Below are 57458 nucleotides of genomic sequence, written 5' to 3'. Positions count from 1 at the left end.
CTGGTTGACGATGGGTTCGACGCCGGAGAGCATCGGGCGGAAGTCGTAGCCCGTCCCTCCGGAGTCGAAGGCCGCACGGTCGATGACGGAGGTGTGCGGCAGCACGTCGCCCGAGGCGACGAGGGTGAACTCGCGGACGACGGGCGGCGGCGCCGGGCGGCCCGGGACGGCGGGCTCCTGCCCCGCCTGGTTGTGCCAGGCGGCCGCGGCGGCGAGGAGGGCGGTCAGGGCCAGCGCCACCTGATGTCTGGGTCCGATCATCGGCTCACCCCAGGTCGTCTCTGTGCGGACGTCGTATTTACAGACAAAGCCTTGACGGCATATGGGTATGAAGCTGGCTCTCCACGCAAACGACTCGGGCGCCCGAATTAACCCATCCGGTGCCGTCACCGTGCGGTCGCGGCTCGCCTGTGCGACCGTTCGGCGACACGATCGACCGTCCGTCGCAGAGCCGTGCGCGCCCCCTGTCCCGCCGTGGCACCCTGCGCTGCCATACGGCCATGACGGCCGGAACCTCACTTCCCCCCGGGACGACGACCGCAGAGCACGAGCTCGCCGAACTCCAGCGCGAGCACGGCGGCCCCCTCTTCGCGCTCCTGCTGCGGCTGAGCGACGGCGACCGGCAGCGCGCCGAGGACCTCGTGCAGGAGACCCTGGTGCGCGCCTGGCAGCACCCGGAGGCCCTGCACGCGGACGACTTCGAATCCGTACGGCCCTGGCTGCTGACCGTCGGCCGGCGCCTCGCGATCGATGCGCGGCGGGCCCGGCAGGCGCGGCCGCCCGAGATCGGCGACGACGTGCCGGAGAACGCCCGGGTGACCGCCGACCACGCCGAGCGGGCCGCCGCGACGCTCGACGTCCGGCAGGCTGTGAAGACACTCACTCCGGAGCACCGTGACGTCCTGGTACTCGTGTACTTCCGCGGGGCCAGTGTGGCGGAAGCGGCGCAGACCCTCGGAATTCCACCCGGTACCGTGAAGTCCCGCGCGTACTACGCGCTCCGCGCCCTGCGCCGGGTCCTTCCGGGTTATGCGGCCGACCTGCGCTGAAACCGGAGCCTGGGTCAAACCTCGGTAAAGCGCCTTGCTGAGACCCCCGTTCGGGCAATGGGCTGTCCTCATCCGTGTTCCGGACGGGGGCTGCCCTTATCGGGTCCAGGGTTTCGGGCGACACGCACGCACCGGAGGAAGGCAGGAAGGGATGCTGCACAGAGGTCACGAGAGCACGGACGGCACCGGCGGCGGTGAGCTGGCCGTCCCCATGGCCTGGCTGTACGCCGAGTACATCGCCGACGAGCTGCTGCGCACCGGCGATCTGATGCCGCCGACGTCCTTCGAGTTCCGGGCCGGCCGGGACGCCCTGGCCCTGACCGTCTTCCTCTCGGACACCGACGGCGAACTCTCCGGCATCCGGGTGGTCTCGCAGCTGGAGCACTGGCTGTCGCTGACGGCGTACGACCAGCCGTGGCAGGAGTGGGTGCGCGAGCGGATGGCCGAGCTGGCCGGCGAGGAGGCCGAGTCCGGCACCCCGTCGCCGGACCTGGCACTGGCGGCCGAGGCCTGGCGCTGGCTGGAGGAGACCGAGCTGCTCGCGCCCGACCTGGACGCGGTGCCGGGCGGCGGTGCGGTGGTCGGCGAGGACGACGGACCCAAGGTGTGGACCCCGGCCTGGCGGCTCGGCCTCCCCCTCGGCCATCTGGCCATCCACCTCTTCTGAGGCCCGGGACCTCGGCGCTTTCGGCCTCCCCAAGTTTTTCTGGAAATCGCACCAATCCGCGGGCCGGGCCGCTCCGAATCTCTAGGTCACGATTCTGTGTGCGCCTTGAGTGATTCGGTTGTCCCCTGCGTACGGGTGGGAGCAAGGAGTAACCCCACCCACACCCATAGGCACGAGGATTCGGCATGAGGTCCCTGGAAAGGCATCGCGACGTCGGCGCGTACGCGCTCGGCGTGCTGGACGAGGCGGAGGCCTTCCGCTTCGAGGACCACCTCTTGGAGTGCCCTCAGTGCGCGGCACACGTGACCGAATTCGGCCCCGCGGCACGGCAGTTGATGCTGTACCGCCGAGCCACGCCGCGCTTCGTGCACCCCATGGCCCAGCCTGGTCCCCGGCTGCTGGACCGGCTCATGGACGACCTGGCACACCGGCACCGGGCACGGCGCCGTCGCTTCCTGTACGGCCTGGCCGCCTCGGTGGTGCTGGCGGTGGCCGGACCGGGGGTCCTGGTCCACGCCGGGCACGACGAACCGGCCGAACGGATCACCGCGGCCACGGACCCCGGCACCGGGGTGTGGGCACGGGTGACCAGCGAGGACGGAGACAACGGCAGCCGGCTGCGGCTGGAGGTCAAGGACGGCTCGGGGCCCCACGCCTGCCGGCTCGTGGTCGTCGGCCGCGACGGCTCGGAGCAGGTCGTCAGCGGCTGGAAGGTGGATGCCCACCACGCCGGGACGACCACGACCATGGCCGGCTCCACCATGCGTCGGGACGAGATCGCCCGCTACGACGTCCGGACCACGGACGGGCAGCGGCTGGTGTCGCTGCCGCCCCGGTAGGCGCGGGCGTCACTTCAGCAACTTGGACAGTCTGCGGTCCGCGAGGGGGTTGCCGCCGGTCTGGCAGGTGGGGCAGTACTGCAGCGAGGAGTCGCTGAAGGAGACCTCGCGGATGGTGTCGCCGCAGACCGGGCAGGGCTCGCCGGTGCGGCCGTGGACGCGCAGGCCGCTCTTCTTCTCCGCCTTCAGACGGCCGGCCGCCAGTCCGCGCGAGCGCTCGACCGCCTCGGTGAGGGTCGTGCGCAGCGCCTCGTAGAGCTGCCGGGTCTCCTCGGGGTTCAGCGACGCGGCGAGTTTGAACGGGGACATCTTCGCGGCGTGCAGGATCTCGTCGCTGTAGGCGTTCCCGACGCCCGCGATCAGGCTCTGGTCCCGCAGCGCGCCCTTGATCCGGCGCCTCTCGTCCTTCAGCAGGGCGGCGAAACGGTCCTCGCCGAAGTCGGCGGCGAGCGGGTCCGGGCCGAGGCGGGCCACGCCGGGCACGTCCTGCGGGTCACGGACGACGTAGACGGCGAGCTTCTTCTGGGTGCCGGCCTCGGTGAGGTCGAAGCCCGCGCCGGTCTCCAGGGCCGCACGCAGGGCGAGGGGACCCTTTCCGGGGCGCGGCACACCGTCCGGGAGCCGGTCCTTCCAGTGCAGCCAGCCCGCGCGGGCCAGATGGGTGACGAAGTGCAGGCCGGTACCGCCCTCGATGTCGAGGAACTTCCCGTGCCGGTGCACGGCGGTGACCTCGCTGCCCTCGAACGCGCCGACCGGAGGGTCGTACGTCTTCAGGACGCTGATCGCGACGGGCAGCACCCGTACGACCTCGTGGCCGACCAGGTTCTCGGTCAGAAAGTCCTTGAGGGCTTCCACCTCGGGGAGTTCCGGCATAGGTCCAGAGTGCCATCCGGGGCCCCGGTGGTCAGGTGTGCTCGTGCACGCGGAACTCGCACCACACGGCCTTTCCGCCGCCACGGGCCTCCACGCCCCACACGTCGGTGAGCATGTCGACGAGAAGCAGTCCGCGGCCGGAGACGCCGTCCTCCCCGGCCTCACGGCGGCGCGGCAGGGCGCTGGAGGAGTCCTCGACCTCGACGCGCAGCCGGGGGCCGGTGCCCTCCAGGGCCCGCACGGTGACGATCGCGGAGCCCTCGGTGTGCATCAGGGCGTTGGTGATCAGCTCGTCGGCGACCAGCTCGATCTCGTCGACGCGGTCGCGGGCGCCCCAGGAGCCGACCGCCGCGCGGATCATGTGCCGGGCGTGAGTGAGGGCCTCGGGGTCGCCCGGTGCCACGTGCTGCTGGAGCCGGCCCCCGGCCCGCGGGGCCTCCGGGGCGCGGCGGCGCAGCAGGAGCAGGGCCACGTCGTCGTCGCCGCCCCGCTCCTCCGCGGCCTCGATCAGCCGGTCGGCCAGGTCGCGGACCTCCTCCGGGCCCTGGGCCACGAGGGCCGTCAGGGTGCGCATCCCGTCGTCGAGGTCGGTGCCGGGCTGCTCGACGAGCCCGTCGGTGCACAGCAGCAGGGTGTGGCCGGGGTCGAGTTCGAGGGTGGAGACGGGGTACTCCAGCCGGCCGAACTCCGCGGACAGCCCGAGCGGCAGCCCGCCCTCGACCGGGACCCGGCGACAGGTGCCGTCGGCCTGCCGGACCAGCGGGTCGATGTGCCCGGCGCGGACCGCCTGGACGACGCCGGTGGACAGGTCGGCCTCGGCGTACAGGCAGGTGGCGAAGCGGTCGGTGTCGAGTTCGTGCAGGAAGACCGAGGCGCGTGCCATCACGGTGGCCGGGGTGTGGCCCTCGGCGGCGTAGGCGCGCAGCACGATGCGCAGCTGGCCCATCACGGCCGCCGCGTGCGTGTCGTGGCCCTGCACGTCGCCGATGACCGCCCCGACCTTGCCGCCGGGCAGCGGGATCAGGTCGTACCAGTCGCCGCCGATGTCCCGGGCGAGGGCGCCGCCGATGGTGGCGGCGCGGTAGCGGACGGCCACGTCGGCGCCGCGGACGCTCGGGATGGTGCGGGGCAGCATCGCCTGCTGCAGGCCCTGGGCGAGGTCCTTCTCCTGCTCGTAGAGCATGGCCCGCTGCAGGCTCTGCGCGATGCTGCTGCCGAGGGCGACGAGCACGTTGCGCTCCTCGGGCGTGAAGCCGCGCCGGTCGCCGTAGAGCAGGCCCATCGCGCCGATGGGGCGGGCCTGGGCGATCAGCGGCAGATAGGCGGCGGAGGTGATGTGCAGGTCGGTGATGTGCCGCCACAGGAGGGGGAAGCGCTCGGCGAAGTCCTCCGGGGACTCGATGTAGCACGGGCTGAGGGTGCGCACCGCCTCGCTCATCGGGTAGGCCTCGTCGATCCGGGTGACCCGGGTGCCCGGTACGAAGGTGCCCTGGGGGCCCTCGGCTATCAGCCGGATGCGTCCGGCCTCGACCAGGCCGAGGACCAGGCTGGTGGAGCCGAGGAGGGACAGGCCGTGGGTGTCCTTGACGACGTCGATGACGTCCTGGACGGTGCGGGCGTGGGCGAGGGCGGCCGTGGCGAGCTGGACGACGTTGGTCTGTTCGCGCCGGGCGGCGTCCTGGGCGGCGGCGTCCCGGCGCAGTTCCCGCTCGCCGAGTTCGTCGGTGGCGTCGCGGACGATCCCGATGATCCTGCGCGGGCGGCCCGTCTCGTCCCGCCGTATGTAGCCCTGGGTGTGGGTCCAGCGCAGGGTGCCGTCGCGGCAGCGGACGCGGAAGTAGGCGCCGTAGTTCTCCCGGCCGTCCTTGATGGCCTGGGCCACCAGGGTGTCCAGGCGGTGGCCCTCGGCGGCGGGCACCCGCACGGACAGGCTCTCGGGGCGGCCGTCGTATTCGTCGGGGCGCAGGTCGAAGATCTCGTGCGCCTGGGCGTCCATGCTGAACAGACCGGTGTCCAGGTCCCAGTCGAAGCTGCCCATGTGGTTGAGCGCCAGGATCGGATCCGGGTGGGCGGGCCAGTCCTCCGGGAGTGACAGGGCACTCGCTCCCCGATCAGCCATGGGCCCACCTTGCCAGGGTTTGCCCGATTCTTCGAGTGGGTTCGGCGGCACGAGGTCAGCCGCCGAGGGCGTCGGCTGGGCCTTCGGACACCCCGTCGGCGGGGATCGGGCCGCCGCGGTCGGCCGGGGCGGGGAGTCCCTGCCCGATGGGGGGCCGGTCTCCATCGGGATCGTGCTGGAGGACCCCCCGTTCGGCAAGCGGTGCTGGGTGCGGGGGTGTTGTGGTGGCGGCGGGGGTGCGTCGGGCAGCCGCGTCGGCGGCGTTGCCGGCGGCGGGCGGGAGACAGTCGCCGGGGCCGGCGGCCGACGGGACGGCGCAGCCGACGGCGGGTCGCCGTGCGGCGCCGGCGTTCCGTGCCTGGCCAGCCCTGCCCGGAGAGGCGGTCGGGGGGCTGGGACCTGTCTTCCAAATCCTGCCGGGGGCGCGGGGCCTGGTGAGGTCGGCCAGGAGGCGCCGTGGCCCGGGGCCGGCCTGATCCGGAAGAAGGGCCCTCGGGCCGGTCCGCGCGGCCCCGGTGCTGCCGGTGCTGCCGGGGTACGGCGTCGCCCGGGCGGGCGCGGGTACGGCGCGGTCGTACCGGACGTCGTGACCGACCCGGCGTGCGATCCAGGTGCCGGTCCGTGTGTCGGTGATCGTGATGTCGGTCAGGGCCCGGGGCGCCGGGGTCACCACGATCACCTCGCCCGGCCGGTACCCCGGCCAGGCGGTGCCCTGGGTGGTCGCCGTGCCGGGGACGGGCTGGGGCGGCGTGAGCGGGTTGCCGCAGGCGCAGCGGACGCGGGGCACGCCCCGGTCGTCGACGAGGACGGCGGTGCCGGCCTGCAGGACGGACTGGAAACCGGCCGCCCGCCGCTCCCGGTAGGCGTGGTTGGTGACGCTGGTGTCGCTGCGGAGCACGACCGGGGTCAGGCCGCGCAGATAGCCGGGGAGGGCCGCACGGGAGACACCCGCCATCCGGGCGAAGGCGTCACCCTTGGTCCGGTCGGTGGACAGGTGGCCGATCTGGCGCTGGACGTCGCACGCGGCGGAGTGCGCGGTGCCGCTGTAGAGGCCCGGGGTCCCGCCGGAGAGTACGCGCAGCGCATGCGGGGGCGCGGGGGCCTGGCCGACGGGCAGGGCCGACTGCGTGGCGCGGTTGGCCGGTGCGGTGGTGGCCGTGGAGTCGGTGAAGGGATCGGGCCCCTGCACCGCGGCGGCCTGCAGGACGATCTCCGCCCCCGGCCCGACCTCCCTGACCGTGTTGCCGACGCAGCCGGTGGCGAGGATCGCCACCGCGAGCACCCAGGCCGTGACGACGGCTCCGCCGGGTATCCGTCGGGGTCTGCGCACCGCGTTCTCCAGCAATCATCTCGGCGGCCGATAGGTCCCTCATTGTCTGCTTCGCTCGCTCGGGTTACGCAAGCGGAGCGGTGCGGTACACGGAGTCACGGGTCCTTCCCGCGCCGCTGGGCCCGTCCCGTCGCGGCGGCCACAATGGAGGCAGGAGCGCACAGCCGTGGACTGGTTCACCGCACCCGACTACTGGCTGAGCCGGCTGGTCTTCCAGCGGGCTCTGGCCGCCCTGTACCTCGTCGCGTTCCTGGCGGCCGCCCTGCAGTTCCGGGCGCTGCTGGGCGAGCGCGGGATGCTGCCGATCCCCCGGTTCACGGCGCGGGTGCCGATCGGACGAGCCCCCTCTCTGTTCCAGCTGCACTACTCCGACCGCTTCTTCGCGGCATGCGCCTGGGCGGGCTGCGCCGTGTCGGTGGCCCTGCTCGCCGGCGTGGACTCGCTGCTGCCGCTGTGGGCCGGCATCCTGCTGTGGCTGGTGCCGTGGGCGCTGTACCTGTCGATCGTCAACGTGGGCCAGACCTGGTACTCGTTCGGCTGGGAGTCGCTGCTGCTCGAGACGGGCTTCCTGGCCGTGTTCCTCGGCAACGACGAGGTGGCGCCACCGGTCGTCGTACTGTTCCTGCTGCGCTGGATCCTGTTCCGGGTCGAGTTCGGCGCCGGGCTGATCAAGCTGCGGGGCGACGCGTGCTGGCGGAAGCTGACGTGCCTGTACTACCACCACGAGACGCAGCCGATGCCGGGCCCGCTGAGCTGGTTCTTCCATCACCTGCCGAAACCGCTGCACAAGGCGGAGGTGGCGGCGAACCACCTCACCCAGCTGGTCGTGCCCGTCCTGCTCTTCGCTCCCCAGCCGATCGCCTCGGCCGCCGCCGCCCTGATGATCGTCACCCAGCTGTGGCTGGTGCTCTCCGGCAACTTCTCCTGGCTGAACTGGATCACCATCGTGCTGGCCCTGTCCGCGCTCCGGCTGCCCACCACGGCACCGTCCGTGCCCGCGGCACCGCTCTGGTACGAGATCGTGGTGCTGGCGGTCGCCGCGCTGTTGGTCTTCCTGAGCTACCACCCGGTGGTGAACATGGTCTCCCGGCGCCAGGTCATGAACCGCTCCTTCGACCCGCTGCACCTGGTGAACACCTACGGCGCGTTCGGCAGCGTCAGCCGGGTGCGCTACGAGGTGGTGGTCGAGGGCACGCTGGACGACGTACCGCGGGAGGACTCGGACTGGCGGGAGTACGAGTTCAAGGGCAAGCCCGGCGATCTTCGGCACTGGCCGCGCCAGTTCGCGCCCTACCATCTGCGGCTGGACTGGCTGATGTGGTTCGCCGCCCTGTCTCCCGCCTACGCAGGCGACTGGTTCGGCGGCCTGGTCGAGCGGCTGCTGGAGAACGACCGCGACACCTTGAGGCTGCTGCGCCGCTCCCCCTTCCCGCCGGACACCCCGCCCCGCCACATCCGCGCCCGCCTCTTCCGCTACCGCTACACGACCTGGCGGGAACTGCGGGAGACGGGCGCGTGCTGGGAGCGGACGTATGTGCGGGAGTATCTGCCGCCGACGCGGTTGGCCGTGGCGGCTCAGCGGTCATGAGCGGCCCGGGCCCTCCGAGGGAGCCCGGTGGGACCGGGTCCGGTAGCGGCTGCGGAACTCGGCCAGCAGTTCGTCGGTCGCCTCGGCGCCCGCGCTCACGGCGGCGTGCACGTCGCGGAAGTAGTTCTCGTAGCCGGCCGGGGTGTAGAGGCACAGTGCGCGTGCCGGAACCGGGCCGGCGTTGCGGAAGCCGTGCGGGGTGCCACGGGTGGCGGCGAGCAGGTGCCCGGGGCCGGCCGTCACCTCGCCGTCTCCGGTGTGGAGCGTCAACTCGCCTTCCAGCACGTAGAAGTACTCGTCGTGCCCCTCGTGCACGTGCGGCCGGGCGCCGACGGTGCCGGGGGCGAGGCCGAACTCCTCGAAGGCGAAGTGCCCGCCCGTGTGCTCGCCGGTGAGCCGGAAGAAGTGCGCGACACCCGCGACGTCCATCAGCTCCCCGTCCTCAGGGCTGCGCAGCAACGGGCGTGTGGAGATGCGGGCTTGATGATCAGTCATGTGGGCATTGTGTCCGAGTCACAGGCCGTAGACGGCTGTGGCGGTGCCCTCGAAAACGGCCCGGCGTTCCTCCTCGTCGAGGTCGGCGGTCAACTCGGCCATGGTGGTGTGCACTTCGGTGTAGGCGGCCGCCAGTGTGCACACCGGCCAGTCGGAGCCGAACATCAGGCGTTCGGGGCCGAAGGCCTCCAGCGCGGTGTCCGTGTACGGGCACAGGTCGCGCGTCGTCCAGGTGGTGGGGTCGGCCTCGGTGACCAGGCCGGACAGTTTGGCGACGGTGTTGGGCAGGGCGGCCAGGGCGCGCAGGGACGTGGCCCACGGTTCGCGTTCCCCCGTGGCGATGGGCGGCTTGCCCAGGTGGTCGAGGACGAAGGTGAGGCCGGGGAGCCGGGCGGCCGCCTCGGCGCAGGCCGGGAGCTGGTGGGGCAGCACCACCAGGTCGTAGACCAGGCCCGCCTCGGCCACGGCGGCCAGGCCCCGCTGCACGTCGGCGCGCAGCAGCCACTCCGGGTCGGGTTCGCCCTGCACCTGGTGGCGGATGCCCTTCAGGTGGGAGCCGCCGGGGAGTTCGCGCAGGCGGGTCAGTTCGTCGGCGATGTCGGGGCGGGTGAGGTCGGTCCAGCCGACCACCGCGGCGACGAGGTCGTGTGCGGCCGCCAGGGCGAGGAACTCGGGGGTCTCCTCGGCGACGGTGACCGTCTGGACGAGGACGGTCGTGTCCACCCCGTTGGCGCGGGCCTCGGGTTCCAGGTCGGCGAGGGCGAAGTCGCGGCGCAGCGGAGCGAGTTCCGGGCCCCTGATCCAGTCCTGGTCGCGGACCGACAGGTCCCAGACGTGGTGGTGGGCGTCGACCGTCACGGCAGCTCCCAGACGACGGGCAGGGAGGCGTCGGCGCCGTCCCGCGAGTAGTCGTGGACGACGTCGAGCAGCTCGGCCATGCGGGCCTGCCAGGCGACGTTGACGGGCAGCCGTTCGAGTTCGGCGAGGAGACGGCCGTAGTCCTCGCATTCCAGCAGGTGGAAGAGGTCGGTGCCGCTGCGCCAGATGGTCCAGGAGGTGGCTCCGGCGGCGCGGACGGCGTCGGTCAGCTCCTTCGGGACCTCACGGTGGGCCGCCTCGTAGGCGGCGACGCGGTCGGCGCGGACCCTGGTGTGCAGGGCGACCCTCATGACGGCTCCTCGGCGGGCAGCAGACCGGTGGCACGCAGTTCCCGCCAGAAGGCGGCCGGCACCGGGGTGGCGAACTGCTCGGCACAGTCGTGCACTTCGGCTGCGGAGCGGGCGCCGGCCAGGACCGTGGCGACCGCCGGGTGCGCGGCGCAGAAGGCGAGGGCGGCGGCGCGCAGGGTGATGCCGTGCCGTTCGGCGGCCGCCTTCAGGCGCAGGGCGCGGTCGACCAGCTCCTGGGGAGCACGGGTGTAGTCGTACGTCGACTGCGGTGTCGGGTCCGCCAGCAGGCCCGAGTTGAAGGCGCCGCCGATGACGACCGACACGCCTTGTGCGGCGGCCTCGGGCAGCAGCTCGGTCGCCGCGCTCCGGTCGAGCAGGGTGTACCGGCCCGCGCAGAGCACCGCGTCCACGTCCGTGTCGCGCACGAACCGGGCGAGCATCTCCGTCTGGTTCATGCCCGCGCCGATCGCGCCGACGACTCCCTCCGCACGCAGCTTCTCCAGCGCGGGATACCCCTCGCGGAAGGCCTGTTCGGCGTGGTCGTCGGGGTCGTGGAGGTAGACGACGTCCACCCGGTCGAGTCCGAGCCGTTCCAGGCTGGACTCCAGGGTGCGACGGACGCCGTCGGCACTGAAGTCCCAGACCCGGCGGTGATCGGCGGGCACGGCGAAGCCGTGCGCCAGGTCGTCACCGGTGCCGTCGGCGGGTTCCAGACGGCGGCCGACCTTCGTGGAGACCGTGTACGCGGCGCGGTCGTGCTCCCGCAGGGCCGCGCCGAGGCGCCGTTCGGACAGGCCGAGCCCGTAGTGGGGCGCGGTGTCGAAGTGGCGGATGCCCCGCTGCCAGGCGGCCCGTACGGCCTCGTGCGCCTGCTCGTCGTCCATCGGGGTGTAGAGGTTGCCGATCCCGGCGGCGCCGAAGCCCAGCGGGCCGACCTCGACGACGCTGCGGCCGAGGCGGCTCACCGGTCCGCCGCCGGGCGCGGCCTGAGGCCCTGCATGCCGCCGTCGACGGCGAGCGCGGTGCCGGTGGTGGCGCCGGACAGGGGGCTGGCCAGGTAGGCGATGGCGCCCGCGACCTCGGCGGCCGACACGAGGCGTCCGGTGGGCTGGCGGGCCTCCAGCGCGGCGCGCTCGGCGGCGGGGTCGGGGGCCGCGTCCAGCAGGCGGCCGATCCACGGAGTGTCCGCCGTACCGGGGTTGACGCAGTTGACCCGGATGCCCTCGCGGACGTGGTCGGCGGCCATGGCGAGGGTCAGGGAGTACACGGCGCCCTTGGTGGCGCTGTAGAGGGCACGCTGCGGCAGACCGGCGGTGGCGGCGATGGAGCAGGTGTTGACGATCGCCGCGTGCGCGGAGCGGCGCAGGTGCGGGAGGGCGGCGCGGGCGGCGCGGACCATGCCGAGGACGTTGACGTCGAAGACCCGCCGCCACTCCGCGTCGTCGTTGTCCTCGACGGTGCCCTGGGCGCCGATGCCGGCGTTGTTGACCAGGACGTCCAGGCCGCCCAGGGCCTCGGCCGCCTGTTCCACGGCCGCGCGGACCGAGGTGTCGTCGGTGACGTCGGCGGTCAGCGCGAGGAGGGGCTTGTCGACCGGGGAGGGGTCGAGGTCGAGCACGGCGACCTGGGCGCCGCGTGCCGCGAGCAGGTCGGCCGTGGCCCGGCCGATCCCGGACGCACCGCCGGTGACCAGGGCCCTGAGGCCCTCGAAGTCGCTCATGCCGCCTGTCCCTTCCGGGTCTCGGGGTCGGCGGCCCAGAAGGTGCCGCCGGGGAAGGTGTACCGCGCGATGGACTCGGGGTGCATGGCGGCCGAGAAGCCGGGCGCGGTGGGTGCCGTGTAGTGGCCGTCGCGGATCACCACAGGGGTGAGGAAGTGCTCGTGGAGGTGGTCGACGTACTCGATGACCCGGTCCTCGGTGGTGCCGGAGACGGCCAGGTAGTCGAACATCGACAGGTGCTGGACGAGTTCGCACAGGCCGACCCCGCCGGCGTGCGGGCAGACGGGGACGCCGAACTTGGCGGCGAGGAGCAGGATGGCGAGGTTCTCGTTGACGCCGGCGACGCGGGCCGCGTCGATCTGCACGACGTCGAGGGCGCCGGCCTGGAGCATCTGCTTGAAAACGATGCGGTTGTGGACGTGTTCGCCGGTGGCGACTCTGACGGGTGTCACCGCGCGGCGGATCGCCGCGTGCCCGAGGACGTCGTCGGGGCTGGTGGGCTCCTCGATCCAGTACGGGTCGAACTCGGCGAGTGCCTTGGTCCAGGCGATCGCCTCGTCCACGTTCCAGCGCTGGTTGGCGTCGACGGCGAGGCGGACGTCCGGTCCGACGACGGCGCGGGCGACCCGGCAGCGCCGTACGTCGTCCTCGAGGTCGGCGCCCACCTTCAGCTTGATCTGCCGGAAGCCGTCGGCGACCGCCTGGGCGGCCAGCCGGGTGAGCTTGTCGTCGTCGTAGCCGAGCCAGCCCGGGGAGGTGGTGTAGGCGGGGAAGCCGCGCTCCAGCAGCCGGGCCCTGCGGTCCCGTGCGCCTTCCCTCCCGCGTCTGAGCAGGTCCAGGGCCTCCTCGGGGGTGAGGGCGTCGGTGATGTAGCGGAAGTCGATCTGGCGGACCAGCCACTCGGGTTCGGCGTCTGCGAGCAGTCGCCACAGCGGCTTGCCGGCCCGGCGGGCGGCGAGGTCCCAGACGGCGTTGATCACGGCCCCGATCGCCATGTGCATCACGCCCTTCTCGGGGCCGAGCCAGCGCAGCTGGCTGTCGGCGATCAGGTCCCGGAAGAGCGAGCCGGGGTCGGCGCACAGCTCCGCCACGTCGCGGCCGAGCACATGACCCCGCAGTGCGTCGATCGCGGCGACCTGGACGTCGTTGCCCCGCCCGATGGTGAAGGTGAACCCGTGCCCCTCGGGCCCGTCGGCGGCGTCCGTGCGCAGGACGACGTAGGCCGCCGAGTAGTCGGGGTCGGGGTTCATCGCGTCGGAGCCGTCCAGCTCGCGCGAAGTGGGGAAACGGATGTCGTGGGTGTCGACCGCGATGATGCGGGAGGGGGCCTGGGACACTGAAGTCCTTTCGGTCAAAGGTCAGTTGACGGCAGGCGGTCAATCCTGGGCCCGGCCCGTCGTCACGCGGGCGATCATGAGGGCGACGAGGATGATCCCGCCGTAGATGGCCTGGATCCAGAACGACGGCACCTGCGCCAGGGTCAGCAGGTTCTGTACGACGCCCAGCAGCAGCACGCCGGTGAGGGCGCCGAACATGGTGCCCCTGCCGCCGTCCAGGCTGATGCCGCCGATCACCGCCGCCGCGAACACGGTGAAGATCATGTTGTTGCCCTGGTTGGCGCTGATGGCCCCGACATAGCCGGTCTGCAGGAGGCCGCCCACGGAAGCCAGGACTCCGGCCACCACGAACACCCCGAGCATCACGCGCTCGACGCGGATGCCGGCCGCGCGGGCCGCGTCCGCGTTGCCGCCGATGGCGTACAGGGCGCGGCCGACGCGGTGGTACTTCAGCACCAGCCCGGCGATCGCGAAGGCGGCGGCGGCGAGCCACACGGACAGCGGGACCCGCAGGAAGGTCGTGGTGGCCAGGGTGAAGAAGGCGTCGGGCATCCCGAACAGCGTCTTGCCCTTGGTCGCGCCGACGAGCAGGCCGCGCAGGACGATCAGCATCGCGAGGGTGACGATGAAGGCGTTGAGCCTGAACCGCACCACCAGGACGCCGTTGAAGGCGCCGATCACCGCGCCGACGGCGAGGACGGCGAGCAGGGCGAGCGGGGCCGGCAGTTCGGTGCCCCAGCCGGACTGGGCGGAGGGCAGGACGAGCAGGGCGCCCACGGCCGGCGCGATGCCGACCACGGACTCCAGCGAGAGGTCGAACCTGCCGGTGATCAGGACGAGCGACTCCGCGAGCACGACCATCGCGAGGGCCGCCGAGGCTCCCAGGATCGAGACGATGTTGCGCTCGGTGAGGAAGGAGTCGTTGACGAAGGCCCCCAGCACCATCAGCAGCAACAGGGCGGGCAGGAGGGCCAGTTCGCGGGCCCGGCGCAGCAGCACCGTCCTGGCCGAGCGGGCGTCGGGCACCGGAAGGGGCCTGAGGGGCGGGGCCTTGGTGTCAGCCATGGTCCACTCCTTCGATGGAGGCGATCAGCTCGTGGTCGTGCCAGCCGGCCGGATGCTCGGCGACGATCCGGCCGTGGAAGAGGACGAGGACGCGGTCGCAGCGGCGCAGGTCGTCGAGTTCGTCGGAGACGACGAGCACGGCGGTGCCGTCCTCGCGGGCACCGTCCACCCGGGCCAGCAGGGCCTCCTTGGACTTCACGTCGACGCCCGCGGTGGGGTTGATCAGCACCAGCAGGCGGGGATCGGAGGCCAGCGCGCGGGCCATGACCACCTTCTGCGCGTTGCCGCCGGAGAGGTCGGAGACGGGCTGGTCCGGGCCCTCGGCATGGATGCCGAGGCGCTCGATCAGGTCGGTGGCGACACCCCGCTTGTTCCGGGTGCCGACGAACCCGTACCGCCCGAGGCGGCCCAGCACGCTCAGGGTGGCGTTGTCGCCGACGGTCATGCCGGCCACGAGACCCTGGTCGTGCCGGTCGCGGGGCACGCAGCCGACGCCCGCCCGGAGCGCGGACCGCACGTCGCCGAACGGGAGTCGTGCGCCGTCCAGTCGGGCCGTGCCGCCGTTCGGGGTGTGCAGTCCGGCGAGGGTCTCGGCGAGTTCCGTCTTGCCGCTGCCGCTGGAGCCGGCGAGGCCGACGACCTCGCCGTGGCGGACGGTGAGGTCGACGTCCTCGTACGCCGTGCCGGTCAGCCCGTGTGTCTCGAGGGCCACGGGCGCGTCGTCGGGCACCTTCTCGCGTGCGGTCACCGCGCGCTCGGCGACGCTCTCCCCGGCCATCGCCTCCACCAGCGCGGCACGGGGGAGGTCGGCGACGGGCGCCGTGACGATCCAGCGGGCGTCACGCAGGACGGTCACCGTCTGGCAGACCTCGTACACCTCCTGCAGATGGTGCGAGATGAACAGGAAGGTGACCCCGGAGTCCTGCAGGGCGCGCATCCGGTCGAAGAGCCGCTCGATCTCCCGGTTGTCGAGCTGGGCGGTCGGCTCGTCGAGGACGATGAACCGGGCGCCGAAGCTCAGCGCCCGGGCGATCTCCACCATCTGCCGGTCCTCGACCTTGAGGTCGGCGGTGCGCGCCTCGGGGTCGACGCGCACGTCCCAGGTGGCGAGCAGGTCCGCGGCCTCGATGCGCAGCCGGCGCCAGTTGACGAGCCCCCGGCGGAGCGGCTGCCGGTTGATGAACAGGTTCTCGGCGACCGTCAACTCCGGTACGACCGTGGGCTTCTGGTAGACGCAGGCGACCTTGCGGCGCCAGGCGTCCCGGTCGGCGAGCGGGGGTGCGGGCTCGCCGTCGAAGCGTACGGTGCCCTCGTCCGGGGCCTGGAGTCCAGTGAGGACGTTGACGAGGGTGGACTTGCCGGCGCCGTTGCGGCCGACGAGCGCGTGCGACTCCCCGGGCCGCACGGTGAGGCGGCCGTCGGCGAGGGCCACGGTGGGGCCGTACCGCTTGACGATCCCCTGGGCTTCGACGAGTGGGGTGCTCATTTGACCGTGTTGCCCCAGAGCTTCGGGTCGTCGACGTTGTCCTTGGTGACCAGGGGCGCGGGAAGCTGGTCCTCGAGGATGCCGCTGGGCAGCCTGACGATGGTCGAGTCGTGGTCCGTCGGGCCGGGCTCGAACGTCTTCCCCGCCATCGCCGCCTTGATGTAGTACATGCCGTACTTCGCGTAGGCGTCTGCGGGCTGGGAGACCGTCGCGTCGATCTCGCCCTTGCGGATGGCGTCGAACTCCTGCGGAATGCCGTCGTTGGAGACGATGACGACGTGGCCCTTCTGCCCCGCCGCCTTCAGCATGTTCTTCGACTTCAGGGTCTGCAGCGTCGGCGCGAGGTAGACGCCGCCCGCCTGCATGTAGATGCCCTTGATGTCGGGATTGGCGCCGAGCAGCGTGTCCAGCTTGGCGGCCGCGGTGTCCGACTCCCACTTGGCGGGGATCTCCAGCACCTTGAGCTTCGGGTACTTCTTCTTCACACAGGACCTGAAGGCCTCGGATCGGTCGCGGCCGTTGACCGAGGCGAGGTCGCCCATGATCTGCACGACCTTGCCGCTGGTCACGTGCTGCCCGAGGTAGTCGCAGGCCTTCTCGCCGTAGGCGACGTTGTCGGCGCGCACCACCATGGCGACCTTGCCCTTGTCGGGTGCGACGTCCACGGCGACGACGGGTACGCCCTTGCGCTCGGCCTGGTCGAGTCCGGCCTGGATGGCGGCGCTGTCGAGCGGGGCCACGACCAGGCCCTTCACGCCCTGGTTCAGCTCGTTGTTGATGTCCGTGATCTGCTGCGAGGGGTCGCTGTTGGAGTTGACCGTCTTCAGTGCCTGCACGCCCTCGGACTTGGCCATCCTGGGCACGTAGTCGTTGTACGACTGCCAGAACGGCGACGTCAGCAGGGGCAGGATCACCCCCACCTTGCCCGTGCCGCCCCCGCCTGAGGCGCTGGAGGCGCCGGTGTCCTTCGTGCTGCCGCATGCGGTGAGCAGCAGCGAGGCGCAGGCGGCCAGGGCCGCCACGCCGGTGATCCGTGACCTGTTCTGCTTCCTCGCTGTTCTGGCGGGCATCTCGCGGCTCCTCGTCGAGCGTGTTCGAGCAGATGCCTGGATACTTATCAGACCACTCCAGCGTTTCAACACCCTCCTGCAGCGGATTTCCCCGCCTCAAGCACATAGTGGTCCGACCAATTCGGTGATTACACTGCGACACACCCGGGTGACTGGAGGAGTGGCGTGGACGAGGAAGCCCCGCAGAAGGGCACGGTGACCCAGCGGGCCATCGAGCGGATCAAGGCGATGATCGCCCAGGGGTCGCTGGAGCCCGGCCAGCGCCTGCCGACCGAGCGGGACCTCGCGGCCCAGCTGGGCATCTCCCGCAGCTCGATGCGCGAGGCGATCCGCGCGCTGACGGTCCTCGGCGTCCTGGAGGCCCGGCACGGGTCCGGCATCTACGTCACCGCACTGGAGGCCGGCGACCTGCTGGAGACCTTCGGCGTGGTCGCCGACCTGTCCCGGGGTCCGCGTCTGGTGGAGCTGCTCGAGGTACGCCGGATCCTCGAGTCCACGGCGACCGCGCTCGCCGCCGCGCGCATCACCGACGACCGACTGGCCGAGGTGGAGAAGCACTTGGCGGCGATGAACGCCACCGACGATCCCGAGGAGATCCTCGCCCACGACCTGGCCTTCCACCGCGAGATCGCGGCAGCGGCGGGCAACGAGACGATGGCCGCCATCCTGGAGGGCCTGTCCTCCCGCACCTTCCGGGCCCGCGTCTGGCGCGGCTACCAGGAGGAGGGCGCCTTCACCCGCACCCGTCGCGAACACGCCGCCATCCACCGCGCCCTGGCCGCCCGCGACCCGGAGGCGGCCCGGGCGGCAGCGGCGGCGCACGTGGGCGAGGTGGAGGAGTGGCTACGGGCGCAGCTGGGGCCCTGACCAGCCCCCTCCAGGTCAGACTGCCACCGGGGGAAGAGGCGGCTCCGGGCGCCCTCCCTGCGCCTCGGACCACGCACGCAACTCGTTCGCGCCGACCTCCTCGACCACGGCCTGCAGCGCCCGCCGGGCCGCTGCGTCGCGTTCGGTCTCGGGCAGGAGCAGGTAGCGGTCGAGTGCCCGGCGCAGCGACTCCCTCGCCTGCGCGGCCAGCACCCACCGCGAGCCGGCGCCGTACAGCTGGCGCATGCCGGTGAAGAAGACGGCACCGCCCGCGATCAGCGCGGTCAGCCAGGCCGGAGCGTGCAGACCGGCGGCCACGACCGTCACCGACGTGGTGAGAAGAGCACCCAGCTCGGTGCCGTGATGCAGCCTCCTGGCCCGGTCGCCGGTCCGTGCGTAGAACGCCAACTCCCGCTGGGCGAGGGCCAGCAGGGGATCCGGCTCCGCTGCCCAGGAGGTGTCGGGCACCCTTCTTCGTCTCATCGGCACATCATCGTGGCTGTGCCCGCGCCGGGAAAAGCCGGGCCGGTGGGCACGCCGGGCCGCCCTGGATCCGCCGCGGGTTCATGCCCTGCGCAGCCGCAGCGTCATCAGCTCGAACGGGCGCAGCCGTACGGTGATCCGGTCGCCGTCCCGCACCGGCGGTTCGCCGTCGCCGGCCGGTCGCTCCAGAAGGTCGGTCACGGTGACGTCCCCGACGCCGAAGCCGGCTGTGAGGGTCGCCCGGGCCCGGCCGCCGTGGGCCTCGTGGAAGCGGACCACCACGTCACCGCTGCCGTCGTCGGCCAGCTTCACGGCCGTGACGACGACCGCCTCGTTGTCCACCGCGACCAGCGGGGCGACCTCACCGGCGCCGGTCGTGCGCCGCTCGGGCAGGTTGATCCGCCAGCCCTCACGGACCGCGTCCGCGATCCCGGCGCCGGGGATCAGCGCGTGGCGGAAGCGGTGGACGCCCTGATCGGTCTCGGGGTCCGGGAAGCGCGGGGCCCTCAGCAGGGACACCCGGACCGTGGTGGTCGTACCGCGGTCGCCGTCGCCGCGGACCGTGCGGGTCACGTCGTGGCCGTACGTCGAGTCGGTGACGACCGCGACGCCCCAGTCGGGTTCCGCCAGGTGCACGAAGCGGTGGTTGCAGGCCTCGAACTTGGCAGCCTCCCATGAGGTGTTGGTGTGGGTGGGGCGATGGAAGTGCCCGAACTGGGTTTCCGACGCGTACCGTTCGGCGTGCAGGTCGAGCGGGAAGGCCAGCTTCAGGAACTTCTCCGTCTCGTGCCAGTCGACCTCCGTGTCCAGCACCAGCCGCCGCTCCCCCGGCGGCAGCGACAGCACCTGGGTGACGTGGGACGCGCCGAAGGACCGTACGATCCGCACCGAGGCACCGTCCTCGCCCGCCGTCACCGAATCGGCGTCCGTGAGGTCCTTGACCGTGTTGCGGTAGAACTCGTCCACGTCCCAGGCGTCCCACATGTTCGGGAAGTCGGGGTGCAGTTGCAGGAGATTGGCCGCGCCGCCGGGGGCGATCGTCTCGCGGTCGGCCTCGATGTCGCGGGCGGAGACGACCAGACCCCGGGCGTCGATCTCGATCCGCAGCAGGCCGTTGTCCAGGACGTGGCCGCCGTCCGCGCGCGGCGTGAGCGCCGTCGCGCCCTGCGCACCCTCCGCTGCCGCGCCTCCGGCCGGGACACCGGCCCGCGGGTGCGGGGTGGCGTTGAAGACCAGGGGCGTCTCCCCCTCGCCGGCGAGCGCCCGCTGGGCGGCTTCCACGACCCCGTTCAGCTCGGCGGCGATCCGCTCGTACGTCGCCCGGGCCTCCCGGTGCACCCAGGCGATGGAGGAGCCGGGCAGGATGTCGTGGAACTGGTGCAGCAGGACCGTCTTCCAGATCCGGTCCAGCTCCTCGTAGGGGTAGTGGAATCCGGTGCGCACGGCGGCGGTGGCCGCCCACAGTTCGGCCTCGCGCAGCAGGTGTTCGCTGCGCCGGTTGCCCTGCTTGGTCCTGGCCTGGCTGGTGAGGGTGGCGCGGTGCAGTTCGAGGTACAGCTCGCCGACCCACACGGGGGGTTCGGGGTATTCGGCCTCGGCCTTCTCGAAGAACGCCCGGGGTGTCTCCCAGACGACGGTCGCGGAACCTTCGAGGTCGCGCAGGCGGGCCGCCTTGGCGACCATCTCGCGGGTCGTGCCACCACCTCCGTCGCCCCAGCCGGTGGGCGCCAGCGAGTGCCGGGCCCTGCCCTTGTCCTTGAAGTTCCGTGCCGCGTGGGCGATCTCGCCGCCCTTCATCGAGCAGTTGTAGGTGTCGACGGGCGGGAAGTGGGTGAAGATCCGGGTGCCGTCGATGCCCTCCCACTGGAAGGTGTGGTGGGGGAACTTGTTGGTCTGCGACCAGGAGATCTTCTGGGTCAGCAGCCACTTGGAGCCGGCCGCCTTGATGATCTGCGGCAGTCCGGCGGCGAAGCCGAAGGTGTCGGGCAGCCAGGCCTCCTCGTTCTCGATGCCGAACTCGTCGAGGAAGAACCGCTTGCCGTGCACGAACTGACGGGCCATCGCCTCCGAGCCCGGCATGTTGGTGTCCGACTCCACCCACATCCCGCCGGCCGGCACGAACCGCCCGTCCGCCACGGCCTTCTTCACCCGGGCCCACACCTCCGGCCGGTGCTCCTTCACCCATGCCCACTGCTGCGCCTGGGACATGGCGAAGACGAAGTCCGGCTCGTCCTCGACGAGCGCGGTCATGTTGGACGTCGTACGGGCCACCTTGCGCACGGTCTCACGCAGCGGCCACAGCCACGCCGAGTCGATGTGCGCGTGCCCGACGGCGCTGAGGCGGTGGGCCGAGGGCACGGCGGGGGCCGACAGCACGCCGGTGAGCCGCTCCCTGGCCCGGTCGGCCGTGCCGTTCACGTCCTGGAGGTCCACGGCGTCCAGGGCCCGGTCGACCGCGCGCAGGATGTCGTGGCGGCGCGCGGAGTCCACGGGCAGCTCGGCCATCAGCTCGCCCAGCACCTCCAGGTCCAGCACCAGCTGCCACACGGTCTCGTCGAAGACGGCGAGGTCCATGCGGGTGAGCGTGTACTGGGGCTCGTGCCCGGCGGTGTCCTTGTCGCCGAGCATGGTGGGCCGGAAGGGGTGGTAGTCGAGGATGACCGGGTTGGAAGCGGCCTCGATGTGCAGGCGCACCTCCTCCCCGCCCGCGACGGGCGCGCCGACGCGCACCCACTGGTTGCGGGGGTTGAGGCCCTTCACCGGTGTGCCGTCGGGCCGGTAGACCAGACCCTCGCACTGGAAGCCGGGCATGTTCTCGTCGAAGCCCAGGTCGAGCAGGGCCTCCACGGTCCGGCCCGCCCAGGCCCCGGGTACGGTCCCGGTCACCCGGAACCAGCTGGTTCCCCACGGAGCACCCCACCGGGCGCCCACCTCGATCGGCGCGGGCTCGGCCGCCAGTCCCTCCGCGACCGGCACGGGCTCGCCCGGCGCGTGCCAGACGGCGACCCGCAGCGGCACGGACTCGGGGTACACGGCGGGACGGATGCGTTCGTCGAGGACGCGCCGGAGGCGGGCTTCGACCAGGTTGCGGTCGTCATGCATGCGGGGTGCTCCCTGCTGGGTTCCGGGTGACTACCAGGTGTGAGTGACGGTCACGGGAGTCGAGGCGTTGTAGAGCTCCCCCACGGCGCGCAGTTCGAACCGTGCGGCCGTCTCTCCCGTCGCGGGCCGGAGTCCGGCGGCGAACCAGGCACGCTGGCAGGTGCCGCCGAGGAAGCGGCGGGTGCCGTCGGGCAGGAGCCGGTGGAGCTCGTAGTGGCGGACGGGTCCGGGTGCGGCATTCCAGGCGAAGCGCAGGTCGCCGCCGGAGGCGGCGGTGATCCGCAGCCCCGAGGGTGCGGCGGGGGCCGGGGAGGTGTCGTGGACGGCGAGGCCGCCCAGCCGCCAGCGCACGGGGCCCCCGTCGGGCGCGGTGAGGCGGACGGCGAGAGCGTGGATCGTGCCGGACAGCCCGGTGAGCCGTACGGTCGACGTCTGCCAGGAGTTGACCGAGTTCACGGCCCGGCGGCGGCCCGGCCCGGTGTCGACCGGGTTCACAGGCAGCCAGGTGTACGGCGGTGTCGCACCGGCGCCGCTCGGTTCGGCGGTGGCGACGGCGAGTTCGACGTTCACCGTGCCCACGTCCGTCCGGTGGGTCAGCTCGACAACCGTGTCAGCAGTGATCGGCAGCCGGGTCGCGTAGAGATCCACGACCACTGGTTGATCCGGCTCACCGTCGACCAGCACGCTGCTGCCGCCCCGCCAGGCGTCCTCGAAGTCGAAGGAGACGGCGGGCCGCCGCCCCGTCGTCCGCACGACCCAGCGCCGCGACGGCAGCCGGTCCTGCAGGCCGAGGTGGTTCCAGGGCGCGTCCGAGGTGACGGCCCCCGCCTCGTACCACCGCAGCCCGTGCCCGGTGTTGAACACGCTCGCGAACGGCACCGAGGACACCGTGGACCGGTCCGCCACCGACACCGCGGGGGCCCGCCACGGGTCACTGGCGTCCGGCCGTGCCGGATCGAGCGACCGCCCGGTCCAGAACCGGTCGTCGGCCGCATGGAAGTCGTCCGGGGTGCGCTGGTCGGCGGGCAGGTGGTTGCGGGTCCACTCGGGCCGGTAGAAGCCGATCGAGGTGACGTGCGCCTTCCCCGTCGGCAGGATCGCGTCCCAGTTCACCGAGGTGCCTGACCCGTTCGACTCGACGTCGACGCCCGCCCACAACTCGTAGCGGCTGCGCCCCAGTTGTCCGGCCCTGGTCCCCGAGGAGGCGAGGGTGCCGGCGCTCCACCGGAAGTCGACGAACATGTCGTCGGCGGCCTGGAAGAAGGCCTCGTTCTGGCTGTTCAGCGCGCCCTGCCAGCTGACCGTGCCGTTCACGGTCATCGCGTCGTACCAGGTCACCCGCTGCCCCTTGGCCGCCGCGAGCGCCTTCAGCTCCTTCACGAAGCCGAGCATGGCGGTGCCGAGCGCGGTGTTCCCGCCGCTCGTCTCGGCGTTGAGGAACCAGCCGTCGAAGCCGTACGCGGCCGCCACCGCGACGAGTTGCGCGGCCAGCGGGAAGTGCCCCGAGGAGTCCTTCTGCACGAGGTCCCGGGTCCACTGGAGCTGTCCGCCGTAGGCGGTGGGCGGCAGGAAGATGTTGCCGAGGACGGGCACGCCGTGCCGGTGGGCCGCGTCCACGACCGGCGCGTTCGGCGCGAGGATCAGGCCCTCGCCCGACGAACCGCCCCAGAACACCAGTTCGTCCAGGTAGGCCCAGTGGGTGAGGGCGTAGTAGTCGGCGGTGGCCGACCCCTGGGAGGGGTTGCCGGAGGTGGGGCCGAAGGAGACCAGGGCCTGGACGCGGGCCTGCCCCGAGCGGGCGGTGGCGTTCGCCGGGGTCGGGGCGAAGCGTGCGGCGAGCGGTACGGACGCGGCGTTGAAGGCGAGGTCGGGGTCGTCGGCGGCGCGCCAGGCCTTCAGGCTGCGCCAGGTGATGCCGGCACCCGGGCTGCCGGAGGGCAGGGAGTCCGGGTACCAGTAGGAGGCGTACGGCGGGGTGGCGGCGGCCCTGGGACGGGAGGCCGCGAGGGCGGGCGCGGGCAGCAGGGCCGCGGCTGCGCCGGCGACGAGGACGGCGCGTCTGGTGGGGTTCACGAGCAAGTGCCTCCTTGTGGGGTTGGGAGAACCTGGTCGGGAGTGACGACTTCGGTGATGCCGCGCGCGGTGAGGTGGTCCTTGTCGTCGGCGCGGGTGTCCAGGACGGTGGTGGGGCGGGCTCCGTCGGCGACCAGCCGGAAGAAGGCGTCGAAGACGGGGCCGCCGGGGGCGCAGCGGGAGCGGCGGGCCGGCTCGGACGGGACGACGAGGGCCGTACCGCGTGGGGCTGGCACCTCGTGCGGGCCACGGGCCGCGTCGGCCAGCACGCGTGCGATGTCCTTGGGCCGCCGGTCGTTGGTGAACAGCCCGAGGCCGTACTCGAGTTCGGGGAAGTCGGCGAGTGTGCGGGAGACGTCGTACGAGCACCACCAGGTGATGCCCCAAAGGTCGGGACAGTCCAGGACGTTGTCGACGGTGGCCCGGGCGAAGGCGGCCGCGTGTTCGGCGGGGACCATGGGCGCGGGTGCGCCGACCTCCTGGAGCCACACCGGCCGGTGCGGCTCCTCGGCCCAGGCCTTGCTCAGCTCGACCAGGTAGGCGGCGTGGTGTTCGGCCGGTACGGAGGTACGGCCGTGGCGCTGGGCGGTGCCGTTGAACACCCAGGAGTGCACGGCGGTGGCGGCGCCGAGGCGGGCCGAGTGGCCGGGGGTGAAGGGCTGGTCGTCCTGGTACCAGGCGGCGTCGTACGAGGCGTGCAGATGCAGCCCGTCCGGGGCGCCCTCGGCGCAGGCGGCGAGCAGCCGGACGAGCCACTGCTCGGCCTCCTCGGCCGTGATCCGGTCGGGGTCGGGGTGGGGTCCCGCGGCGAACTGGTTGACCTCGTTGCCGATGGTCATGCCGATGAAGTTGGGCCGGTCGGCGAGGGCGGCGGCGAGGGTGCGCAGATAGGCGGCCTGGCCGTCGACGACGTCCGGGTCGGTGAAGAGGTTGCGGCGGTGCCAGGTGCGGGTCCAGGCGGGCAGGAAGTCGAAGCTGCTCAAGTGGCCCTGCAGTCCGTCCACGTTGACGTCCAGACCTCGTTCGGCGGCCGCGTCGGCGAGGGCGACGAGCTGCTCGACGGCGCGCGGCCGGATCAGGGTGCGGTTGGGCTGGAAGTAGGGCCACAGCGGGAAGACGCGGATGTGGTCCAGGCCGAGGGCGGCGATGGCGTCGAGGTCGGCGCGTACGGAGTCCGGGTCGAAGTCGAGCCAGTGGTGGAACCACCCTTCGCTGGGGGTGTAGTTGACGCCGAAGCGCACGGCAGGGGGCATGCGGTGTCCTTGCTCCTTGCGGGAAGTTCGGGGTCAGCCCTTGACGGCGCCCTCGCCGACCCCGCGGAAGAAGTACCGCTGCAGGCAGGCGAACAGGGCGATGAGCGGGGCCACGGCGATGACGGTGCCGGCGGCGACGAGGCGTTCGTCGTTGGCGAAGGTGCCGTGCAGGTAGTTGAGGCCGATGGTGAGGGTGAACCTGTCGGGATCGCTGAGCACGATGAGCGGCCACAGGAAGTCGTCCCAGGCGCCCATGAAGGCGAAGATCGCGACGACGGCGAGGGTGCCCTTCACCGACGGCAGCGCGACGCGCAGGAACCGTTGCCAGGCGCTGGCGCCGTCGACGTAGGCGGCCTCCTCGATCTCGTACGGCAGGTTGCGGAAGGCGTTGCGCATGAGCAGCACGTTCATCGCGCCGATCGAGCCGGGCAGGACGACCCCGATGAGGGTGTTGTTCAGGCCGAGTTCCCGCATGGTCGTGAACTGGGCGATGATGATGCCCTCCACGGGCACGAGCATCGCCAGCACGAAGACGAGGGTGGCCACCCGGCGGCCGCGGTAGCGCAGCCGGGCGAGGGCGTACCCGGCGAGCGCCGAGCCGGCGCAGTTGGTCACGACACTGGCGCTCGCGACCTTCAGTGAGTTCAGGGCGTAGTCCCAGACGGGGATGGTGTGGGCGACCCGCTCGTAGTTGTGCAGGGTGGGACGGCCGGGCAGGAACTTCGGCGGCGAGCTGAAGATGTCCTCGGTGGGTCCCTTGAGGGATGTGGAGAGCTGCCACAGGAACGGGCCGACGGTGAGGGCGAGGACGGCGAGCAGCAGCACGTAGCGCAGGATCAGCTCGACCGGGCGGACGCGGCGGCCGTGTTCGTCGGTGACCCGGGGCTCCCGGGCGGCGGCCGGGGCGGCCGGACGCACGGTCCGTGTCTTCTCCAGGACGCTCATGACTCCTCCCTCCGGTCGGCGCGCAGCACGAGCAGCATCAGTGCGACGGTGACGGCGAACACGACGACGGAGAGGGCGGAGGCGTAGCCGACGCGGCCGGTCAGTCCGGTGCCGGTGCGCTGCACGAGCATGACGAGGGTGGTGTCCTCGCCGGCCGGGCCGCCGCTCGGGCCCGCCATCAGGTACACCTCGGAGAACACCTTGAAGGCGGCGACCGAGGAGAGTGCGGCGACCAGCACCATGGTGGAGCGCACGGCGGGCACGGTGACCGTGAGGAACCGGCGGACGGGGCCGGCGCCGTCCACGGCGGCGGCCTCGTGCAGCTCGCGCGGTACGTTCGCCAGCGCCGCCAGGTAGATGATCATGTAGTAGCCGAGGCCCTTCCACACCGTCACGGCCATGGCGCTCAGCAGGATCAGCCACTGGTCGCTGAGGAAGCCGACCCGCCCGATCCCCACGGTCTCCAGCAGCGAGTTGACCAGTCCGCGTTCGTCCAGCAGCCACACCCAGATCAGTCCGACGACCACGATGGAGGCGACGACCGGGGTGTAGAAGGCGGACCGGAAGAAGGTGATGCCGGGGATGTTCTTCTGCACCAGCAGCGCGAGCAGCAGCGGCAGGATCACCAGGGCCGGGACGACTCCGACGATGTACAGCGTGCTGTTGCGCAGACCGGTCCAGAACATGTCGTCGTGGAGCAGCTCGCGGAAGTTGGCGAGTCCGACGAAACGGCCCGGGATCAGGGTGCGGCGGTCGGTGAAGGAGTTCACCACGGTCGACACGAACGGGTAGAGCACGAAGGCGCCGGTGATCAGCAGTCCGGGTGCGGCGAACAGCCAGGGGCTGGTGGGCAGTTGCCGCCGCACCCGGGTCGGGGCGGTGGGAGTGGCCATGCGGGGTCAGCCCTGCTGCTTCAGGAGCTGGTCGCAGGCCCTGACAGCGTTGTCGAGAGCCGTCTTGGGGCTCTCCTTGCCCTGCAGGGCCTTGGCGACCTCGTTGCGCAGCGCGGTCTTCATCTGCTCGCTGAACAGCACCGGCGTGTAGTTGACGGCGCTCTTCAGGGACTTGGCGGCGGCGATGCGCACGCGCGTCTCGTCGGTGCCGTCCTCCTTGGTGAAGTACGGGTCGTCGAGGGAGCCGGCGGTGCTCGGGAAGATGGCGACCTTCTTGGCGAAGGACATCTGGTTGCGGGCGTCGGTGACGAAGTGCGCGAAGGCGACCGCGGCAGGGGTGTGCTTGGTGCGGGAGTTGACCATCACGCCCATCACGTACATGTTGACGTGCCCGGTGCTGGTGATCTGGTCGGTGATCCCGATGTTCTTGTACAGGTTGGGCGCCTGCTTCTTGAAGTTGCCGAGGTCGAGGGCGCTGCCGGGGTTCATGGCGACGGCCTCGGTGAGGAACTTCTTCCCGGAGGACTCCGGGGTGGCGGTCAGCGCCTGCGGATCGAGCGCCTTGGCGTCGTACAACTGCTTGTACTTGGTGAGGAGTTGTATCCCCTTGGCGTCGTTGAAGGCGAACCCGGTCCCCTCCTTGTCCATCAGCGGTACGCCGTACCGCCCGAAGTCCTCGATGGTGGGCACGTTGGCGAGCGTGGCCACCTTGCCGTCGGTCTTCTTCGCCATCTGCAGCGCGTCGGCGAAGAGTTCGTCGTACGTCCTGGGCGGCTTTCCGGCGTCGAGTCCGGCCTTCTCGAACAGGGACCTGTTGTAGAAGAGCGGCCCGGTGTTCAGGTACCACGGGAAGGCGTACGTGCCGCTCATTCCCGGTACCTGGTGGCCGGCCCAGGCCCCGCCCAGGTACTCGGACTTGTACTTGGCGGCGGCCTTGTCGAGGTCGAGGGCGAGGCCCGCCTTCGCGAGCGGCGCGACCAGGTCCGGGGAGACGTTGACGACGTCGGGCAGGGTGCCGCCGGCCGCGTCGGCGCTGATCTTGTCGGGGTAGCCCTCGGCGGGCTGGTCGATCCACTTCACACGGGTGCCGGGGTGCTTCTTCTCGAAGTCCGCGATCAGGCCCTCGAAGTAGTCCTTGAAGTTGGCGCGGAGGTTCCAGGTCTGGAAGGTGATGTCGCCCTCGACCTTGCCGGAGGCGTCGGTCGAGCCGCCGTCGTCCCCGCCCGAGCCGCAGGCGCTCAGCGGCAGGACGAGGGCGATGGCAGCGGCGGCGAAGGTTCTGCGGGAGATGCGCACGGCGGCTGGGCTCCTTTGCAGTGGGATGTGGCCGAAGGTGCCGGGCCAGACTGTGCCCACCGGTTCAGGGACGCGTCAATGGATTCGACCCAGCTAAAGTCATTAGTGACTCAAAACCCCTGTTCAGAGCGGCGCTTGCCGCCTATTGCCGTCGATCACTAATGCGCTTTAGGTTAAGTGCGCTCAAGCGCATTAGTAGTTGGCCTGGACTGGACCGTACGGAAGGGGGCCGGGGTTGCCGGAGAAGCGATCACCCGCGCGCCGGCCGACGATGAAGGACATCGCGCGCCGCGCCGGGGTCTCCGAAAGCGCGGTCTCCTTCGCCCTCAACGGCCGGCCCGGAGTCTCCGAGACCACACGCGCCCGGGTGCGCGGGGTCGCCGAGCAGCTGGGCTGGCGCCCGAGCACGGCGGCCCGCGCCCTCTCCGGCGAGGGCGTGGCCACGGTCGGCTTCGTGCTGGCCCGCCCCGCGGACACGCTGGGCGTCGACTCCTTCTTCCTGCAACTCGTCTCCGGCATCCAGGAAGTGCTCGCCGGGCGCCACCTGGGTCTGCTCTTCCAGGTGGCCCGGGACGTGGCCGACGAGTGCGCGGTCTACCGGCGCTGGTGGGCCGAGCACCGGGTGGACGGCGTCCTGGTGGTCGACCCACGCGCCGAGGACCCGCGGCCGGACCTGCTGGACGAGCTGGGCCTGCCCGCCGTGGTCATCGGCGGCGCACCCGACGTACGCCACCCGGGCCTGTCCACGGTCTGGGCGGACGACGCCGGCGCGATGGCCTCGGTGGTCGACGAGTTGACGTCTCTGGGCCACCGCCGCATCGTCCACATCGCGGGGCTCCCCGATCTGGCCCACACCCGGCGCCGCGTCGCCACGCTGCGCGCGGAGGCGGAGCGCCGCGGCCTCACCGGAGTCCGCTCGGTCACCACCGACTACTCCGACACGGAGGGCGACGCCGTGACCCGCCGCGTCCTCGGCGGCTCCGCTCCCCCGACCGCGCTGATCTACGACAACGACGTGATGGCCGTGGCAGGTCTCGCCGCCGCGGCCGAACTGGGCTTCCGGGTCCCGCAGGACGTCTCGCTCGTCTCCTGGGAGGACTCGGCACTGTGCCGCATGGTCACACCACGGCTGTCGGCCCTGTCCCGCGACAGCGCCGAGTTCGGCCGCACGGCGGCCGTCGAGCTGATGGCGCTGCTGGACGGGGAGGCGGCCCGGGCGGTGGGCGTGCCGACGCCGCGTCTGACGGTCCGGGGCAGCACGGCGGCCGCCGCTCGTTACGATGGGCCGTCCGTCTGAAGTCCGTCACGGGGGAAGGACATGGGTGTGGATGAGGGCGCGGAGACCGAGACGGTGATCCCGGTCGAGATCGACGGCCAGACGGTCCTGTTGTCCGTCGCCCCGGGCGCCCGTCGGCCGGGCCCCGACCTGGGTGAGGAACAGGAGATCGGCTGGCGCCGACCCCGTCTCGAACCGGTGCTCGACGGCCTCACGGCGGTCGCCCGCGCCATGGGCACCCGCCTCCAGCAGACCGGGGCGTCGAGGGCGACGGTCGAGTTCGGCTGCGACGTCTCCTTCGACACCGGTCAGTTCCTGGCCGTCGTGGGCAGGGCGTCGTCCAGGTCCACCTGGAAGGTGACCCTGGAGTGGACGGCGCCGGAGGCCCCGGGGGCATAGGCGTGCACGGCTGGAAGGGGCTGCTGGAGGCGGCGACCGTCGCACTGGATCTGCCGGAGGCGGGCTCCGGCGGAACCGGCTTCGTGATCGCCCCGGGCGTGGTGGTGACGTGCGCACATGTCGTGGCCGGGCCCGGTGCCGTGCGTGGGCGTATCGGCGCGGGCCCCGACGTGACGCTCACGGTGTCGGACGACGAGCGGTACCGGGAGGCGAACGGCCTGGACATCGCGTTCCTGCGCTTCACGGCGGAGGCGTCCTCGGCACCGTGCGCCCTGACCTCTCCTCACGTCGAGCTCGGCGACCGTATGTGGGCCTACGGCCATCCCAAGGGCGATTACCGCGCGGGCCAGTGGGCCGGCCTCGAATACCAGGGCGACTCGCGGCTCGCCTTCGACGGCGCGATGCCGATGCCCCGCGGCTACGGCACACCGGTCGGCGAGGGCTTCAGCGGCAGTCCGGTGGTGAACGAGCGCACGGGCGCGGTGTGCGGGATGCTGGCGCGTTCCAACAAGGCGGGCAGCGCACATCTGGTCCCGATCTCCGAGGTCCTGGCCCGCTGCGCGGTTCCGGAGGCGCCGGTCGCCTGGCTGGGGACGCTCACGGACGAACAGCTGCGCGAGGGCGGGTTCAGGTATCCGGGCGCGCTGTTGCGCGACTATCTGGAGGCGGCGCGGGAAGCCGCCGACGAGCATCCCTACGCCGCGCTGCTCACCGATTCCGGCGACATCCCGCTGTCCACGGTCTACGTCCGTCAGGAGGCCTCGCACGCCGATGACCCGGCCGACGAGGGCCATGGCCGCCGACCGGCGGGCCGTTACGCGCCGGCCGCCGAGCGCGTGCTCGCCGAGCACCGCCATGTGCTGTTCACCGGGGGTGCCGGCAGCGGCAAGTCGAGCCTGCTGCGCCGTCTGGTGTGCACCGTGGCCTCCGCATGGCTCGGGGACCCCGGCCGGGCACCCTCGTACATCCCCGTGCTGGTCGCCGCCGACCAGCTGCTGGACCGCCCGCTGCCCGAGGCGCTGGCCGCCGCGCTGGCGCGGGATCTGCCGGGTCTGCGCCGCTCGCCGTCCCCGGAACTCTTCGAGAACGGGCCGGTACCGACGACCGACTGGCTCCTGTGCGTCGACGGGCTCGACGAAGTGCTGGACCCCGGGGACCGCGGCAGGGTCATCCGGCTGATCCAGCGGTGGTCGCGCGAGCCGTATCTGCGCTTCGTAGTGGCCAGCCGGTCACTGGTGACGGCGGAGATGAACCGGCTGGAGGAGCTTGAGCGTTACGCCCTGCTCGAATTCGACGACGACGAGGTCGAGCAGCTCGCCAGGGCGTGGTTCGAGGCGCTCGACATCGAGGACGCGGCGCTGCGGGCGGGCGCGCTGGCCGGCGACCTGCGCCGCGGACGGCTCGCCGAGGTGGCACGCAATCCGCTGTATCTGACCATGATCTGCGCGGTCGCCGCCGTGCGTGACCTGCCGCGCAACCCAGCAGGGCTCTACGCGAGGTTCATCGGCATCCTCCGGGAGAAGGGCGCCCAGCGGCTCGGCCGGAGCGACCCGGCCGTCCACGGCATCACGCCCCTCCTGCTGGAGCGGGTGTACGACGTCCTGCATCCCGTGGCGGAGCTGCGGCAGCGCGGGGACACCCGCTCGCTGCTCGACCAGGTCGTCGAACTGCTCGCCGATCACGACCCGCACGGTGCTCCGGCACGGGAGACCGTGCTGCGCGCGCTCACGTTCACCGGCCTGGTGCGGCAGCGCGGCGAGGACCTCTACTTCCTCCACCACACCGTCCAGGAGTACCTGGCCGGCCACGCCCTGGCCGACCGGTTCGGTCCGAAGGACCCGCAGGCCCTGCGGACGGTGCGGGAGGCGATCGCGGCGGAGCGTCCCAACCAGGTGCTGTTCATGGCCGCCCGCTGGCACGAACAGGGCATGCCGATGGGAGAGTTCCTGCGCGCGGTCGTGGACGGGGGCGGCTGGCGCGACCTGTTGCTGTGCGCCACGATCCTCAGCGACGAGCTCGTCACGGACGAGGAGCTGACGGTGCGGTTCACCCGCGCCGTGCTCAAGCTGTACGACGCCGGCGACGTCACCGTGGGCGACCTCGACGTGGGCACGGTGCTGGACCGGTTGTACGCCGTGCTCGAACCCGCGGGACTGGTCGACGTCATCGGCGATCCCACCGTCCCGCACTGGGCGCGCTCCGTGGCGCTGAGGCACTACGTACGGCGCGGCGCCGAACAGGCCGCGGTCCTCGCCTCCCGACTCGCCGACGACCGGGATCTGCCGGCCGACCTGCGGGTCGTGGCGGCCTCGTACCTCGCGCGGGCGGGCGATCCCGACGCCGCCTGCCGTCGTCTGACGGCTCTGGCCGCGGATCCAGACCATGTGCCGGAGACGCGTCAGGAGGCCGCCGTCGCGCTCCTCGCGCTGGACGAGGCCGCGGGCACCGACGCGCTCGCCCTGCTCCTGCGCACCGCGGACCACCCCGAGCCGTGCGTCGAGAACCTGCTGCGGCTGCTCCCCGACGACCTGCCGACCAAGACGTGCGCGGCGCTCACCGACGCCCTGGCCGGCCATGCCGTGCAGGCCGAGGACCCGCACACGATCCGCTATCTGAGCGGCGTTCTGCTGGTGCCCTCGCGGCCGGAACTCCTCGAGGAACTGTGCGCGGACCCCACCGTGCCGCTGTATCTGCGGCACCGGGCCACCCAGTACCTCGGCGAACACGGAGGACACGTGGACGCGGCGACGATGGCTCTGCTGTGCGGGCAGGTCGCCGACAGCGCGCGGTCGCCCGAGGACGCGGTCGCCGTGGCGGTGGAGGGGCTCCACGACGTGACCCTCGTCGAGCGCGTGGCACGCGACGAGCGGCTGAGCCAGTACACGCGGCTGCGAGCCGTCGGACGACTGATCCGGCTCGACCGGCCGGCCGTCGCGGCCGATTGCCTCGACGCTCTCCCGGCGGACCGCTGGTACCTGCCGCAGGTGTCCGAACTCCTGCGTGAACTCGGGGAGTCGGTCAGGGCCCGGCAGATGCTGGCCGACGCCTTCGAGGATCCGCGCAACTCCGTCGCCGACCGTCTCGGACACGTGTCCCCGCTCATCGGCCTGGGCGCCACCGAGGTGCTGCGTACGACCCTGCTGCGCATGGCCGAGGACATCGGTGTCGGAGCGGCGGACCGGCTCGAAGCGGTGGAGGCCCTGGAGGACGTCGACCCGGCCGTCACCGCCGGCCTGCTCCGCGAGATCGCGGCGGACGACGCCGTGCCGGGACGAGTGCGCCGCGACGCGGCGGCCCGGCTGCTCAAGACCGGTGAGCGGGCGGCCGCCTCGGCTCTGCTCCGCCGCATCGCCGAGGACCCGCGCGTCGGCATGCTCGACCGCGTCAAGGCCCTCGACCACCTGGCCGACGTCGACCTGCGATCCGCCGCCGAGACCCTCCACCGCGTGCTCGACGAGGCAGGCCTGCCCGACGAGCACCTGTGGCGGCTCCTCCTCCTGGCCGACGCCATCACGCCGGACGTGACACTGCGCAGGCGCATGGACGCGTTGATCGACGACGAGACGGTGCCCACCGAGTCCCTCCTCGACATCACGGCCGACTCCCTGCTGCACGTCGCCGTCGTCGTTCCCCGCCTCCGGGGGGCACTGACCCGGATCGCGGAGGATCCCGCGGCCGAGCCGTCGGCACGGGCCCGGGCCGCCGTCGCGCTGTTCGGACTGGTTCCGTATCCGCGCTGGAAGGGCCTCATGGCCGCGGTCGGCCAGGACCCCATGCACAGCCTGAACCTCCACCTGTCCCTGGGCGGGTACGCCTACTCCTCCTACAACCCGACGGTGTGGCAGACCCTCGCGTTCGCCCAGGGCGAGGAGGGTGCGATCGTCCCGGTGGGCGCGCTGGCCGGCGTCGATCCCCATGAGGCCGCGGCGCGCTGGGCCGAGTCCGTCGAGCGGCGACACCCGGAAGCGGTCACCCGGCTGGGCCATCTGTGGCTTCTGGTGCATGAGGAGGGCGACTCGGACCGGGTGCGGGACCAGCTTCTGTCGTGGGTGCGGGACACCGAGGCTCCCGTCGCCGAGCGGATCGCGGCGTTGGTGACCGTCGGCGGGGGGAACCTCGACAAGCCCTGCCGCACCCTCGCCGCCGAGGACACCACTCCGCCCCAACTCCGTGTCGCCATCTGCGAGCACCTCCCGGCGAGCGGCGCCCTCAACCGCATTCCCGTCGCCCGCGCCCTGGCCGCGGACCCGGCCTGCCCGGTCGACGTCCGCGCGCGGGCCGCCGCTCTGCTCGCCGAGGACCTGGGCGAGGAGGGCCGTGCCGTCCTGCGGTCGCTCTCCGGCCCCGGCACGACGGACCCCGAGGCCCATCTCGGCGTGGCTGCCGCCTGGGAGAGGCTGGACGTCGGGTGCGAGGCGGAGGCCGCCTACCGCCGGGTCGTGGAGGACGGACAAGCACTCGCCCGCCACCGTGTCATGGCGGCGGGCGGGCTCATGAAGTGGCGTTCGGCACGCAACCGGGCGAGGCAGGTCCTGCGTTCGGTGCTCGCCGACCGGGACGCGCCCGTCACGGTGCGGATCGAGGCGGCCGAGACGCTGATCGCGGCTCATGAGCCCGCCGACGCGCACGTGGAGCTGCTGCGGCTGGCGCTCGGCCAGGAACCGTCTCCGGAGGAACGGTCGCGCGTCGCGGGCCTGCTGCCCGCCGACCTCCGGGCGTATGTCGAACGCACGCCGGGATGACCGGGCGGCCGCTTCCGCGACCGGCACCACTCATGGCCCCTCGACGCGGCGCGCGGGACCGTGCACAGTTCTCTTGCGTACCGACGAGTACGCTCCCGCGCACCACACCGTCCCCTCCCGAGGAGCACCTGTGACCAGCTGGGCCGGCCGGACCGCCGCAGAGATCGCCGCCGCCGTACGCGAGAAGGAGGTCACGCCGCGGGAGGTGGTGGCGGAGCACCTCGCACGGATCGAGCGGCTCGACCCCCGGGTCGGGGCGTTCCGTGCGGTCCGGGCCGAGGCGGCGCTCGCGGAGGCGGACGAGGTGGGCGCCCGTGCCGATCTGGGCGAACTCCCGCTCGCCGGGGTGCCGGTGGCGGTGAAGGACAACCTGGCGGTGCGCGGCGAGTCGCAGCGCAACGGCTCGGCCGCCACCCCGGACACCCCGGCCGCCGAGGACCATGTGACGGTGGCCCGGCTACGGGCGGCCGGTGCGGTGGTCGTGGGTCTGACGAACGTGCCCGAACTGTGTGTCTTCGGCACCACGGAGGGCGTGCACGGCACCGCCCGGAACCCCTGGGACACCTCGCGCACGGCGGGCGGTTCGTCCGGGGGCAGCGCGGCGGCGGTGGCGGCCGGCCTGGTGCCGCTCGCGCTCGGCAACGACGGCATGGGCTCGCTGCGCATCCCGGCGGCCAACTGCGGGCTGGTCACACTGAAGCCGGGGCACGGGGTGGTGCCGGCGGGGATCGGCAACGGCGACTGGTTCGGCATGGCGGAGAACGGTCCGCTGGCGACGACGGTCGAGGATCTGCGGCTGATGCTGGCGGTGCTCGCGGAAACCGGGTTCACGCCCCCGAAGGAGCAGAGCCCGCTCCGTATCGCCGTCGCCCTGCGCAGCCCGCTGGCCGGTGTGAGCGTGAGCAAGCCGTATACGATCGCGGTGCGGCAGGCGGCCGGGATCCTCGCCGCGGCGGGGCACCGGGTCCGGCGGGCCGAGCCGCCCTACCCCCTCTCCCTGGGCGTCACCTCGCTCCAGCACTGGACGGCCGGTACGGCGGTGGACGCCGAGGGCCTCGACCTGGCACGGCTGGTCCGGCGGACCCGGGTGCACGCGGGTGTGGGCCGCCGCTTCGTCCACTCGGTCCGCACCGGTGACCGGCGTGAACGCCTCCGCGCCCGGCTGACCCCCTTCTTCGCCGAGCACGACGTCCTGCTCACCCCGGCGCTCGCCCGCCGCTCCCCCGAGGCCGGCCCCTGGCACGAGCGGGGCTGGCTGCGCAACATCCTGGCGAACACGGCCTATTCACCCTTCACGCCGCCGTGGAACCTGACGGGCTGGCCGGCGATGTCGGTCCCCTTCGGCATGCTGCCCTCCGGCGCCCCCTGCGCCGTACAACTGGCGGGCCGCCCGGGCACGGAGGAGCACCTGCTGGCCCTCGCGGAGCAACTGGAGAGCCGCCACCCGTGGCAGCGGACGGCGCCCCTGGCGGATCAGCGGTAGCGGACCTCACGCCCGTCACGCAGATCCCGGAGGACGACGACGCCCGTCCCGGGCGGTCGCAGTAGGGGCCGTGCAGGTCCGGAGGGGCGAGGTCAGTGGTGTTCGTCGTTCCGGGTGCGAGGTACGCCGGGTCGAGCGCGAAGCGGACCCGGGTCCCCGCCCCGACGGGCGGCTCGAAGCGCCGGGGCTCCGCGATCGGGCGGAGTCCGGCGAGTTCCTGCCGCAGGCCGTGCCCGCCCCGCCACACTTCGACGAGGTCCGCGCGCTCAAGGGCGGCCGCGGCGGCACTGAGCCGGCGCTCGGGGCCCAGCAGCGCTCCGTGATACCCGAGCCGCGGCCGGTCCGCGCCACCGTTCAGGGCGTCGGGCAGATCGTCCGTCACGGTGAAGACGAGGTCCGAGTGGATCTCCGCCGTGATCCGCAGCGTGTGGTCCGGGGCGAGTCGCGCCGCCGGATGGAGACCGTGCGCCAGAACACGGCACAGTACGCGGGTGGCCAGGTCGGGGTGATCGCCGGGGACCAGGAACTACATCCCCGGGGTGCGGCGTACGTGCTCGTCGAACTCGACGACCTCGATGGCGGCGGCGCTGTACTCCTCCGGCGTCACGAGCGTCTTCTCCCTAGTCGAGCGCCATGTACATGATGTGCAGGCCGACCCTGCCGTGCCGGGGGTGGTCGTAGGCTCTCGGGACCGTGCCGAGGATCGTGAAGCCGAGGGACTTCCAGAGGGCGACCGCGGGGTTCGTCTCCACCACGGCGTTGAAGACCATCGCGTGGTAGCCGTGGGCCCTGGCCTCGGTCAGGACGTGTTCTGCGAGGGCGCGGCCGATGCCCTGGCCGGTGCGGTCGGGGTCGACCATGAAGCCCGCGTTGGCGACGCCGGCGGCGGGGCCGCCGTAGTTCGCGGTGAGGTAGGCCGACCCGCACACCGCCCCGGTGGGGTCCTCGGCCACGTAGACGCGCTTGGCGGGGCCCATCCACAGGGCGCGGGCCGCTTCCTCGGAGGTGTCGGGGTCCCAGGCGTAGGTTTCGGCCGCGGCGACGATGCGGTGCCAGAAAGGCCAGATCCACGGCCAGTCCTCGGCCACGGCTTCCCTGATCGGCATGGGCGTGAGTCTTTCACGCCCATGCGTGCGGCGATCGCGACGGGTCCGGCGCCGGCGTCAGTCGACGCTGGGCAGGATGTGGGGTTCGGCGAGGTCGTCCTCGTAACCCGCGAGGCGGATCGGGGCGGACCGGGCCCACACGTCGAGGCTGCCGAGTTCTCCGGGCCGGCGGCCCCCGCGCTCCGTGCGTTCCTTGGGGCGCTGTTCGCGATTCGTCTTCTCCGGTGTCACCGCGCACTCCTTATGTGTCGGGCTCACCCTCGGGGCCTACCGGACAGCCTGCGCTCCGGCACTCGTCGCCCGCTCGGGTCTGGATGGAAGGCCAGTTCGGACGCGGTGGCGCCGGTACCTCGTGTCAGAGCAGGCCGTTCGGCTCGCCCCGGGACGGACGGTGGGTGTGGGTGGGACCCCGTACTGCTGTCCGTCCCCTCCAGATTAACCAAATGAGCGGACGTCCGCTCGATAGGGAGTGCAAACAAGGTGTAACTATCGGAAGTCATTTGACCCCCCAATGCCCCTCAATATGAGGCTATTTGCAATAAAGCGCATCACCTGCACGCGGGACGAATCACCCACTCGGCCTACATGGCCGAACACATCTTCGATTTACCCGGAGTGCCTCCGTACGGGCGCGGCGCAGTTCAGTTCCCGTTGGCCGGGCCGCAAGCTGGGCATGATCTGGTGTCGTGCGGCAACGGCTGTCTCGCGGAAGGACTGACGCATGGAGCTGCGCAGCGTCGAGGAGCTGATGGATCTGCTGTACGCCGGCCGGCACCAGCACGCGCTGCGGACCGCCGCGCTGCTGCGCCGCAGCCGCCCCGCGGACAAGGAGCTCCAGGTGGCGGGGCTGGTCCGGGGCATCGGGCCGGTGCTGTGCCCGGGTGACGAGGCGGGACGGGCCCGCAGCGCGGCCGAGGCGGTGCGCCCGCTGCTCGGCGAGCGGGTCTTCCGGCTGGTGAGCGGGGACTGCCACCCCGCCGACGACGATCTTCACCGACTTCACCAGGCCACCGAGGAAGGGCGCGCCACGGGCTTCGACGCCGGGGTGCTGGAGGACTGGCGCACCGTCCTCGAACTGGTCGCGACCCGCAACTCGCGCCTGGGCGCCGTCGACTGAGGACCGCGGCGGGTGCACACCCCTGTCGTCCGACGGTCCGTCATGAGACGGTACGCCGATGACGCCGTCGTACGGACTCGGGGGCAGGGCCGCCGTCGTCACCGGTGGGACGCGCGGCATCGGGCGTGCCGTCGCCGGGGCGCTCGCCGCGGCCGGGGCGCTGGTGTGCGTGACCGCGCGGGACGCGGGCGAGGTGCGGCGCACGGCCGCCGAGCTGGGCGGGATCGGGCTGGCCGGGAGCGTGGCCGATCCGGGGCATGCCGAGGAGCTGACGGATCTGGTGCTGCGCGAGTTCGGGCGGCTGGACGTCCTGGTCAACAACGCGGCGACCAACCGGCCGTACGGACCGCTCATGGAGGCCGGTGCCCAGGCCTGGCGGGAGGCGTTCGCGGTCAACGTCGAGGCCCCGCTGCGGCTGGTGCAGTGCGCCTGGCGGGGCTGGATGCGCGAGCACGGCGGGTCCGTCGTCAACGTGTGCACGGAGGGTGCCGTGCACGTGGGACCCCAGGTGGGCGCGTACGGCACCACGAAGGCGGCGCTGCTGCATCTCACCCGGCAGCTCGCGGGCGAACTCGCGCCCCGGGTGCGGGTCAACTCCGTCTCCCCCGGACTCGTCCGTACCGAGATGGCGCGGTTCGTGTGGGAGCCGGGCGAGGCGGAGGTGGCCGCGGGGCTGCCGCTCGGGCGGATCGGCGAGCCGGAGGACGTGGCACGGGCCGTGGTGTGGCTCGCCTCGGACGCGGCGGAGTGGGTGACCGGCGCCGATCTGCTGGTGGACGGCGGGACGCGGGTGCGGGCCGCCTCCGGGGCCGGTGCCTACGCCGTGCACGAGCGGTTGCGCCGGGTGCCCGAGGTCTAGGCGGTGACGCGGGCGGCCCCCGAAGGGCCTGGCAGGCCCCTGCGGGCCTGTTGGGTGGAGTTCAACCACGAAGAACGCGTCACCTGCGCACCGGACACTTCGGCACGAGCGGAACGGTAGGTCACCGGCGGCCCGGCGGGCCACCGGTTTTCCCCCGTGGGCTCACCACCTGCCCGGCGCGTAGTCCTTCAGGAAGACGCCGTACAGGTCGTCGCCCGCCTCGCCACGCACGATCGGGTCGTAGACACGGGCCGCTCCGTCGACCAGGTCGAGCGGGGCGTGGAAGCCGGCATCTGCCATGCGCAGCTTGTCGTAGTGGGGACGCTCGTCGGTGATCCAGCCGGTGTCGACCGAGGTCATGAGGATGCCGTCGGTCTGGAACATCTCCTCGGCACTGGTACGCGTCACCATGTTCATCGCGGCCTTGGCGGCATTGGTGTTCGGGTGGCCCGCGCCCTTGTAGCCGCGTCCGAAGACGCCTTCCATGGCCGAGACGTTCACGACGTACGCCCGCCCGCTCGTCGCCTTCCTGGCGGCTTCGGCCATGGCCGGACGGAGCTTGCTGATCAGGATGAACGGCGCCGTGTAGTTGCACAGCTGCGTCTCGAGGAGCTCCACCGGGGAGATCTGCTCGATCGTCTGCACCCAGGTGTTGGTCTCGACGACGTCGGGGAGCAGACCGCCCGCGTCGATGGCGGTGCCGTCGAGGTGCCGGGCGACGCTGGCGTTGCCCGCGACCAGCGCGAGGTCGGCGACCCTCTGCGCGTCCAGGCCACTGGTGCCGACGGGCAGCGCGGCCGCCCCGCCGAGCTCACCGACCGCACCGGAGTTGAAGGCGCCGAGGACGTGGTGGGCGGGGAGCTCCCCGGCGGGCAGCGGCGCGCTCTCGCCCTCGACCAGGGCGGCATAGGCGGAGGGCAGGCGGCGTACGGTCTGGGTGGCGTTGTTGATCAGGATGTCCAGCGGGCCCGCCTCGGCGACCTGGTCGGCCAGTGCGACGGCCTGGCCCGGGTCACGCAGGTCGATGCCGACGACCTCAAGACGGTGCATCCAGTCCGCCGAGTCGTCCATCGCCTTGAAGCGGCGGATGGCGTCCTTGGGGAACCGCGTGGTGACGGTGGTGTGGGCGCCGTCGCGCAGCAGGCGCAGGGCGATGTACATGCCGATCTTGGCGCGGCCGCCGGTGAGCAGGGCCCGCTTGCCGGTGAGGTCGGCGCCGGCGTCCCGCTTGGTGCGGTTCAGGTCGGCACAGTCCGGACAGAGCTGGTGGTAGAAGTAGTCGACTTCCACGAACCGCGTCTTGCAGGTGTAACAGGAACGCGGGCGCTGGAGTATGCCCGCGATCCGGCCCGACTCGACCTTGGAGGAGGGCAGGATGCCCTCGGTCTCGTCGTCGATGCGCTCGGCGGAGCCGGTCGCGGTGGCCTCGGTGACCGCGCGGTCGTGCGCGGTCTTGGCGGCCCGGCGTTCCTGGCGGCGGCGCTGCTTGACCGTGCGGTAGATGTGCGAGGTCGCCCGGCGCACCTTGATCGCGTCCGGGTGGTCGACCTCGAGCCGGTCCAGCTCCTCGAGCACGCTCAGGCAGACGGCCAGGCGCTCCGGGTCGATACCGGGCCCGTAGACCATCTCGTCCATGGCCGCGGAATCCGCGGACACCGCTTCCATGGACGCCGCGCCGTCCTCTGTCACCGTCATCGCGCTGCCGTTTCCCTGATCACCCGCGCAGCGCTCCGACTCGCGCCCGCTTTCGAACGGCGAATTTTACGGAGTGGCACCCCCTACGGCCAAACCCACCGAATCAGCACCGCCCCCACACCCACCCAGACACGACCCCGCCCCCGCGGACCCCGGCACCCGCCGACCGCGGCCGACGACTCCCCCGCCCCACCACGCACCCACCGACCGCGCGGCCGGCGACCTCCCACCCACCACGCACCGGTCGGCCGCCGACGGCGAGTCCGCCCCATGGGGGCCACCCGCAGCCGGCGACGAGAGCCGCACGGGTGGTGCGGGTGGGAAGCACGGGCCCGGCAGGCCGGGACCGGCGTTCAGGCGCCGCAGACGGCGTCGCAGACCAGGCGTCGCAGACGGACAGCAGCGTCTGGAGGCACACCCCCTACGGCCGACCCCACCGTGGCTGCCGCAGGCCCGGAAGCACGGGCCCGGCCGGAGGCCGGGACCGGCTTTCAGACGTCGCAGACGGACAGCAGCGTCTCCATCTCCTCCGACACCGCCCGGGCGAACACGTCGAGGTCCGGCACGGCCTTCGCGTCGGCGACCAGCCCGTAGTGCACACGCCCGCGATACGTGGAGATCGCGATCGCGAGCGCCTGCCCCGGCGCGAGCGGGGCCAGCGGATACACCTCGCTCAGCTCGTGACCGCCGAGCCGGAGGCCGAGGCCGGGCAGCGGCACGCTGGTGACCAGGATGTCGAACCAGAGCCGGGCGGCCTGGCCGACCAGCGGGCCGCCGAGCCGGTGGCCGAGGGCCGGCACATGGTCGGCGAGCAGGGCGACGGCACCGGCGCCCCGGTTGGGCCCCGCGTCCTTGTTGCGGACCATCGCGGTGCGCACGGTGTCGAGACGGCCGAGCGGATCGGGGTCGTCGACCGGAAGCCGTATCAGGTACCCCGAGAGCCGGTTGCCCTGTGGGTGGGCGGTGCGCGGCCGGCGCCGGGAGACGGGGATGAGGGCACGGGGCGCGACACCCTCACTGCCGTCGCCGCGTTCGTCCAGCCAGCGGCGCAGGGCGCCGGCGACGACGGCGATCAGGACGTCGTTGACGGTGCCGCCGGCGCTCTTGCGCACCCGGTGCACGTCGTCGATGTCGACGACGACCCCGGCCGTACGGCGGGTGCCGCTGGGCGCGGAGGTCAGCGCGGACGAGGGGCGCATGCCGAAGGTGGACCGGGCCAGGGAGGCGCCGATGTCGAGGGCCCGGCCCACGTCCGACAGCGCGCCCTTGACCAGCTCGGGAACGAGCCCGGGCAGCCGGCGCACGTCGGACAGCAGGCTGCGCGGCGGCTCGATGGCGCGCGGGCCGCGCTCGGGCAGGTCGACCGGGTCCAGGACGCCCGCGGCGAGCTTGAGCGCGCGCAGCCCGTCGGCGAGGGCGTGGTGGAACTTGAACAGCACGGCGAAGGAGACACCGTTCTCGCCGGGCAGCACGTGCGCCTCCCAGGGCGGCCGGCCGCGCTCCAGCGGACGCTCCATCAGGCGGCCCGCGACGGCGTGGAAGTCGGCGGTCGGGGCGTGCAGCCGTACGTGGTCGAGCGGGTCGAAGTCCGGGGCGGTCTCGCGGGTGGCGCCGCCGAAGGAGAGCGGCTGCCAGCTGTCCCGGATGCGCATGCGCAGACCGGGCACGGCGGCGGCACGCGCGGCGAGCAGGTCGGCGGCGTGGGCGCCCGCGGTGGGCGAGTGCGTGGCGAAGACACCGAGCGCGCCCAGGTGCATCGGGTGTCGTTCGGACTCCATGTTCCAGAAGGCCAGATCGAGGGGAGCGAGCAGGTCGGAAGTCAAGGGGTTGCCTCGCGTCGACGAAGGGTGGATCTGCAGTCAATCTCCGGCAGCCGATTACGGTCAAGTACGATCAGGCTACGCTCAGTTAACAGCAGATTAAGTCCCGCACCACCGAGAAGGGCGGGACTGAGGGGACTTCTGAGGTCACTTCAGCACCGGTGGTGCGGCCTGGGGTGACGTACCCCACTCGGACGGGCGCGAGCCGACCGTGAACGCGAGCGTGCGCAGCGAGCGCAGCGCGGCCGTCGTCAGATAGGTCGGCTCGTGCGGTGTTCCGTCGGTGCGGACCGCCTGGACGTAGCGGTCGGCGGCCGAGGTGCCGGGGGCGGTGACCGTGAGCCGGCGGCCCGGCCAGAAGCGGCGGTCGAGGGAGAGGTCGACGCGCTCGAAGACCGGGGTGGACAGGCCCCAGGTGTCGTAGCCCGGTTGGATCGGGAAGAGCCCGATCGACGACAGCACGTTCCAGGCGGACATGGTGCCGAGGTCGTCGTTGCCGGTCATGCCGGTGGGACCGTCGGTGAAGAGGGTCAGCGCCGCGTGGACCACGTCCGTGGTCTTCCACGGCTGTCCGGTGGCCAGGTACGTGTACGGGGCGATCAGGTCGGGTTCGTTCATCGGGTTGTACTTGTCGGCGTTGTAGTAGTTGTAGGCGTTCCCGTGCACCCACACCTCGCGGGCGGTCCGCTCGGGGTCGGCCAGCAGCCGGTCGTAGGCGAAGAAGGAGTCCAGCCGGTCGTTGGCCGCGCGCTCACCGCCGATCAGGCCGATCATGCCGCGCAGGTCCTGCGGGACCAGCCACTGGTACTGCCAGGCACTGCCCTCGTGGAATCCCGGGGCCCGCGCCGGATCGGACGTGCCGGTGAAGGCACCGGAGGCGTCCCGGGCCCGGAAGAAGCCGGTCGAGGGGTCGAAGATCGTCCGGTAGTTCTGGGCCCGGGCGGCATAGCGGGCGGCGTCGTCGGCATGGCCGAGGCCGCGGGCCATCTGGGCGAGGACGGCGTCGGCGAGGGCGTACTCCAGGGTGACGGAGGCGCCGTGGTGATAGTCGGAGTCCCCCATCTTGGCCAGGGGGCGGTCCTTGATGTACGGGGCGAAGCCATGCGCGAGGTACTCGGCGTTGGCCTCCCGGCCGATGCCCGGGTAGTCGGCGGGCGGCACCCCGTCGGCGTTCTTGCGCAGCGCCCGGTAGGCCCGCTCCTCGAACCCCTTGAGCAGGCCCATCCGGTAGGCGGTGGTCAGGAAGGGGGTGACCGGGTCGCCGCTCATGACGTTCGTCTCGATGGGCCCGTAGCCCCACTTGGGCAGCCAGCCGCCGTCCTCGTCCACCTTCACCACCGACAGGGCCATGTCGCGCGCCTCACGCGGCGCGAGCAGGGCGAGAAGCTGGGCCTGGGTGCGGTAGGTGTCCCACAGCGACCAGTTCTGGTAGTACGTGAAACGCTCCGCGCGATGGACGCGGCGGTCCCAGCCGGTGTAGCGGCCGTCGGCGTCGCTGCCGATGTTGGGCGCGAGGAACGAGCGGTACAACGACGAGTAGAAGGTGCGGCGGAGGGCCGGTTCGCCGCCCCGGACGCGCACGGCCGCGAGCCGCCGCTCCCAGTCCTCGCGGGCCCGGCGCCGCACCGCGTCGAAGGACCGGCCGTGCTCGGCCCGCAGGTTGACGGCCGCACCGCGCGCGTCGACGTACGACAGGGCGGTGGTCGCCTCGACGGTACGGTCCCTCGTCGCGTCGAAGCGGACGTAGGCGCCGCCGCCTCCGGTGCGGGCGCCCGGGGTGACCGTCGAGCCGTCCCAGGTGCCGTAGGCGGTGAACGGCCGGCTGAAGCGGGTGACCGTGTAGACCGTGTAGGGGCCCGTGTCGCGGCAGAAGCCGTGGCCGGTGATCCTGGTGCGCACGGTGTGCTCGTCGAGGATCTCGACGGCGCTGCTGACCGGCTTGTGCAGTGCCTGGCCCGCGTTCAGCAGGACGTTGGCCTTGTCGGTGGCCGGGAAGGTGAAGCGCTGCACCCCGGTGCGTTTCGTCGCGGTCAGCTCGGCACGGATGCCGGAGTCGAGGCCGACGCGGTAGTAGCCGGGGCTCGCCTCCTCGTCGGCGTGCGAGAAGCCGGCGGCGTACTTGGCGTAGTCCGTCTGCGTGACCTCGCCCGTGGTGGGCAGCACGGGCAGGTCGCCGCCGAGCCGGCACCCGACGCCCGAGAGATGGACCAGCGAGAAGCCGCGGACGCGCTTCTGCGTGTAGTCGTAGCCGGTGCTGTGCCCGGTGTCCGGGGAGAGCTGCACCATGCCGAAGGGCACGGTCGCGCCGGGGAAGGTGTTGCCCTCGTTCTGGCTCCCGATGAAGGGGTTCACCAGATCGGTGAGGTGGCCGTCGGTACGCTCGGCGGCCCGTGCGGCGGGGGTGGCGATCAGCGCGGACGCCGCCATCACCCAGGCCAGGCACAGCCGCGTGCGCCGGGTCCCTCTCATGTCGGATGACCTCCGAAGGTTCGACATCGTTGCCTGCATCGTGGCGGGCGAACGAGGCGAACCCGGGCATTCCCGGAGGGTGATGCCAAACGCGTCGCGGTCGGAGGCCGTCTGACGGTGCGTCCGTCAGGGGACCCGCTGCCCCTTCCCCAGGGCGATCACCCCGCCCTTGGAGACGGTGTACAGCTCGGCGTCCCGTTCCGGGTTGACGCCGATCGTCGCGCCGGGCGGCACCTCGACGTTCTTGTCCAGCACGGCGCCCCGGACGACCGCGCCCCGGCCGATGTGCACGTTGTCGTGCAGCACCGAACCCTGCACGACCGCGCCGGGGTCGACCCGGACACCGGGCGAGAGCACGGAGCGGGTGACCTGACCACGGATCAGGCAGCCCGCGCTGATGATGGACTCGCTCGCGATGCCGCCCGCGTTGAAGCGGGCCGGGGAGAGCTGGTTGGAGTGGGTGTAGATGGGCCACTGGCGGTTGTAGAGGTTGAAGGCGGGGCGCTCGGCGATCAGGTCCATGTGCGCCTCGTAGTAGGCGTCCAGGGTACCGACGTCCCGCCAGTAGCCCTGGTCGCGGCTGGTCTCGCCGGGCACGTGGTTGGCGGTGAAGTCGTAGAGCTGGGCCTCGCCGCGTGCGGTGAGCTGGGGCAGGATCGAGCCGCCCATGTCGTGCACGGACTGCCCGTCCTCGGCGTCGCGTTGGAGCGCCTCGATGAGCGCCTTGGTGGTGAAGACGTAGTTGCCCATGGAGGCGAACACGCATTCGGGGTCGTCCGGGAGGCCGGGCGGGTCGGCGGGCTTCTCCAGGAAGCGCTCGACACCGCGGCCGTCCGAGCCCGGCGTGATCACCCCGAAGGAGGAGGACTCCGAGCGCGGCACGCGGATGCCGGCCACCGTCACCCCGGCACCGCCCTCGATGTGCTGCTGGAGCATCTGCCGCGGGTCCATGCGGTAGACGTGGTCGGCGCCGAACACGGCCACGTACTCGGGCTGTTCGTCGTAGACCAGGTTCAGGGACTGCAGGATCGCGTCCGCGCTGCCCAGGTACCAGCGCGGGCCGAGACGCTGCTGGGCCGGTACCGGGGTGACGTAGTTGCCGAGCAGACTGGACATCCGCCAGGTGGTGGTGATGTGCCGGTCCAGCGAGTGCGACTTGTACTGGGTCAGCACGCAGATGCGCAGGACGTCCGCGTTGACGAGGTTGGACAGGACGAAGTCGACGAGCCGGTAGGTCCCGCCGAAGGTGACCGCGGGTTTGGCACGGTCCGCGGTGAGCGGCATCAGGCGCTTGCCCTCCCCGCCCGCCAGTACGATCCCGAGCACCGAAGGCCCTCCACGACGCATGGTCGCTCCCCTCACCCTGGTTGAACCATGGCTGCCCCGCCCGGACGGGCCTAAGCCTGCTTGAGGATCTCCTCGTACAGCCCGGCCGTGCGCCGGGCCACCGCGTCCCAGCCGAACTCGCCCACCGCGCGCTCCCGTCCGGCCTCCCCCATCCGCCGGGCCGCTTCCGGGTCGCCGAGCACCGTGTCCAGCGCCCGGGCGAGGTTCGCCTCGAAGTCCTCGTCCACGTCGACCAGGAGGCCGGTACGGCCGTCGTCCACGACCTCGGGGATCCCGCCGACGCGGGAGGCGACGACCGGAGTGCCACAGGCCATCGCCTCCAGATTGACGATGCCGAGGGGTTCGTACACCGAGGGACAGGCGAACAGGGCCGCGCGCGTGAGGAGTTGGATCACATCGGCGCGCGGCAGCATCTGCGGGATCCAGAACACGCCCTCGCGGCCCCGGCTCAGCTCCTCGTACAGCTCGCGGAACTCGCGGTCGATCTCGGGGGTGTCGGGGGCGCCGGCGCACAGCACCACCTGTGCGGCGGGGTCGATGTCCCGTACCGCGCGCAGCAGATGGGGTACGCCCTTCTGGCGGGTGATCCGGCCGACGAACAGCACGTACGGGCGGCCGGGGTCGATGCCGTGGCGGACCAGGGCGTCGGTGCCGTGGTCGGGGCGGTACAGGGCCGTGTCGATGCCGTTGTGCACGACGTGCACCCGTGCCGGGTCCAGGGCCGGGTAGCAGGCGAGGATGTCCTCGCGCATCGCCCCCGACACGGCGATCACCGCGTCCGCGGCCTCGATGGCGGCGCGCTCCGTCCAGCTCGACAGCGCGTACCCGCCGCCCAGTTGTTCGGCCTTCCAGGGACGCAGGGGCTCCAGCGAGTGGGCGGTGACCACGTGCGGGACGCCGTACAGGAGCTTGGCGAGGTGGCCGGCGAGATTGGCGTACCAGGTGTGGGAGTGGACGAGTTCGCGGCCTTCGAGGGCGGCCGCGATGGAGAGGTCGACGGAGAAGGTGCGCAGGGCGTCGTTGGAGCCGTCGAGGGCCGACCAGGGGCGGTGGCGTACGACGCCGACGCCGCGGCCCTCGCCCCAGCAGTGCACCTCGAGGTCCACCAGCGAGCTCAACTCCCGGGCGAGGAATTCCACATGGACGCCCGCACCGCCATACACGTCCGGCGGGTACTCCCGGGTCAGCAGTCCCACACGCACCCGACAACCCCCTGGTCTCGTCGGCAGGTTCCCTTCATGGTCACCCAGATGCGGCGCCCGGGGAAGACCGCGGCGGGCGGGTGAAGCAGCAGTCGCCGCAGACCCCGCCGCCGGGGACGCGGTAGTACAGGCAGCAGCTGCGGCGGCGGAAGGCCGTGCCGGTGCGGGTGCCGGTGGTGCGCAGCAGCGGGTGGGCGAGCAGTTCGTCGGTGCGGGCGCGGGCCCGGTCCGCCACGTCGGTACGGCCGTCGGCGCGTGCCCAGCGGTCCAGTTCGCGGGCCGCGCCGGCGAGCGCCGAGCCGGCGTTGCCCCACAGCAGGCCGGCCGCCACGCCGTAACGGGCCCTCAGGGCTTCCCCTAGGGGTTCGAGGTGGCCGTGCAGGACGGTGTCGGCGAGCGTGGCCGCGTCCCCCGGGAGCGGTCGCACCTCGGTCAGCCAGAGGTCGTCGGGGGCGGGGGCGGCGGGGTCCCAGCGCAGCAGCCCGGCCCCGAGGTCGGGCAGGCGGCCGTACAGAGCGGCACACGCCAGGGCCGTGGACCACAGCCGGGCGGCAAGGCCCTGATGGGCGATGGAGGCGGAAACGCGCAGCTCGGAGGTGCGCAGCCGGTGGGCGACCGTGGTGACGCGAGAAGCCAGCGCGTCGCGGTGGGCATCGGATGCCACCGTTGCGTAGGTTTCGGCGAGGGTCGGCAGGGCTGCGACAGCCGGATCCCCCGTCGCCCCGGCGGTGCGCAGGACGAAGAAGCCGCCGAGCGGGCGGAGGGCGGCGAGGTCGGGGTCGAGGTCCACGAGGAGTACTGGTACCAGGCCGGATCGCCGCCCGGGAACCGGGGTCTCCGCCCTGCGGGCACCCCCCTTGGGGATGATCGGGCGGCTGGTGTACTCCATCGGTAGTAGGACCCATTGTGTGCTCAGGGACGACGACGGGAAGAGCCCGGGCGGGCAGAGTGTTGACCATGGAAGCCGACCGTACGCCGCGCCGGACCCCGTGGTCCCGCCTCACGCGGAGGAACTGCAGATGAGCGCCCTCGCGTTGTCCGTGCTGCTGTCGTTCGTCTCCGCCGTCGCGTACGCGGGCGGGGCGATCGTGCAGGAGCAGGTCGCGGTGTCCTGCCCCGACGGGTCGTACCTGCCGATGCGCCGGATCGGCTGGTGGCTGGCGCTGGGCCTGAACGGGCTCGGCGGGGTGCTGCACGTCGTGGCGCTGGCCTGCGGCCCGCTCAGTCTCGTTCAGCCGCTCGGCGCGCTGACCATCGTCTTCGCCCTGCCCATGGCGGCGTTGTTCGTCGGCCGCAGGGCCGGCGCGACCGCCTGGCGGGGCGCCGTGATGGCCACGGTGGGCCTCGCGGGCCTGCTGTCCCTGGTCGGCACCTCCGACGCGCACTCCCTCGACGCGGCCCAGCGGGCGGCCGTCGCGCTGGTCACCGGCGGGGCGGTCGTGGCGCTGATGATCGCGGGCCGGGCCGTGCACCGGCACCCGGCCGTGCGCAGCGTGCTGCTCGCCACCGCCTCCGGCATCGCCTTCGGCATGTCGTCGGTGTTCACCAAGACCGTCGCGGTCGACTGGGACAGCGGGCTCGCCGCCGGCGAGCTGCTCTCCCTCACGGTGATCGGCGTGTTCGCGACCGCCGGCGTCCTGCTCTCCCAGGCCTCCTACCGGGGCGGCGGCCTCGCCGCGCCGCTGGCCACGCTGACCGTGGTCAACCCGGTACTGGCCGCCGCGGTCGGCATCATGATGTTCGGTGAGACGTTCCGCTACGGCACCACGGGCACCGTGCTCGCCCTCGGCTGCGGCGTGGTGGCCGCGGGCGGCCTGATCCTGCTGACGACGGAGCGGCTCGAGCCCGCCCCGGCTCCGACGGCCGGGTCCGGGTCCGACGAGGTGCTCGCGGCCCTGCCCACGCAGCGGACGGCGACGAAGGCCGAGGAGGAGGTCGTCGAGCTGCTGGGCGGACCGGTGCCCCGGGAGGACGCGGCGCCCGCCGCCGGCGCCCTCCCGGCCTCGTACACCCCGCTGTCCGCGAGCTTCTACGTGCCGCTGCCCGTCCCGGAACGGCACCGCGCGCGGGTCAGATCCTGACGCCGCCGGCCCGGAGATAGGCGATCGGGTCGACGTCCGTACCGAAGCCGGGGCCCGTGCGCACCTCGAAGTGCAGATGCGGGCCCGTGACGTTTCCGGTGGCCCCGGACCGGCCGATGCGCCGGTCCGCGGACACGCTCTGCCCGACCCGCACGGAGATGGCGGACAGGTGGGCGTACTGGGTGTAGCGCCCGTTCGGGTGCCGGATGACCACCTGGTAGCCGTAGGAACCGCCCCAGCCCGCGGCGACCACCTGCCCGGCGGCCGCCGCGTGGACGGAGGTGCCGGTCGGCACCAGGAAGTCGACCCCGGTGTGGTAGCCCTTCGACCAGTGCGACCCGGCCACGCGGTAGCCGGTGCCGATGGCGGCGTGCACCGGGGCGACGAGCGAGTGGCCGCCCGTGGACGTGTGGTGCTCGGGGGTCTTCTTCTCCGAAGGGGCTCTTCTCTTCGGGGACTTGGGCTTGGTGTCGGTGTGCGTGTCGGGCGCCGGCGTGGTGGTGGCGCGCAGGCTGAGCCGCTGCCCCGGCAGGATCAGGTCGGGATCGGAACCGATGGTGGCGCGGTTGCCCGCGTACAGCCCCCGCCAGCCGCCCCGGACGTGGTGTTCGCCCGCGATGCCGGAGAGCGTGTCGCCGTGCACCACCGTGTACATCTCGGCCCTGCCCGCACGGGACTGGGGGGTCGTCTGCGGCTGTACGTCCGCTACGGAGCCGGTCTTCACCGGGCGTGCGGCAGCGCTGTCCGTGTGCACGTCGGGGCCGGGGCCGCCCCGGGTCAGCCCGGCCCGCAGCGAGCACACCGGCCAGGCGCCGGGCCCCTGCCCGTCGAGGACCTTCTCGCCCACGGTGATCTGCTCGTCCCTCGTGGCGAGGTCGGCGCGCGGCGCGTACCGGGTGCCGCCGTACGCCTCCCAGGTGGACCGGGTGAACTGCAGTCCGCCGTAGTAGCCGTTGCCGGTGTTGATGCTCCAGTCGCCGCTGGACTCGCAGGCGGCGACCTTGTTCCAGGTGGAGGCGTCCGCCGCGTCGGCGGTGCCGGCGGCGACCAGCGGGATCGCGAGGCCGGCGCCGCCCGCCGTGACGGTGAGTGAGGCGCGGTTGATCCTGTTCGGCTGGTACCGGCGATGCCGGCCGCGTACGGCCATGTCCGATTTCCCCTCGGCATGCGTCAGGAGCGGCAAAAGTAAGCGCCGCGAACAGGCCATGACAAGACGGGAAATCAGCCTCTCGACCCGCGCAAGTGGCCGGGAACGGGCCTTCCTTGCCGTGATCGGCCGCGAGCGGCGGTCACGCTGAGGCGACGGGCCTCTTCCATGCGTAAACAAGCGTGGCGGGTCGGATGTGCGCTCGCCGAAGCGGCACGTCAGGATGGGCGAGGGTCCGTACTGACGGAGCCGTCGTCACGAGGCAGCTAGGGAGCAGGCGGTATGAGCACTTCAGCGCAGATCGGCGTCACGGGTCTCGCGGTCATGGGCCGCAACCTCGCCCGCAACTTCGCCCGCAACGGCTACACGGTCGCCGTGCACAACCGTACGGTGTCGCGGGCGCAGGCGCTGGTGGAGGAGTTCGGGCACGAGGGGGACTTCATCCTGGCCGAGACCGCCAAGGAGTTCGTGGCGGCCCTGGAGCGCCCCCGCCGGCTGGTCATCATGGTCAAGGCCGGTGACCCGACGGACGCGGTGATCCAGGAGTTCGCGCCGCTGCTGGAGCCCGGCGACATGATCATCGACGGGGGCAACGCGCACTTCGCGGACACCCGGCGCCGCGAGCGGGAGCTGCGTGAGCGGGGCATCCACTTCGTCGGCACGGGCATCTCCGGCGGCGAGGAGGGTGCGCTGCACGGACCGAGCATCATGCCGGGCGGCTCGAAGGAGTCGTACGAATCCCTCGGCCCGATGCTGGAGAAGATCTCCGCGAAGGCGGGGGACGGTGCGCCCTGTGTCACCCACTGCGGTCCCGACGGTGCCGGGCACTTCGTGAAGATGGTCCACAACGGCATCGAGTACGCCGACATGCAGCTGATCGGCGAGGCGTACCAGCTGCTGCGCGATGTCGCCGGGTACTCCCCCGCGCAGATCGCGGACATCTTCCGCACCTGGAACACGGGCCGGCTCGACTCCTACCTGATCGAGATCACCGCCGAGGTCCTGTCCCACGTGGACGCGGCGACCGGCAGGCCGTTCGTGGACGTGGTCGTCGACCAGGCCGAGCAGAAGGGCACGGGCCGCTGGACGGTGCAGATCGCGCTCGACCTCGGCGTCCCGGTCTCCGGCATCGCGGAGGCGGTCTTCGCCCGCTCCCTCTCCGGCCACGCGGCGCTGCGGGAGGCCTCGCGGGGCCTGGCCGGACCGCAGCCGGCCCCGCTCGGCGAGGCGGAGGCCGGCGCGTTCGCGGACCGGGTGGAGCAGGCGCTGTACGCGTCCAAGATCGTGTCGTACACGCAGGGCTTCCACGAGATCGCCGCGGGCAGCGCGGAGTACGGCTGGGACATCGACCTCGGCGCCGTCTCCGCCATCTGGCGCGGGGGCTGCATCATCCGGGCGGCCTTCCTCGACCGTATCCGCGCCGCGTACGACGCCCGGGCCGACCTGCCGAGCCTGCTGTCGGACGAGACGTTCGCCCAGGAGATCGCCGATGCGCAGGACGACTGGCGCGAGGTGCTGGTCGCGGCGACCCGGCAGGGGGTGCCGACGCCCGGCTTCGCGGCGGCGCTCGCGTACTACGACGCCCTGCGTGCGGAGCGCCTGCCGGCGGCCCTGACTCAGGGGCAGCGGGACTTCTTCGGGGCGCACACGTACCGCCGGGTGGACCGGGACGGGTCGTTCCACACGCTGTGGGGTGGGGACCGGGCGGAGGTCTCGGCGTAGGGGTCGCCTCTGTACGCCCGGTGGGGCGGGGGCTGTCGTGTCGCGGCCGCGGTTGGTCGTTGCCGGTCGCGCAAGCGGCGGAGCCGCACTTCGGCACAGCCCCGCGCCCCCTTCGGACACTGCCCCTTCCGTGTTCTCAGGTGAGCGGCGGGCCGGGTTCCGGGTTCGGGGTGGGTTCCGGGCCCGGCGGGATCGGGGACGGTGAGGGTTCCGGGGGGCCCGGCGCCGGGGGTGCCGGCGGCGGTGTGGGATCGGGTCCCGGCGGGGGTGGCGTGGGCTCCGGGCCCGGCTCGGGCGTCGGGACCGGGGTGGGATAAGGCTCGGGCGGGGTCGGCCCCGGGCCCGGGGGCGGTCCCGGTGGGACGGGGTCGGGGTACGGGTTCGTCATCGGTGTCCTCCGGGCAGTCGCTGGACGTCACCTCTGGACTACTCCCCCGCCTACCCGAGAGCCGCTTCGCCACTCACCCGAGGGCGGCACGGAACGGACCCGGGCGGACGTGTGGGGTCGGCCGAAAACCGCCCCCGCGCGCCACTCGCCTCACTCACGTCACCGCTCAGAACCGCCCGGGGTGGGCCCGCAGCCAGTCCTTCGCGGCCGCCAGCAGGTCCGGGTCGGCCGGCGGGGCCACCTCGGGGTGGCGTTCGGCCCACTTGACGACGTACGGGCACAGCGGAGCCACCGGGACGTCCTCGCGCTCGGCGACGGCGTACAGCTCGCGGGCCAGGGAGCCGGCGATGCCCTTGCCCTCGTGGGCCGGCTCCACGACGGTGTGCACCGGGACCAGGGCGCGCGCGGGCGACTCCAGCACGAAGTACTCGATGCGGCCGACGACTTCGCCGTCGCCGACGGCCTCCAGGCGACCCGCCGCCCGGTCGTCACGGATCTCGATGTCGCTCATGGGTACGCACGCTCCCGCTCGTCGTCCGCCCCTCAGGCCTGAACGGCCTGCGGGCTGCGCTCCTGGTCCGAGCCGGGCACCGGCGCGGACGGGTCGGCGCCGAGCTCCACGATCCGGTTGTCGGCGTCGACGTGCACGACCCGGGGCAGGAGCGCCCGCGCCTCGGCGTCGGTGACCTGAGCGTAGCTGATGATGATCACAAGATCCCCGGGGTGCACGAGATGGGCGGCCGCCCCGTTGATCCCGACGACCCCCGACCCACGCTCACCCTCGATGACGTACGTCTCCAGACGGGCGCCGTTGGTGATGTCCACGATGTGCACGAGCTCGCCGGGCAGCAGATCGGCGGCGTCGAGCAGGTCGGCGTCGATGGTCACCGAACCCACGTAGTGCAGGTCTGCCTGGGTGACGGTGGCGCGGTGGATCTTGGACTTGAACATGGTACGAAGCACGAAGAAACTCCCGATTCGTCTGCTCCCTGCCTGCTTCTGCAGGTCAAGGGCGGCCTTCGGAGGCTACATCGTTTCGCATGTCTGGTCAGCTGTCGCCGAGTGTTTGAGGGCTCACACTGACCCGTTGCCGACTTTTCCGACGGCACGCCAATCGTATGCGCACGCGCGTGACGTTCAACCGCCCAGCCTCACCATTGCGCAAGCAGCACATCGTGACGAGTTCCGGCGCGCTCATCGTCAGCGGCGGTCAGTGCCTTCTCCGACGAGGACGCGTCCCACGGTCTGGACGGCTCCCGCCCGGCCGTGGCCGAGGACTCGGTGGGCGGGCACCATGACCGCTGCGCTCACCCTGATGGCCGAGGAACGCGGCGGACCCGCGCCGGCACAGCAGGTGCTGTTCCACCCGGTCACCGACGCGAACTCCGACACCGGTTCCTACCGTCAGTTCGCCGAGGGCTACTTCCTGCACCGGGACGGCATGCAGTGGTTCTGGGACCAGTACACGACCGACGAGGCCGAGCGCACTCAGCCCACCGCATCGCCGCCATGGACCACCGTCGACCAACTGCGTGACCTGTCACCGGCGTTGGTGATCACCGGAGGCGGATGTGCTGCGCGACGAGGGCGAGGCCCACGCCGCCAAGCTGCGCTCGGCCGAGGTGCGCGGCAGCGCCGTCCGTTTCCACCCGCACGCTGTACGCCGCGCTGCACACCTCATAGGAGTAATGGTCAAGACTTGTGGACGATCCGGGAACCGTAGGGTGGGCAACCGCCGCTTGGGCTGGGCAGTTGACGGCTACTGATGTTGCTCCCAGTCAGTCGATCACTCGGGGATGCCGGCAGATGAGCAGGTCGGCGGCGTTGTCCGGGAGTTCGGGGGGGTGTCGGAAGGGTGGGGGCCGGTCGGCGTGTCGGTCATGGTGTCACCAGCTGTCGGCGGCTGCCAGCAGCTCGCCATAGTCGCGGGTCCGCGATGCCTGCTCCAGGTCCGACTCGACCATCATCTGCATCAGTTCCTCGAACTTCACCGTGGGCGCCCAGTCCAGCGCGGCTCGGGCCATGCCGGAGTCGGCGCACAGCGTCTCCACTTCAGCCGGGCGGACCAGCGATGGGTCGATCACTACGTGGTCCTCCCAGTTGAGGCCCACAGCGTCGAAGGCGATCTGCACCGCGTCGCGGACCGAGTGCATGACGCCGGTCCCGATCACGTAGTCCCCCGGCTCGTCCTGCTGGAGCATCAGGTGCATCGCCTTGACATAGTCGCCGGCGAAGCCCCAGTCACGCACCGCGTCCAGGTTGCCCAGCGCCAGCTCGTCCTGCAGTCCCAGCCTGATCCGAGCGACGGCCAGCGAGATCTTCCTGGTCACGAACTCGGCACCGCGGCGCGGGGACTCGTGGTTGAACAGGATGCCGGAGACGCCGTACATGTCGAACGACTCACGGTAGTTACGCGTGATGAAGTGGCCATAGGCCTTTGCCACCCCGTACGGGCTACGGGGATGGAACCGGGTCGATTCCCGCTGCGGAGTCTCCGCGACCTTCCCGAACATTTCCGAGGACGACGCCTGGTAGAACCGGATCCGACCGGACCGGGTCGATCTGGACGTGTTCAGCCCACTGACCATGCGAATGGCCTCCAGCATGCGGAGCACACCGGCGCCGTTGACTTCGGTCACCAGTTCCGGCTGTTGCCAGGACATCGGCACGAACGAGATGGCTCCGAGGTTGTACACCTCGTCGGGCTGGACGTGGTCCAGCGCCGAGACCAGGCTGGCCTGGTCCATGAGGTCACCGTGTACGAAGGACAGATCGGATGCGAGGCGGCTGACCCGTGACTTTCGCGGGTTGGCCTGGCCCCGTATCAGACCCCATACCTGGTAGCCCTGTGCCAGCAGGTGTTCTGCGAGGTACGAGCCGTCCTGGCCGGTGACCCCAGTGATGAGAGCACGCTTGGACACGAAATTCCCTTCTGCCGCGACGGGAAAAATGACCGCTACGCCGGGTGAGCTTTCGCGGGAGCAGCCCTTGGTAGTGACATTCACAGCCGCAAGTCCGCAGTGTCAACGGAAATCGGGGCGCCCTAGTGCATCACCGGGAATTGGCACGATCATTTCTCGGGACTGGGGATTCTTCAGTCAGGAATGAGACTTACTCGCCTCTGACGACTGCCCCAAGGAGACCTCATGCCCATGCCAGGCACCGACGCAGAGCGCTGGCTGCGCCGCTTCCGACCCAACGCCAGTGCCCACGTACGGCTCGTCTGCTTTCCGCATGCGGGCGGCTCCGCGAGCTTCTACCACCCCGTCGCGATGACCCACGCAGCCGCCGCCGACGTCGTGGTCCTCCAGTACCCCGGCCGCCAGGACCGCAGACATGAGCCATTGGTGCGCAGCGTCGCGGAGTACGTCGCTCGCATCGGGCCGACACTCGAGCAGGAAAGGCCCCTGCCGACTGTCTACTTCGGACACAGCATGGGTGCGGTGCTCGCGTTCGAGACAGCCCTCGCACTCGCTGACACGCCCGCCGCGCCCCGAGCGATCGTGGCATCCGGCCGGCGCGCGCCGGCCACGCACCGCAACGAGCGCGTGCACCTGCGGGACGACGAGGGCCTGCTCGACGAGTTGCGGAAGCTCAACGGCACCCAGGCGGACCTACTGGGCGACGAGGAGATCGTGAGGATGGCCTTGCCTGCGGTGCGCGGCGACTACCGGGTCATCGAGACCTACCAGGCCGTGCCGGGCAGCACGGTCGACTGCCCGATCACCGTGCTGGTGGGGGATGACGACCCGAAGACGACCGTCGCGGAAGCCGACCGATGGCGCGAACACTCCACCGCCGCCTTTCGCCTCCGCACGTTCCCGGGCGGCCACTTCTACCTGGCCGAGCACCAGGCCGAGGTGAACGCCGAGTTGGCGGCCATGCTGTCCGCCGTCTCAGAGGGGGCCGCCATCAGGTAGTCGTTCCGGGGCCGCTGCCGCACGTGACGTGCGGCAGCGGCCCCCGTGTGTCCATCACCACCGGTTGCCGCCGCGAGTAGGCACCTGCTCGTAGGAGCCGGGTACGGGTGCGAGGCCGTCGCTTCCGAGCGTTCGGCGGTGAGGACCGGGCGATCACGCCCGGCCCTCACCGCCCACGAATGCCCGGACAGGCACCCGCTGCCACGACACGCTCCTTGGTCCTCAGTTCAGGCCCAGCTCGTCATCGAGCATGCGGAACATGTCGTCGTCGGTGGCCGACTCGACATCGAAGCCGTCCTCTTCCTGGGGACTTGCCGCCCACCTGCTGCGGAGCACTTCCAGCCGGCCGGCGATCTGCCGATGCAGGCGCTCGTCGTCCACCGTGGTCTCGTCCAGCGCGCGCTCCAGCCGATCCAGATCCGCCAGCAGCGCGGCCGGCCCGGTCGGTTCGTCGGCGACGAGCCTGGGCAGCAGGTGGTCGACCAGGTCAGCCGGGGTCGGGTAGTCGAACAGCAGTGCCGCGGGCAGCCGTTGCCCGATCTCCGCACCGATCCTGTTGCGGAACTCCACAGCGATCAGCGAGTCGAACCCGAGGTCCTGGAACCGCCGGTCCGGTGAGAGCTCCGCCGCGTCGCCGTGTCCGAGGACGGCGGCGGCGTGCCCGCGAATCAGCTCGAGCACCAGCTCCGGCCGGTCGGCGGGCGCGGCCGCGGCAAGTGCCGCGACGATCCCGCCACCGGCGTGCGCGGTGGCCGCCGTACGGCGGGCCGGGGTGCGGACGAGGCCGCGCAGCAGCGGCGGTACTTCACCGGAGGCCCGCAACGCCGCCAGGTCCAGCTTCACCGGCACCATCGCCGGCTCACCCGCCGCATCGAACAGTGCCAGAGCCTCGGCACCAGCCAGCGGCAGCACACCCGAACGCCGCATACGCGCCACATCAGCCGCAGCCAACTGCTCGGTCATGCC

48 protein-coding genes and 1 pseudogene (1 of these 49 running past the window's edge) are annotated in these 57458 nt (G+C 72.1%); 16 read left to right on the top strand and 33 right to left on the bottom strand.

All coding sequences use genetic code 11. From position 1 onward, the window contains the following. Positions 1-261: the beginning of a CapA family protein gene (locus tag AC07CM_RS39250; protein ID WP_478881312.1), read on the bottom strand. It extends 885 nt beyond the left edge of the window; 261 of the gene's 1146 nt are visible here — the first part of the coding sequence; the start codon lies at positions 259-261; its stop codon lies off the left edge, out of view. Between the two features lie 239 nt (positions 262-500). Here AC07CM_RS39250 and AC07CM_RS39245 point away from each other — a divergent pair, with 239 nt between their 5' ends. From AC07CM_RS39245 to AC07CM_RS39235, 3 genes are all read left to right on the top strand, one after another. Further along, on the top strand, positions 501-1049 hold the full coding sequence (locus tag AC07CM_RS39245; RefSeq protein WP_478881311.1) for a sigma-70 family RNA polymerase sigma factor: 549 nt from the start codon (positions 501-503) through the stop codon (positions 1047-1049). A gap of 151 nt (positions 1050-1200) precedes the next feature. Then, positions 1201-1716 (top strand): hypothetical protein, encoded by a 516-nt coding sequence (locus tag AC07CM_RS39240; protein ID WP_478881310.1) that lies wholly within the window; start codon positions 1201-1203, stop codon positions 1714-1716. Positions 1717-1901: 185 nt separating this feature from the next. Beyond that, a complete protein-coding gene (locus AC07CM_RS39235; RefSeq protein WP_478881309.1) occupies positions 1902-2555 on the top strand; it encodes a zf-HC2 domain-containing protein in 654 nt (217 codons plus the stop codon). 9 nt (positions 2556-2564) lie between these two features. On the opposite strand, the gene AC07CM_RS39230 is transcribed toward AC07CM_RS39235, so the two are convergent. The 3 genes from AC07CM_RS39230 to AC07CM_RS39220 are packed head-to-tail and all read right to left on the bottom strand — an operon-like array spanning position 2565 to position 6877. Next, entirely contained in the window at positions 2565-3428 is an 864-nt protein-coding gene (locus AC07CM_RS39230) for an Fpg/Nei family DNA glycosylase (protein ID WP_478881308.1), read from the bottom strand. Positions 3429-3459: 31 nt separating this feature from the next. Next, positions 3460-5547, bottom strand: coding sequence for a SpoIIE family protein phosphatase (locus AC07CM_RS39225; protein WP_478881307.1), 2088 nt, complete (start codon positions 5545-5547; stop codon positions 3460-3462). A gap of 55 nt (positions 5548-5602) precedes the next feature. Next, positions 5603-6877: a DUF6777 domain-containing protein gene (locus AC07CM_RS39220; RefSeq protein WP_478881306.1), complete on the bottom strand. Its 1275-nt coding sequence runs from the start codon at positions 6875-6877 to the stop codon at positions 5603-5605. Between the two features lie 166 nt (positions 6878-7043). On the opposite strand from AC07CM_RS39220, the gene AC07CM_RS39215 reads away from it, so the two are divergent. Beyond that, positions 7044-8465 carry a lipase maturation factor family protein gene (locus tag AC07CM_RS39215; protein ID WP_478881305.1) on the top strand — a complete coding sequence of 474 codons (1422 nt, stop codon included), beginning with the start codon at positions 7044-7046 and terminating at the stop codon, positions 8463-8465. Here the strand turns inward: AC07CM_RS39215 and AC07CM_RS39210 are convergent. The 9 genes from AC07CM_RS39210 to AC07CM_RS39170 are packed head-to-tail and all read right to left on the bottom strand — an operon-like array spanning position 8460 to position 16807. Beyond that, on the bottom strand, positions 8460-8960 hold the full coding sequence (locus tag AC07CM_RS39210) for a cupin domain-containing protein (protein ID WP_478881304.1): 501 nt from the start codon (positions 8958-8960) through the stop codon (positions 8460-8462). The genes AC07CM_RS39215 and AC07CM_RS39210 overlap by 6 nt on opposite strands. 18 nt (positions 8961-8978) lie before the next feature. Then, positions 8979-9818, bottom strand: a complete 840-nt coding sequence (locus tag AC07CM_RS39205) for an amidohydrolase family protein (protein ID WP_478881303.1) — start codon at positions 9816-9818, stop codon at positions 8979-8981. Continuing rightward, on the bottom strand, positions 9815-10129 hold the full coding sequence (locus tag AC07CM_RS39200) for an L-rhamnose mutarotase (RefSeq protein ID WP_478881302.1): 315 nt from the start codon (positions 10127-10129) through the stop codon (positions 9815-9817). The genes AC07CM_RS39205 and AC07CM_RS39200 overlap by 4 nt, the downstream gene beginning before the upstream one ends. Continuing rightward, positions 10126-11094: an aldo/keto reductase gene (locus AC07CM_RS39195; RefSeq protein WP_478881301.1), complete on the bottom strand. Its 969-nt coding sequence runs from the start codon at positions 11092-11094 to the stop codon at positions 10126-10128. The genes AC07CM_RS39200 and AC07CM_RS39195 overlap by 4 nt, the downstream gene beginning before the upstream one ends. Further along, entirely contained in the window at positions 11091-11849 is a 759-nt protein-coding gene (locus AC07CM_RS39190) for an SDR family NAD(P)-dependent oxidoreductase (RefSeq protein WP_478881300.1), read from the bottom strand. The genes AC07CM_RS39195 and AC07CM_RS39190 overlap by 4 nt, the downstream gene beginning before the upstream one ends. Continuing rightward, complete coding sequence (locus tag AC07CM_RS39185) at positions 11846-13186, bottom strand: L-fuconate dehydratase (RefSeq protein WP_478881299.1); 1341 nt, start codon at positions 13184-13186, stop codon at positions 11846-11848. The genes AC07CM_RS39190 and AC07CM_RS39185 overlap by 4 nt, the downstream gene beginning before the upstream one ends. 39 nt (positions 13187-13225) lie before the next feature. Beyond that, positions 13226-14251, bottom strand: coding sequence for an ABC transporter permease (locus AC07CM_RS39180; protein WP_478881298.1), 1026 nt, complete (start codon positions 14249-14251; stop codon positions 13226-13228). Next, positions 14244-15737 carry a sugar ABC transporter ATP-binding protein gene (locus AC07CM_RS39175; protein ID WP_478881297.1) on the bottom strand — a complete coding sequence of 498 codons (1494 nt, stop codon included), beginning with the start codon at positions 15735-15737 and terminating at the stop codon, positions 14244-14246. Before AC07CM_RS39175 ends, AC07CM_RS39180 begins: the two co-directional genes overlap by 8 nt. Beyond that, positions 15734-16807 (bottom strand): sugar ABC transporter substrate-binding protein, encoded by a 1074-nt coding sequence (locus AC07CM_RS39170; RefSeq protein ID WP_478881296.1) that lies wholly within the window; start codon positions 16805-16807, stop codon positions 15734-15736. Before AC07CM_RS39170 ends, AC07CM_RS39175 begins: the two co-directional genes overlap by 4 nt. A gap of 165 nt (positions 16808-16972) precedes the next feature. Here AC07CM_RS39170 and AC07CM_RS39165 point away from each other — a divergent pair, with 165 nt between their 5' ends. Further along, on the top strand, positions 16973-17674 hold the full coding sequence (locus AC07CM_RS39165) for a FadR/GntR family transcriptional regulator (RefSeq protein ID WP_478881295.1): 702 nt from the start codon (positions 16973-16975) through the stop codon (positions 17672-17674). 15 nt (positions 17675-17689) lie between these two features. Here AC07CM_RS39165 and AC07CM_RS39160 read toward each other — a convergent pair whose 3' ends face one another. From AC07CM_RS39160 to AC07CM_RS39130, 7 genes are all read right to left on the bottom strand, one after another. After that, on the bottom strand, positions 17690-18157 hold the full coding sequence (locus tag AC07CM_RS39160; RefSeq protein WP_478881294.1) for a DUF4231 domain-containing protein: 468 nt from the start codon (positions 18155-18157) through the stop codon (positions 17690-17692). Between the two features lie 81 nt (positions 18158-18238). Next, on the bottom strand, positions 18239-21259 hold the full coding sequence (locus AC07CM_RS39155; RefSeq protein ID WP_478881293.1) for an alpha-mannosidase: 3021 nt from the start codon (positions 21257-21259) through the stop codon (positions 18239-18241). Positions 21260-21289: 30 nt separating this feature from the next. Further along, positions 21290-23332, bottom strand: a complete 2043-nt coding sequence (locus AC07CM_RS39150; protein ID WP_478881292.1) for an endo-beta-N-acetylglucosaminidase — start codon at positions 23330-23332, stop codon at positions 21290-21292. Further along, positions 23329-24585, bottom strand: a complete 1257-nt coding sequence (locus AC07CM_RS39145; RefSeq protein WP_478881291.1) for a glycoside hydrolase 5 family protein — start codon at positions 24583-24585, stop codon at positions 23329-23331. Before AC07CM_RS39145 ends, AC07CM_RS39150 begins: the two co-directional genes overlap by 4 nt. 33 nt (positions 24586-24618) lie before the next feature. Beyond that, positions 24619-25530 (bottom strand): carbohydrate ABC transporter permease, encoded by a 912-nt coding sequence (locus AC07CM_RS39140; protein WP_478881290.1) that lies wholly within the window; start codon positions 25528-25530, stop codon positions 24619-24621. Further along, complete coding sequence (locus AC07CM_RS39135; protein ID WP_478881289.1) at positions 25527-26423, bottom strand: carbohydrate ABC transporter permease; 897 nt, start codon at positions 26421-26423, stop codon at positions 25527-25529. The genes AC07CM_RS39140 and AC07CM_RS39135 overlap by 4 nt, the downstream gene beginning before the upstream one ends. Positions 26424-26429: 6 nt before the next feature. Next, positions 26430-27719 carry an ABC transporter substrate-binding protein gene (locus AC07CM_RS39130; RefSeq protein WP_478881288.1) on the bottom strand — a complete coding sequence of 430 codons (1290 nt, stop codon included), beginning with the start codon at positions 27717-27719 and terminating at the stop codon, positions 26430-26432. A 235-nt stretch (positions 27720-27954) separates the two neighbouring features. On the opposite strand from AC07CM_RS39130, the gene AC07CM_RS39125 reads away from it, so the two are divergent. The 5 genes from AC07CM_RS39125 to AC07CM_RS39105 all read left to right on the top strand — a co-directional run bounded on the left by AC07CM_RS39125 (position 27955) and on the right by AC07CM_RS39105 (position 36262). Continuing rightward, the gene (locus tag AC07CM_RS39125; RefSeq protein WP_478881287.1) at positions 27955-29016 is read left to right on the top strand and encodes a LacI family DNA-binding transcriptional regulator; all 1062 of its coding nucleotides are present in this window, start codon (positions 27955-27957) and stop codon (positions 29014-29016) included. Positions 29017-29037: 21 nt separating this feature from the next. Further along, on the top strand, positions 29038-29394 hold the full coding sequence (locus AC07CM_RS39120) for a CU044_2847 family protein (RefSeq protein ID WP_478881286.1): 357 nt from the start codon (positions 29038-29040) through the stop codon (positions 29392-29394). After that, the gene (locus AC07CM_RS39115) at positions 29364-34136 is read left to right on the top strand and encodes a trypsin-like peptidase domain-containing protein (protein WP_478881285.1); all 4773 of its coding nucleotides are present in this window, start codon (positions 29364-29366) and stop codon (positions 34134-34136) included. The genes AC07CM_RS39120 and AC07CM_RS39115 overlap by 31 nt, the downstream gene beginning before the upstream one ends. A gap of 130 nt (positions 34137-34266) precedes the next feature. Then, positions 34267-35619 (top strand): amidase, encoded by a 1353-nt coding sequence (locus AC07CM_RS39110; RefSeq protein WP_478881284.1) that lies wholly within the window; start codon positions 34267-34269, stop codon positions 35617-35619. Between the two features lie 70 nt (positions 35620-35689). Then, positions 35690-36262, top strand: a complete 573-nt coding sequence (locus AC07CM_RS39105; protein WP_478881283.1) for a hypothetical protein — start codon at positions 35690-35692, stop codon at positions 36260-36262. Here AC07CM_RS39105 and AC07CM_RS39100 read toward each other — a convergent pair. Beyond that, on the bottom strand, positions 36240-36725 hold the full coding sequence (locus tag AC07CM_RS39100) for an N-acetyltransferase family protein (RefSeq protein WP_478881282.1): 486 nt from the start codon (positions 36723-36725) through the stop codon (positions 36240-36242). The genes AC07CM_RS39105 and AC07CM_RS39100 overlap by 23 nt on opposite strands. A 57-nt stretch (positions 36726-36782) precedes the next feature. After that, entirely contained in the window at positions 36783-36956 is a 174-nt protein-coding gene (locus AC07CM_RS39095) for a hypothetical protein (RefSeq protein WP_133918774.1), read from the bottom strand. 490 nt (positions 36957-37446) lie between these two features. Between AC07CM_RS39095 and AC07CM_RS39090 the strand changes: the two genes are divergently transcribed. Both AC07CM_RS39090 and AC07CM_RS39085 read left to right on the top strand, forming a co-directional pair. Continuing rightward, positions 37447-37842, top strand: a complete 396-nt coding sequence (locus AC07CM_RS39090) for a hypothetical protein (RefSeq protein WP_478881281.1) — start codon at positions 37447-37449, stop codon at positions 37840-37842. A 58-nt stretch (positions 37843-37900) separates the two neighbouring features. After that, positions 37901-38701 carry an SDR family oxidoreductase gene (locus AC07CM_RS39085; protein WP_478881280.1) on the top strand — a complete coding sequence of 267 codons (801 nt, stop codon included), beginning with the start codon at positions 37901-37903 and terminating at the stop codon, positions 38699-38701. A gap of 162 nt (positions 38702-38863) precedes the next feature. Here AC07CM_RS39085 and AC07CM_RS39080 read toward each other — a convergent pair whose 3' ends face one another. From AC07CM_RS39080 to AC07CM_RS39055, 6 genes are all read right to left on the bottom strand, one after another. Then, on the bottom strand, positions 38864-40396 hold the full coding sequence (locus tag AC07CM_RS39080; RefSeq protein ID WP_478881279.1) for an SDR family NAD(P)-dependent oxidoreductase: 1533 nt from the start codon (positions 40394-40396) through the stop codon (positions 38864-38866). A gap of 491 nt (positions 40397-40887) precedes the next feature. Next, positions 40888-42219: a wax ester/triacylglycerol synthase family O-acyltransferase gene (locus tag AC07CM_RS39075; protein WP_478881278.1), complete on the bottom strand. Its 1332-nt coding sequence runs from the start codon at positions 42217-42219 to the stop codon at positions 40888-40890. 144 nt (positions 42220-42363) lie between these two features. Then, positions 42364-44685 carry a GH92 family glycosyl hydrolase gene (locus AC07CM_RS39070; RefSeq protein WP_478881277.1) on the bottom strand — a complete coding sequence of 774 codons (2322 nt, stop codon included), beginning with the start codon at positions 44683-44685 and terminating at the stop codon, positions 42364-42366. Positions 44686-44811: 126 nt separating this feature from the next. Further along, entirely contained in the window at positions 44812-46032 is a 1221-nt protein-coding gene (gene glgC / locus AC07CM_RS39065; RefSeq protein WP_478881276.1) for a glucose-1-phosphate adenylyltransferase, read from the bottom strand. A gap of 50 nt (positions 46033-46082) precedes the next feature. After that, positions 46083-47234 (bottom strand): glycogen synthase, encoded by a 1152-nt coding sequence (gene glgA, locus AC07CM_RS39060; protein ID WP_478881275.1) that lies wholly within the window; start codon positions 47232-47234, stop codon positions 46083-46085. 40 nt (positions 47235-47274) lie between these two features. Next, positions 47275-48024: a (2Fe-2S)-binding protein gene (locus tag AC07CM_RS39055; RefSeq protein ID WP_478881335.1), complete on the bottom strand. Its 750-nt coding sequence runs from the start codon at positions 48022-48024 to the stop codon at positions 47275-47277. A 229-nt stretch (positions 48025-48253) separates the two neighbouring features. Between AC07CM_RS39055 and AC07CM_RS39050 the strand changes: the two genes are divergently transcribed. Further along, positions 48254-49315, top strand: coding sequence for a DMT family transporter (locus tag AC07CM_RS39050; protein ID WP_478881274.1), 1062 nt, complete (start codon positions 48254-48256; stop codon positions 49313-49315). On the opposite strand, the gene AC07CM_RS39045 is transcribed toward AC07CM_RS39050, so the two are convergent. Then, on the bottom strand, positions 49305-50462 hold the full coding sequence (locus AC07CM_RS39045; protein ID WP_478881273.1) for a transglycosylase family protein: 1158 nt from the start codon (positions 50460-50462) through the stop codon (positions 49305-49307). The two genes, AC07CM_RS39050 and AC07CM_RS39045, sit on opposite strands and share 11 nt — an antisense overlap. A 282-nt stretch (positions 50463-50744) precedes the next feature. Here AC07CM_RS39045 and gndA point away from each other — a divergent pair, with 282 nt between their 5' ends. After that, positions 50745-52184, top strand: coding sequence for an NADP-dependent phosphogluconate dehydrogenase (gene gndA / locus AC07CM_RS39040; protein ID WP_478881272.1), 1440 nt, complete (start codon positions 50745-50747; stop codon positions 52182-52184). A gap of 554 nt (positions 52185-52738) precedes the next feature. Here gndA and AC07CM_RS39035 read toward each other — a convergent pair. After that, a complete protein-coding gene (locus AC07CM_RS39035) occupies positions 52739-53083 on the bottom strand; it encodes a GNAT family N-acetyltransferase (RefSeq protein ID WP_478881271.1) in 345 nt (114 codons plus the stop codon). Between the two features lie 32 nt (positions 53084-53115). Next, positions 53116-53535 (bottom strand): aspartate 1-decarboxylase, encoded by a 420-nt coding sequence (panD, locus tag AC07CM_RS39030; protein WP_478881270.1) that lies wholly within the window; start codon positions 53533-53535, stop codon positions 53116-53118. A gap of 264 nt (positions 53536-53799) precedes the next feature. Here panD and AC07CM_RS39025 point away from each other — a divergent pair. Further along, positions 53800-54218, top strand: a pseudogene (locus tag AC07CM_RS39025) (alpha/beta hydrolase fold domain-containing protein); the annotation flags it as partial. Between the two features lie 240 nt (positions 54219-54458). On the opposite strand, the gene AC07CM_RS39020 reads toward AC07CM_RS39025, so the two are convergent. Next, a complete protein-coding gene (locus AC07CM_RS39020; RefSeq protein WP_478881269.1) occupies positions 54459-55493 on the bottom strand; it encodes a GDP-mannose 4,6-dehydratase in 1035 nt (344 codons plus the stop codon). A gap of 225 nt (positions 55494-55718) precedes the next feature. Between AC07CM_RS39020 and AC07CM_RS39015 the strand changes: the two genes are divergently transcribed. Continuing rightward, complete coding sequence (locus AC07CM_RS39015; RefSeq protein ID WP_478881268.1) at positions 55719-56492, top strand: thioesterase II family protein; 774 nt, start codon at positions 55719-55721, stop codon at positions 56490-56492. A gap of 222 nt (positions 56493-56714) precedes the next feature. On the opposite strand, the gene AC07CM_RS39010 is transcribed toward AC07CM_RS39015, so the two are convergent. Beyond that, the coding region (locus AC07CM_RS39010) for an acyl carrier protein (RefSeq protein ID WP_478881267.1) at positions 56715-57458 on the bottom strand (744 nt) is incomplete at its 5' end.

This window comes from Streptomyces sp. NPDC044061 (assembly GCF_056434305.1).
Note: the sequence above shows the minus strand (reverse complement) of the source record. Positions and strands in the feature narration are given on the sequence as shown.

What these genes read in the sequence shown, in the direction of transcription:
- AC07CM_RS39230 (WP_478881308.1), bottom strand. Translation starts at nt 3,428, where the DNA reads ATGCCGGAACTCCCCGAGGTGGAAGCCCTCAAGGACTTTCTGACCGAG.
- AC07CM_RS39120 (WP_478881286.1), top strand. Translation starts at nt 29,038, where the DNA reads ATGGGTGTGGATGAGGGCGCGGAGACCGAGACGGTGATCCCGGTCGAG.
- AC07CM_RS39235 (WP_478881309.1), top strand. Translation starts at nt 1,902, where the DNA reads ATGAGGTCCCTGGAAAGGCATCGCGACGTCGGCGCGTACGCGCTCGGC.
- AC07CM_RS39080 (WP_478881279.1), bottom strand. Translation starts at nt 40,396, where the DNA reads ATGACGGTGACAGAGGACGGCGCGGCGTCCATGGAAGCGGTGTCCGCG.
- AC07CM_RS39225 (WP_478881307.1), bottom strand. Translation starts at nt 5,547, where the DNA reads ATGGCTGATCGGGGAGCGAGTGCCCTGTCACTCCCGGAGGACTGGCCC.
- AC07CM_RS39050 (WP_478881274.1), top strand. Translation starts at nt 48,254, where the DNA reads ATGAGCGCCCTCGCGTTGTCCGTGCTGCTGTCGTTCGTCTCCGCCGTC.
- AC07CM_RS39070 (WP_478881277.1), bottom strand. Translation starts at nt 44,685, where the DNA reads ATGAGAGGGACCCGGCGCACGCGGCTGTGCCTGGCCTGGGTGATGGCG.
- AC07CM_RS39155 (WP_478881293.1), bottom strand. Translation starts at nt 21,259, where the DNA reads ATGCATGACGACCGCAACCTGGTCGAAGCCCGCCTCCGGCGCGTCCTC.
- AC07CM_RS39210 (WP_478881304.1), bottom strand. Translation starts at nt 8,960, where the DNA reads ATGACTGATCATCAAGCCCGCATCTCCACACGCCCGTTGCTGCGCAGC.
- AC07CM_RS39245 (WP_478881311.1), top strand. Translation starts at nt 501, where the DNA reads ATGACGGCCGGAACCTCACTTCCCCCCGGGACGACGACCGCAGAGCAC.
- AC07CM_RS39140 (WP_478881290.1), bottom strand. Translation starts at nt 25,530, where the DNA reads ATGAGCGTCCTGGAGAAGACACGGACCGTGCGTCCGGCCGCCCCGGCC.
- AC07CM_RS39175 (WP_478881297.1), bottom strand. Translation starts at nt 15,737, where the DNA reads ATGAGCACCCCACTCGTCGAAGCCCAGGGGATCGTCAAGCGGTACGGC.
- AC07CM_RS39100 (WP_478881282.1), bottom strand. Translation starts at nt 36,725, where the DNA reads ATGCCGATCAGGGAAGCCGTGGCCGAGGACTGGCCGTGGATCTGGCCT.
- AC07CM_RS39085 (WP_478881280.1), top strand. Translation starts at nt 37,901, where the DNA reads ATGACGCCGTCGTACGGACTCGGGGGCAGGGCCGCCGTCGTCACCGGT.
- AC07CM_RS39135 (WP_478881289.1), bottom strand. Translation starts at nt 26,423, where the DNA reads ATGGCCACTCCCACCGCCCCGACCCGGGTGCGGCGGCAACTGCCCACC.
- AC07CM_RS39190 (WP_478881300.1), bottom strand. Translation starts at nt 11,849, where the DNA reads ATGAGCGACTTCGAGGGCCTCAGGGCCCTGGTCACCGGCGGTGCGTCC.
- AC07CM_RS39090 (WP_478881281.1), top strand. Translation starts at nt 37,447, where the DNA reads ATGGAGCTGCGCAGCGTCGAGGAGCTGATGGATCTGCTGTACGCCGGC.
- gndA (WP_478881272.1), top strand. Translation starts at nt 50,745, where the DNA reads ATGAGCACTTCAGCGCAGATCGGCGTCACGGGTCTCGCGGTCATGGGC.
- AC07CM_RS39015 (WP_478881268.1), top strand. Translation starts at nt 55,719, where the DNA reads ATGCCCATGCCAGGCACCGACGCAGAGCGCTGGCTGCGCCGCTTCCGA.
- AC07CM_RS39200 (WP_478881302.1), bottom strand. Translation starts at nt 10,129, where the DNA reads ATGAGGGTCGCCCTGCACACCAGGGTCCGCGCCGACCGCGTCGCCGCC.
- AC07CM_RS39240 (WP_478881310.1), top strand. Translation starts at nt 1,201, where the DNA reads ATGCTGCACAGAGGTCACGAGAGCACGGACGGCACCGGCGGCGGTGAG.
- AC07CM_RS39170 (WP_478881296.1), bottom strand. Translation starts at nt 16,807, where the DNA reads ATGCCCGCCAGAACAGCGAGGAAGCAGAACAGGTCACGGATCACCGGC.
- AC07CM_RS39145 (WP_478881291.1), bottom strand. Translation starts at nt 24,585, where the DNA reads ATGCCCCCTGCCGTGCGCTTCGGCGTCAACTACACCCCCAGCGAAGGG.
- AC07CM_RS39045 (WP_478881273.1), bottom strand. Translation starts at nt 50,462, where the DNA reads ATGGCCGTACGCGGCCGGCATCGCCGGTACCAGCCGAACAGGATCAAC.
- AC07CM_RS39160 (WP_478881294.1), bottom strand. Translation starts at nt 18,157, where the DNA reads ATGAGACGAAGAAGGGTGCCCGACACCTCCTGGGCAGCGGAGCCGGAT.
- glgC (WP_478881276.1), bottom strand. Translation starts at nt 46,032, where the DNA reads ATGCGTCGTGGAGGGCCTTCGGTGCTCGGGATCGTACTGGCGGGCGGG.
- AC07CM_RS39180 (WP_478881298.1), bottom strand. Translation starts at nt 14,251, where the DNA reads ATGGCTGACACCAAGGCCCCGCCCCTCAGGCCCCTTCCGGTGCCCGAC.
- AC07CM_RS39035 (WP_478881271.1), bottom strand. Translation starts at nt 53,083, where the DNA reads ATGAGCGACATCGAGATCCGTGACGACCGGGCGGCGGGTCGCCTGGAG.